Source organism: Sinorhizobium saheli, from assembly GCF_001651875.1.
GTDB classification, from domain to species: domain Bacteria; phylum Pseudomonadota; class Alphaproteobacteria; order Rhizobiales; family Rhizobiaceae; genus Sinorhizobium; species Sinorhizobium saheli.
In genome coordinates, this window is sequence record NZ_LNQB01000081.1 from 56736 (window position 1) to 113972 (window position 57237).

The 57237-nt window shown below is 60.3% G+C and carries 57 protein-coding genes (2 of these 57 running past the window's edge); 43 read left to right on the plus strand and 14 right to left on the minus strand.

All coding sequences use genetic code 11. From position 1 onward, the window contains the following. From ATB98_RS18915 to ATB98_RS18985, 14 genes are all read left to right on the plus strand, one after another. Positions 1–830, plus strand: partial view of a DUF932 domain-containing protein gene (locus tag ATB98_RS18915; protein ID WP_066876227.1) — the 3' portion only. It extends 352 nt beyond the left edge of the window; 830 of the gene's 1182 nt are visible here — the last part of the coding sequence; its start codon lies beyond the left edge, outside the window; it ends in the stop codon at positions 828–830. 269 nt (positions 831–1099) lie between these two features. After that, positions 1100–1312 carry a helix-turn-helix transcriptional regulator gene (locus tag ATB98_RS18920; protein ID WP_066876229.1) on the plus strand — a complete coding sequence of 71 codons (213 nt, stop codon included), beginning with the start codon at positions 1100–1102 and terminating at the stop codon, positions 1310–1312. 154 nt (positions 1313–1466) lie between these two features. Next, positions 1467–1730 carry a DNA -binding domain-containing protein gene (locus ATB98_RS18925; RefSeq protein ID WP_066876231.1) on the plus strand — a complete coding sequence of 88 codons (264 nt, stop codon included), beginning with the start codon at positions 1467–1469 and terminating at the stop codon, positions 1728–1730. A gap of 152 nt (positions 1731–1882) precedes the next feature. Further along, entirely contained in the window at positions 1883–2095 is a 213-nt protein-coding gene (locus ATB98_RS18930) for a transcriptional regulator domain-containing protein (RefSeq protein WP_084435598.1), read from the plus strand. A 67-nt stretch (positions 2096–2162) separates the two neighbouring features. Further along, positions 2163–2672, plus strand: a complete 510-nt coding sequence (locus ATB98_RS30555) for a DUF2285 domain-containing protein (protein ID WP_407695296.1) — start codon at positions 2163–2165, stop codon at positions 2670–2672. Positions 2673–2837: 165 nt separating this feature from the next. Beyond that, positions 2838–3101 carry a helix-turn-helix transcriptional regulator gene (locus ATB98_RS18945; RefSeq protein ID WP_066876238.1) on the plus strand — a complete coding sequence of 88 codons (264 nt, stop codon included), beginning with the start codon at positions 2838–2840 and terminating at the stop codon, positions 3099–3101. Positions 3102–3115: 14 nt separating this feature from the next. Next, positions 3116–3976, plus strand: a complete 861-nt coding sequence (locus tag ATB98_RS18950) for a replication initiator protein A (protein WP_066876376.1) — start codon at positions 3116–3118, stop codon at positions 3974–3976. A 292-nt stretch (positions 3977–4268) separates the two neighbouring features. Further along, positions 4269–4787, plus strand: a complete 519-nt coding sequence (locus ATB98_RS18955) for a DUF2840 domain-containing protein (protein ID WP_066876240.1) — start codon at positions 4269–4271, stop codon at positions 4785–4787. Next, entirely contained in the window at positions 4784–5335 is a 552-nt protein-coding gene (locus tag ATB98_RS18960) for a S26 family signal peptidase (RefSeq protein WP_153435717.1), read from the plus strand. Before ATB98_RS18955 ends, ATB98_RS18960 begins: the two co-directional genes overlap by 4 nt. Next, positions 5332–5658 (plus strand): DUF736 domain-containing protein, encoded by a 327-nt coding sequence (locus ATB98_RS18965; RefSeq protein ID WP_066876242.1) that lies wholly within the window; start codon positions 5332–5334, stop codon positions 5656–5658. Before ATB98_RS18960 ends, ATB98_RS18965 begins: the two co-directional genes overlap by 4 nt. A 3-nt stretch (positions 5659–5661) precedes the next feature. Then, complete coding sequence (locus ATB98_RS18970; RefSeq protein WP_084435585.1) at positions 5662–6666, plus strand: lytic transglycosylase domain-containing protein; 1005 nt, start codon at positions 5662–5664, stop codon at positions 6664–6666. A gap of 240 nt (positions 6667–6906) precedes the next feature. Beyond that, a complete protein-coding gene (locus ATB98_RS18975; RefSeq protein WP_066876383.1) occupies positions 6907–8649 on the plus strand; it encodes a relaxase/mobilization nuclease domain-containing protein in 1743 nt (580 codons plus the stop codon). Positions 8650–8781: 132 nt separating this feature from the next. After that, positions 8782–10794, plus strand: coding sequence for a conjugal transfer protein TraG (locus ATB98_RS18980; RefSeq protein WP_153435718.1), 2013 nt, complete (start codon positions 8782–8784; stop codon positions 10792–10794). Between the two features lies 1 nt (position 10795). Then, entirely contained in the window at positions 10796–11224 is a 429-nt protein-coding gene (locus ATB98_RS18985; RefSeq protein ID WP_066876244.1) for a CopG family transcriptional regulator, read from the plus strand. A gap of 43 nt (positions 11225–11267) precedes the next feature. Here ATB98_RS18985 and ATB98_RS18990 read toward each other — a convergent pair whose 3' ends face one another. The 11 genes from ATB98_RS18990 to ATB98_RS19040 all read right to left on the minus strand — a co-directional run bounded on the left by ATB98_RS18990 (position 11268) and on the right by ATB98_RS19040 (position 23095). Beyond that, positions 11268–11735 (minus strand): aspartate 1-decarboxylase, encoded by a 468-nt coding sequence (locus tag ATB98_RS18990; protein WP_066876386.1) that lies wholly within the window; start codon positions 11733–11735, stop codon positions 11268–11270. Between the two features lie 32 nt (positions 11736–11767). Continuing rightward, a complete protein-coding gene (locus ATB98_RS18995) occupies positions 11768–12754 on the minus strand; it encodes a beta-ketoacyl-ACP synthase III (protein ID WP_066876246.1) in 987 nt (328 codons plus the stop codon). A 2-nt stretch (positions 12755–12756) separates the two neighbouring features. Further along, positions 12757–14022 (minus strand): adenosylmethionine--8-amino-7-oxononanoate transaminase, encoded by a 1266-nt coding sequence (locus ATB98_RS19000; protein WP_066876248.1) that lies wholly within the window; start codon positions 14020–14022, stop codon positions 12757–12759. Continuing rightward, the gene (gene bioD, locus ATB98_RS19005) at positions 14019–14654 is read right to left on the minus strand and encodes a dethiobiotin synthase (protein WP_066876250.1); all 636 of its coding nucleotides are present in this window, start codon (positions 14652–14654) and stop codon (positions 14019–14021) included. The genes ATB98_RS19000 and bioD overlap by 4 nt, the downstream gene beginning before the upstream one ends. Continuing rightward, on the minus strand, positions 14651–15796 hold the full coding sequence (locus tag ATB98_RS19010; RefSeq protein WP_153435720.1) for an 8-amino-7-oxononanoate synthase: 1146 nt from the start codon (positions 15794–15796) through the stop codon (positions 14651–14653). Before ATB98_RS19010 ends, bioD begins: the two co-directional genes overlap by 4 nt. Next, entirely contained in the window at positions 15793–16779 is a 987-nt protein-coding gene (bioB, locus tag ATB98_RS19015) for a biotin synthase BioB (RefSeq protein ID WP_066876254.1), read from the minus strand. The genes ATB98_RS19010 and bioB overlap by 4 nt, the downstream gene beginning before the upstream one ends. A 231-nt stretch (positions 16780–17010) precedes the next feature. After that, positions 17011–17871, minus strand: a complete 861-nt coding sequence (locus ATB98_RS19020; protein WP_066876256.1) for an urea carboxylase-associated family protein — start codon at positions 17869–17871, stop codon at positions 17011–17013. Positions 17872–17922: 51 nt separating this feature from the next. Further along, the gene (locus tag ATB98_RS19025) at positions 17923–19632 is read right to left on the minus strand and encodes an acetyl/propionyl/methylcrotonyl-CoA carboxylase subunit alpha (protein ID WP_066876258.1); all 1710 of its coding nucleotides are present in this window, start codon (positions 19630–19632) and stop codon (positions 17923–17925) included. Then, the gene (locus tag ATB98_RS19030; RefSeq protein ID WP_066876261.1) at positions 19629–21236 is read right to left on the minus strand and encodes a 5-oxoprolinase subunit B/C family protein; all 1608 of its coding nucleotides are present in this window, start codon (positions 21234–21236) and stop codon (positions 19629–19631) included. Before ATB98_RS19030 ends, ATB98_RS19025 begins: the two co-directional genes overlap by 4 nt. Next, complete coding sequence (locus ATB98_RS19035; protein ID WP_066876263.1) at positions 21229–21993, minus strand: LamB/YcsF family protein; 765 nt, start codon at positions 21991–21993, stop codon at positions 21229–21231. The genes ATB98_RS19030 and ATB98_RS19035 overlap by 8 nt, the downstream gene beginning before the upstream one ends. A gap of 256 nt (positions 21994–22249) precedes the next feature. Continuing rightward, on the minus strand, positions 22250–23095 hold the full coding sequence (locus ATB98_RS19040) for a LysR family transcriptional regulator (RefSeq protein WP_066876265.1): 846 nt from the start codon (positions 23093–23095) through the stop codon (positions 22250–22252). 392 nt (positions 23096–23487) lie between these two features. Here ATB98_RS19040 and ATB98_RS19045 point away from each other — a divergent pair, with 392 nt between their 5' ends. Next, on the plus strand, positions 23488–24291 hold the full coding sequence (locus ATB98_RS19045) for a maleate cis-trans isomerase family protein (protein ID WP_234781948.1): 804 nt from the start codon (positions 23488–23490) through the stop codon (positions 24289–24291). Between the two features lie 538 nt (positions 24292–24829). Continuing rightward, a complete protein-coding gene (locus ATB98_RS19050; RefSeq protein ID WP_066876267.1) occupies positions 24830–25495 on the plus strand; it encodes a GntR family transcriptional regulator in 666 nt (221 codons plus the stop codon). Here ATB98_RS19050 and ATB98_RS19055 read toward each other — a convergent pair. The 3 genes from ATB98_RS19055 to ATB98_RS19065 form a co-directional block, all read right to left on the minus strand. Beyond that, positions 25477–26376, minus strand: coding sequence for a DMT family transporter (locus tag ATB98_RS19055; protein WP_066876269.1), 900 nt, complete (start codon positions 26374–26376; stop codon positions 25477–25479). The genes ATB98_RS19050 and ATB98_RS19055 overlap by 19 nt on opposite strands. 157 nt (positions 26377–26533) lie before the next feature. Continuing rightward, entirely contained in the window at positions 26534–28099 is a 1566-nt protein-coding gene (locus ATB98_RS19060) for an aldehyde dehydrogenase (NADP(+)) (protein ID WP_066876271.1), read from the minus strand. Positions 28100–28185: 86 nt separating this feature from the next. Next, the gene (locus ATB98_RS19065) at positions 28186–29094 is read right to left on the minus strand and encodes a dihydrodipicolinate synthase family protein (protein ID WP_066876273.1); all 909 of its coding nucleotides are present in this window, start codon (positions 29092–29094) and stop codon (positions 28186–28188) included. Between the two features lie 174 nt (positions 29095–29268). Here ATB98_RS19065 and ATB98_RS19070 point away from each other — a divergent pair, with 174 nt between their 5' ends. The 27 genes from ATB98_RS19070 to ATB98_RS19200 all read left to right on the plus strand — a co-directional run. Next, the gene (locus ATB98_RS19070) at positions 29269–29967 is read left to right on the plus strand and encodes a GntR family transcriptional regulator (RefSeq protein WP_066876390.1); all 699 of its coding nucleotides are present in this window, start codon (positions 29269–29271) and stop codon (positions 29965–29967) included. A 447-nt stretch (positions 29968–30414) separates the two neighbouring features. Further along, the gene (locus ATB98_RS19075; RefSeq protein ID WP_084435590.1) at positions 30415–31170 is read left to right on the plus strand and encodes an ABC transporter substrate-binding protein; all 756 of its coding nucleotides are present in this window, start codon (positions 30415–30417) and stop codon (positions 31168–31170) included. Positions 31171–31445: 275 nt separating this feature from the next. Then, on the plus strand, positions 31446–32462 hold the full coding sequence (locus ATB98_RS19080; protein ID WP_066876276.1) for a dipeptidase: 1017 nt from the start codon (positions 31446–31448) through the stop codon (positions 32460–32462). Between the two features lie 55 nt (positions 32463–32517). Then, on the plus strand, positions 32518–34383 hold the full coding sequence (locus tag ATB98_RS19085; RefSeq protein ID WP_153435721.1) for an ABC transporter ATP-binding protein: 1866 nt from the start codon (positions 32518–32520) through the stop codon (positions 34381–34383). A 40-nt stretch (positions 34384–34423) separates the two neighbouring features. Continuing rightward, positions 34424–36025: an ABC transporter substrate-binding protein gene (locus tag ATB98_RS19090; RefSeq protein WP_066876279.1), complete on the plus strand. Its 1602-nt coding sequence runs from the start codon at positions 34424–34426 to the stop codon at positions 36023–36025. Positions 36026–36055: 30 nt separating this feature from the next. Next, on the plus strand, positions 36056–37000 hold the full coding sequence (locus ATB98_RS19095; protein WP_066876281.1) for an ABC transporter permease: 945 nt from the start codon (positions 36056–36058) through the stop codon (positions 36998–37000). Positions 37001–37013: 13 nt separating this feature from the next. Then, a complete protein-coding gene (locus tag ATB98_RS19100) occupies positions 37014–37871 on the plus strand; it encodes an ABC transporter permease (protein WP_066876283.1) in 858 nt (285 codons plus the stop codon). 300 nt (positions 37872–38171) lie between these two features. Beyond that, positions 38172–39431: an NAD(P)/FAD-dependent oxidoreductase gene (locus ATB98_RS19105; protein WP_066876285.1), complete on the plus strand. Its 1260-nt coding sequence runs from the start codon at positions 38172–38174 to the stop codon at positions 39429–39431. Position 39432: 1 nt separating this feature from the next. After that, positions 39433–40434, plus strand: a complete 1002-nt coding sequence (locus ATB98_RS19110; protein WP_066876287.1) for a 4-hydroxyproline epimerase — start codon at positions 39433–39435, stop codon at positions 40432–40434. An 87-nt stretch (positions 40435–40521) separates the two neighbouring features. Then, positions 40522–41310, plus strand: a complete 789-nt coding sequence (locus ATB98_RS19115; RefSeq protein ID WP_066876289.1) for a putative hydro-lyase — start codon at positions 40522–40524, stop codon at positions 41308–41310. A 260-nt stretch (positions 41311–41570) separates the two neighbouring features. Continuing rightward, positions 41571–42332, plus strand: coding sequence for a gamma-glutamyl-gamma-aminobutyrate hydrolase family protein (locus ATB98_RS19120; RefSeq protein WP_234781949.1), 762 nt, complete (start codon positions 41571–41573; stop codon positions 42330–42332). After that, positions 42329–42808: a RidA family protein gene (locus tag ATB98_RS19125; protein ID WP_066876293.1), complete on the plus strand. Its 480-nt coding sequence runs from the start codon at positions 42329–42331 to the stop codon at positions 42806–42808. The genes ATB98_RS19120 and ATB98_RS19125 overlap by 4 nt, the downstream gene beginning before the upstream one ends. 3 nt (positions 42809–42811) lie before the next feature. Then, positions 42812–44014, plus strand: coding sequence for a D-amino acid dehydrogenase (locus ATB98_RS19130; protein ID WP_084435592.1), 1203 nt, complete (start codon positions 42812–42814; stop codon positions 44012–44014). Positions 44015–44047: 33 nt separating this feature from the next. Continuing rightward, the gene (locus ATB98_RS19135; RefSeq protein WP_084435594.1) at positions 44048–45055 is read left to right on the plus strand and encodes a dipeptidase; all 1008 of its coding nucleotides are present in this window, start codon (positions 44048–44050) and stop codon (positions 45053–45055) included. Between the two features lie 125 nt (positions 45056–45180). Then, positions 45181–45837 (plus strand): C39 family peptidase, encoded by a 657-nt coding sequence (locus tag ATB98_RS19140; protein ID WP_066876295.1) that lies wholly within the window; start codon positions 45181–45183, stop codon positions 45835–45837. Between the two features lie 301 nt (positions 45838–46138). Next, positions 46139–47377 carry a DUF3422 domain-containing protein gene (locus ATB98_RS19145; protein ID WP_066876399.1) on the plus strand — a complete coding sequence of 413 codons (1239 nt, stop codon included), beginning with the start codon at positions 46139–46141 and terminating at the stop codon, positions 47375–47377. Positions 47378–47634: 257 nt separating this feature from the next. Continuing rightward, complete coding sequence (locus ATB98_RS19150) at positions 47635–48516, plus strand: LysR family transcriptional regulator (RefSeq protein WP_066876297.1); 882 nt, start codon at positions 47635–47637, stop codon at positions 48514–48516. 189 nt (positions 48517–48705) lie between these two features. Continuing rightward, positions 48706–49713, plus strand: a complete 1008-nt coding sequence (gene trbB / locus ATB98_RS19155; protein ID WP_066876299.1) for a P-type conjugative transfer ATPase TrbB — start codon at positions 48706–48708, stop codon at positions 49711–49713. Further along, on the plus strand, positions 49710–50054 hold the full coding sequence (locus ATB98_RS19160; RefSeq protein ID WP_066876301.1) for a TrbC/VirB2 family protein: 345 nt from the start codon (positions 49710–49712) through the stop codon (positions 50052–50054). Before trbB ends, ATB98_RS19160 begins: the two co-directional genes overlap by 4 nt. After that, the gene (locus ATB98_RS19165) at positions 50054–50335 is read left to right on the plus strand and encodes a VirB3 family type IV secretion system protein (protein ID WP_066876303.1); all 282 of its coding nucleotides are present in this window, start codon (positions 50054–50056) and stop codon (positions 50333–50335) included. The genes ATB98_RS19160 and ATB98_RS19165 overlap by 1 nt, the downstream gene beginning before the upstream one ends. Before the next feature lie 9 nt (positions 50336–50344). Further along, positions 50345–52888, plus strand: a complete 2544-nt coding sequence (gene trbE / locus ATB98_RS19170; RefSeq protein ID WP_066876305.1) for a conjugal transfer protein TrbE — start codon at positions 50345–50347, stop codon at positions 52886–52888. After that, the gene (gene trbJ, locus ATB98_RS19175; RefSeq protein WP_066876306.1) at positions 52885–53655 is read left to right on the plus strand and encodes a P-type conjugative transfer protein TrbJ; all 771 of its coding nucleotides are present in this window, start codon (positions 52885–52887) and stop codon (positions 53653–53655) included. Before trbE ends, trbJ begins: the two co-directional genes overlap by 4 nt. A gap of 14 nt (positions 53656–53669) precedes the next feature. Then, positions 53670–53984 (plus strand): putative entry exclusion protein TrbK-alt, encoded by a 315-nt coding sequence (trbK-alt, locus tag ATB98_RS19180; RefSeq protein WP_066876308.1) that lies wholly within the window; start codon positions 53670–53672, stop codon positions 53982–53984. Then, the gene (gene trbL, locus ATB98_RS19185) at positions 53981–55333 is read left to right on the plus strand and encodes a P-type conjugative transfer protein TrbL (RefSeq protein WP_066876310.1); all 1353 of its coding nucleotides are present in this window, start codon (positions 53981–53983) and stop codon (positions 55331–55333) included. The genes trbK-alt and trbL overlap by 4 nt, the downstream gene beginning before the upstream one ends. Beyond that, a complete protein-coding gene (gene trbF / locus ATB98_RS19190; protein WP_066876311.1) occupies positions 55330–56019 on the plus strand; it encodes a conjugal transfer protein TrbF in 690 nt (229 codons plus the stop codon). The genes trbL and trbF overlap by 4 nt, the downstream gene beginning before the upstream one ends. Before the next feature lie 20 nt (positions 56020–56039). Then, complete coding sequence (gene trbG, locus ATB98_RS19195) at positions 56040–57071, plus strand: P-type conjugative transfer protein TrbG (RefSeq protein WP_174551910.1); 1032 nt, start codon at positions 56040–56042, stop codon at positions 57069–57071. Next, positions 57068–57237, plus strand: partial view of a TrbI/VirB10 family protein gene (locus ATB98_RS19200; RefSeq protein ID WP_066876316.1) — the start only. It continues 1030 nt past the right edge of the window; the window shows 170 of its 1200 coding nt (coding positions 1–170); it begins with the start codon at positions 57068–57070; its stop codon lies beyond the right edge, outside the window. Before trbG ends, ATB98_RS19200 begins: the two co-directional genes overlap by 4 nt.

The following is a 57237-nucleotide window of genomic DNA, read 5'->3' on the forward strand; positions in this document are numbered from 1 at the left end:
CGGGCATCAACCTGCAGCATGGCTTACTGTCGCATCGGTCTGAGCTCATCAAGACCCTTGAAGCGGAAGACGGTCGCGTCGAGTTGCGCGCCGTGACCGGCCCCGACTATGGCCGCATCTGGGATCATGAGCTTGTCAGCGCCGTGATGAAGATCGCAGGCGATGGTGTGGGCGATACGATGTGGAAGGTGCCGGGCGTGCTCGATTGGGCGACCATGACACACAATCCCTTTGTGGACGCGACGAAGGACACGACCACGCTCTACGCCAGCGACCGCGACGTGTTCCTGTTCCTCGTCGACGATACGCATCCGATTGAGGCCGGACGCCTGCCGAACGGAGAGCCGGATCTGTATTTCCGGGGCTTTTATGCATGGAACAGCGAAGTCGGCAGCAAGACGCTCGGCATTGCGAGCTTCTATCTGCGCGCCGTGTGCATGAACCGCAACCTGTGGGGCTGCGAAAATTTCGAGGAGATCACCATCCGCCATTCGAAGTTCGCGGCACAGCGGTTCGCGCATGAGGCAGCCCCCGCGTTGCGCTCGTTCGCCAATTCGTCGCCCGCGCCGTTCGTCGCCGGCATCAAGGCAGCGCGGGAGCGGATCGTTGCCCACACCGACGAGGACCGCCAGGCGTTCCTGCGCAAGCGCGGTTTCAGCAAGGCGGAAACCGGAAAGATCATCGATGCCGTCTTGGCTGAGGAAGGACGCCCGCCCGAAAGTATCTTCGATTTCGTACAGGGGATGACGGCGCATGCCCGCACCAAGCCGCATCAGGATGCGCGGCTTGATCTGGAAGCAAAGGCCAAGACCCTGCTTGAGCGGGTTTGATGGAAAACGGACCGGAAGCGAGGGAGGATTTCGCTTCCGGTCCGTAGGCCCGCCGCGCGTCAAGTCGACGCGCTGGAACCTGCCGTATTCGTTGCGAGCCGTGAACCCATTTTTCCGCTATGGCGATATTCCCGCTTCGGTAGCGCGCTCGCCGGGCTCCGCCCGGCTCGCGTTATCACGTCGCCAATATTTCGACAGGGGACTGGCTAAGGCCACGAATACCCAATATATTGGGTGGCGCTTGTCAGGTATCCAGCGACTTCTCCCGTATGAACTTGAGGGAGAGAGTCGCCAGAAACCTGCGCCGTTTACGACATGAGAAATCTATGTCGCAGGAAGAGCTTGCCCATCTTGCTAAAGTTAATCGGAACTCTGTCGGCATGTTGGAACGCGAAGAGTTCGCCGCGTCAATCGACCTGCTTGAACGGCTTGCACTTGCTCTCGGGGTCGATGCTACCGAGTTTCTTCGCGACGACGCTTGAATTGCGAACAGCTCCATCCACTAATCGACGAACGCGGGTATTCCGCCTACCTCTATCGTGGGCTTGCTGCGATGTCGCGCTTATGGAATTCTTAAACCCGGTCGATGGGGCAGAGCCAGAATGAAGCAGCCGCCCAAATGGTGAGGGTCGATCGATGAAGAAGCCTCTGCGCGACGATGGCCCGCCGCTGACCGACCGCGTCAACGACTACGACGAGGCTCACTTCGCGACTTATCTTCGGCTGCTCGACGCCGATGCGGAAGGCGCTGACTGGCGCGAGGCGGTCAGCATCATCTTCGGCATCGATCCCGCTGCCGAGCCTGCTCGCGCCAAACGCATATATGACACCCATCTTGCTCGCGCCCGCTGGATGACGAAAGAGGGTTACCGGCACCTACTGGAAGGCCGGATGCAATGATCTCCTGAAACGTCTCGTTGTTGCCATGATCTGCATGCCCGTGTTGCGGGCATTTCGGCGCGGCGTCATTCCAAATATGGGGGTTGTTCCGTTCGAGTCCGGATGAATACATGTGCGCCTCTCTCATGTTTCTGGACCGGAAGGGACTGCCGATGGAACCATTAGAGGATTGGCGCTCGCCGAAGTTCGAAGAGGAACTCGGCCGGCTGGATCGAGGCGGGATCAGCTTCGAGTTCCTGCGCCGCAATGGCGAATACCGAGCTCGCTACAAGGCGGCGACGGACGAACGCGGCAAGGACGCTGCCGCGTTGATTGCTGCCAGGGAGGGCCTGACCCGGCAGTGGGGTCTTACGTTTCCCAGCTGATCCGTACCGGCCTGCCACCCATTCCAAACCCGTCTGGCTGCCGCAACTCTTTCCAGCGACACTGATCATTGCGCCGGCGCCGCCCGGCTTCGAGGGCTGCCTTTCCCTTGAGCCAGGAGCTCTGCCGGCGGAGAACGCCATCCATGCCGACGGCTTCCACGTCAGCATCCGCGATGTCGATGGACTTCATCGTCTGTGGTTTGCAGGCGGTGACGCGCCGCTCAAGGCCGCCGTTCTCATTCCGCTCGACGCACATCTTCCTGAGCGCCTGCAGAGCCTGCAGCGATGGCACCGCTGGCTTTCACGCCAGGCATCCGGTCCGGTGCCACGCTGGCAGCGCTTCTCTCCCTATCGCATCCACCGCTTCAGCCTGATGCTGCGCGCCTGGGATGGCGTCAGCAAGGGCGTGTCCCGGCAGGAGGTGGCGAGCGTGCTGTTCAATCCGGCGCTCAAGAAACTGCGCTCGCTCGACTGGAAGAATTGCCCGGAACGCCGCCGCCTTCACCGTCTGCTCAAGGCCGCGCAGCACCTGATCGAGGACGGCTATCGCCGCTTGCTCAAGCCAGACTCCGAATAAGCAAAGATCTCTGATCTCGCGCCATCTGGCCGTCCCTTCATCGTGCCGTCAATGGGGGGACACTCGCAGGAGCGCGCGAATTTTGTCACTCCGCCTTGCCCGCTGATCTTCGCCATCCTCGCAACCGATCCGCCCGATCCGCGGCGGTTGTGACGGAGGTCGAAGATGCAGCAGAAAACCGATCCCGACTGGCCGCGTTTCGTGCGCACCCCCGAGGCTGCCCGGCTCCTCGATCTTTCTCCCCGCACACTGGAAAAGCACCGCTGCGAGGGAACCGGCCCCATCTATCGCAAGCTTGGCGGCCGCGTCGTCTATTCGGTAGCCGATTTAGAGGCATGGGTGGAAGCCGCCGCGCGGCATTCGACGTCCGAGGCGGTGAAAGCGCGGTCGAAACCGGCTCTCATTCCCGCTGCCGGTACAGCGCGATAACTGGCGTGTCCTTCATGACGACACATCGCACCTATCAGGGCCAGCAGCTCGAACTCTTCCAGGCGCGCGGAGGGGACATCGCGGCGAGAGACGCGCAGGACCTGATGTCCTGGCCGTTCTTCTCGCTCGCCAAATCTCGCCGTGTCCGGCCGATCGACTTCAAGATGGGAGACGTTGCCATTCGGGTCGAGGCGACGGCCGAACACGGCATGGCGACCATCTGGGACGCCGACATCCTGATCTGGGCGGCCTCGCAGATCGTCGAGGCGCGCGACAAGGGCCTACGCACGTCCCGCTTCATGTCAGCCACGCCATACGAAATCCTCACCTTCATCAATCGCGACGACTCCGCCCGCAGCTACGAGCGGCTGAAGGCGGCGCTCGATCGGCTGCAGTCGACGACCGTCGTCACCTCGATCCGTCAGCCGTCAGAGCGGCGGCGCCATCGCTTTTCCTGGATTGCCGAATGGAAAGAGCGGTTGGACGACAAGGGCCGGCCGCTGGGCATTGAGATGATCCTGCCGGACTGGTTCTATGCCGGCGTTCTCGACAATGCGCTGATCTTGACGATCGATGACGCCTATTTCGATCTGACGGGGGGGCTGGAGCGCTGGCTCTATCGCCTGGTGCGTAAGCATGGCGGCCGCCAGACCTGGGGCTGGAGCTTCGATCTCCAGCATCTGCATCTCAAATCCGGCAGCTTGTCGCCGTTCCGCCGCTTCCGCTTCGAGGTGCGGGCGATCGTCGCCCGTCAGCCGCTGGTCGGTTACCGGCTGGCAATGTCGATCGATCCCGACGGCCGAGAGCGGCTGACATTCCGTCCGGTATCACCAGAAAAAGCTGCTTCCAAACGCATGCAACGGGTAGCGCCATGACGGTCCGCTCTTTCGATCTCGCGTGCTGTGGACAAGCTGTGGATGGGCCCGTGCTATCGGGAACGCCAAAGCCCGTGCTATCAGGGACGCGATCCCCGTGCTATCGGGAACGCCAACGGGTCGTAACCCATTGGTCGTTCAGGTCCAATTCGGCTCCCTCTAACTTACCTAACACAGAATCCTTCGGATTCTGCCTAACGCACCCCGGCAAAATCGTCGCTGTGGACCGCCCGATCGCGGGCCGATCCGACCCGCGCCACCACCCGACCGTGCCGACGGTCGGAGGCGTGCCATGACCACGCTTGAGAGGCCCGACAGCTTTCCCGCCGATGCAGCCGTGGTGGAACTCACCTGGCGCAAGGGCAAGATCGAGCACTGGATCCGGTTTGGCGAAATTGTCGCCGAACAGAGGATCGGCCGCGAAAAACGCATCGTCGGTTTCGCGCCCGGCAGCCTCTTCGCCTTCGTCCGCTGGGCCGCCAACGACTATGGCACGGTGATTTCGCGCATCGACATCGTCCGCGCTGTCCGCGCCGGTGAGAGCTATCAAACGCTGCCCTTCGTCCGCCCCGGCGGCGAGATCCTGCTCAGGCTCTACGGCTGGCCGAAGGTCGAAACCGTGCTCTTCGCCATCGACGCGATCGAGGCGCTCGGTATCCAGCCGACACAAGTTTCGCCGGACCATTGGCGGCATCTTCATCACCGCCTCAGCGTCAACGAACCCTTCCACGCCTATTCGCGCGAGCAGCATCGCGCCTGGTTGAAACGGGCGGCTCTTGGCGATCCCAGTGACGAAGGAGAGCCCCGATGACGCACTTCGCCTGGATCATCGCGACCTATGTTTCGGCCCTCTTTACCACGGGCCTTGTCTTCTTCCATCCGCAGAAGAAGTTCATCTGGAATGCCTCGGCCAGCGCGCCGATCGGGCTCTATCGTATCGAGCCGGTCGACCAGCTTGACGTCACCGATCTTGCCGTGGTGATGCCGCCCGACACGCTCGCGGGCTTCCTCGATAGCCGCGGCTATCTGCCGAAAGGTGTGCCGCTCATCAAGCGCGTGCTGGCGCTCTCCGGCACGAAAGTCTGCCGCCACGACAAGGCGATCAGCGCCTATGACATGGTCTATGGCGAGGCACTCGAGCGCGACAGCCACGGCCGTCCACTGCCCGTCTGGCAGGGCTGCATCACGATCGAAAAAGGCCACGCCTTCTTCATGAATTGGGACGTGTCCGACAGCCTCGACGGCCGATATTTCGGGGCACTTCCGCTGTCGACGGTCATCGGTCGCGCCGTCCCCCTATGGACCTATGACGACCCGCCAACATCCCCTCCCTCAACCAGCGAAAGGCAAAGAGGATGACGCAGATTGGTACATTCACGCGCAAGGAAGATGGCTTCTTCGGACGCATCCGCACGCTCACCCTCGACATCGAAGTCACCATCCTGCCGGCCGATGAAACGGACGCCGAGAACGCGCCGAACCACCGCGTGTTCGCCTCGGGACAGGAGGTTGGCGCCGCCTGGGATCGCACCGGCGAGCGGGCCGGCAGCTATCTCTCCGTCGCGATCGACGATCCGTCTTTCGTCGAACCGATCCGCGCCCGCATGTTCGAATCCGACACCAGGAAAGATGTCTGGAACCTGCACTGGACGCGCAAGACCCGGCGCGACGAACAGGCGTAAGTCATGCGAGACTATCGTTCCCGCGGCTTTTCAGGCTCAATCCCCTTGATCGATCGGGCGCTGATCAATCCCCTCAACCCGATCGCTTTCCCGACAGCCGTCGCGCGCAGCGAAGGTCAAGGGCGGCGGCCAATTTTCCGAGAGGCGAACATGCCTTCCGGAGATGCCCGTCCGGAAAATTCCGGGCGCCGGCGAAGCCTTGCCCTTGAGCGCAGCGAGCACGATGGCAGGCTTGCGGCGGTTCGAGAGAGGGGCTGCCTCTGCATTACAAGCGCGATCATCGCGTTGCCCGTCGCGCTCGCAATCGTCGCCTCGTTGCCCCGTGTGGCATCGGCCGACCCGCCTTCCGGTGAACGCGTCGCCCACGGTTTGACCGTTCCAGATCCGCGCGATCCATATGCCAGCTTTGTCGCCCAGGCCGCCAAACGCTTCGCCATTCCAGAACGCTGGATACGCGCCGTCATGCGGGTCGAAAGCAGCAATGATCCGTCCGCTGTTTCACCGAAAGGTGCAATGGGCCTGATGCAGGTCATGCCGGCAACATGGGCGGAATTGCGCGCGCGCCATCGCCTTGGCGATGACGCTTTCGATCCGCGCGACAACATTCTTGCCGGCGCTGCCTACCTTGCCGAACTGCACGATCTCTACGGCTCGCCGGGGTTTCTCGCCGCTTACAATGCCGGACCCGGTCGTTACGAAAAGCACCTTGTCACCGGCAATCCGCTGCCCCGGGAAACCGTCGACTATCTCGCAAAACTCGTGCCGATGATTGACGCGGAAGCTGCGCCAATCATGCGGATCGCCGCGCGTTCACAGCGCTATGAATGGGCTGATGCACCACTGTTCTCCTTACAGCAGGCCGACGTCGGTGGAGCCGATGTTTCGTTGAGCGGGCGGCGCCCGAAAAGGTCTGTCGGCGAGACTCCTGTCGTCGATCTTTCGGCACTCGCACCGGCTTCCGAAGGCCTCTTCGTCCGGCAAGTAGCTGACAGGGTGCGGCAGCCATGAGAAGTGTAGCTTGGCGTGCTGCAGTGATGCAGATCGTATCCGTTGCGGAAGAGTGTGGGGGTGCCGCGAAAGCAACCGGGTATGGCAAGATAAAAGGCCGCACATCGCGGCTTGGACGGTCGGTTGTTATGATTGGGTTTTTTGGCTATCTGCGCACCTCGTCCACGAGACACGCGATGTGCGCACCGGCCAATTGCCTAGGAATATCAATGGGAATTGCACATCGCGCAGGATTTGCTGATGAACAGGGATGATGATTTCCGCGTGCGGCCTGGCCGCATCCGCTCCTCCAGAAACCAGCGTGCGAAGCCCTTCATTGCCCAGGCGCTCGCGGCCGTCGAGAAGGCTGGCGGGCGCGTCTCCCCCTCCGGCAGGATCATCAAGGGAAAGGGCCGAAGCCCGAGCTTCGCGCGCGGCCGTGTCGCCAGCGTCCGCGCCAATCGGCTAATTACCAGCCGCACACGGCTCTGCACCGTCAAGGCGCGCGTAGTCCGCAACAAGGGAAAGGCGGCTCCGCTTGCCCGTCACCTCGATTATCTCCGCCGCGACGGCGTCACCCGTGACGGCGAAAAGGCTAGGCTGTTCGGACCCGAAAGCGACAGCGTCGACGCCAGGGCGCTCGCGGAGCGCTCAGAGGAAGATCACCACCATTTCCGCTTCATCGTCTCGCCGGAAGATGCCGTCGACCTGGAGGACCTGAAACGCTTCACCCGCGAACTGATGCGCCAGGCCGAGAAGGATCTCGGCACCAAGCTCGATTGGGTCGGTGTCGATCACTGGAACACCGACAATCCGCACGTCCATGTCATCCTGCGCGGTCGGACCGACGACGGGCAGGATCTCGTCATCGACCGCGACTATATCCGCTCCGGCTTGCGCGACCGCGCCCAGGACCTCATCACGCAGGAACTCGGACCACGAACAGAGCGCGATATCGCCCGCGCCGTCGAGCGCCAGGTCGAGGCGGACCACTGGACTGCGCTCGATCGCCAACTCGCAGCCGACGCCGGTCCGAACGGCGTCATCGATGTCGCGCCGTCGCTGGACCGGCAGCCGGATGCATACCAGGTCCAGAAGATCGGGCGGCTTCGATATCTTGAGCGCCTTGGGCTTGCCCAATCCGTCGGCGGGGGCCAGTGGATCCTCAGCGATGAGGCGGAAGCGACGTTGAGAGAGCTTGGGGCTCGGGGTGACATCATCAAGCGGATGCACAGGGCGCTGACCGACCATGGTATCGAGCGCGTTACCGCGAACTATGTGCTCGCCGGCGAGCGTGATGGATCGCCGATCATCGGTCGCCTGGTCGAACGGGGGCATGATGATGAGCTCAAGGGCACGGCCTTTGCCGTGGTCGACGGCATAGACGGCCGCGTCCATCACATTCGCTTTCCCGATCTGGAAGCGACCAGCGATAGTGCGCCCGGATCGATTGTCGAGCTGCGTGTCTTCGACGACGCCAAGGGCGAGAGCAGGGCGGCGCTTGCCGTCCGCTCCGATCTCGCACTCGAGGCACAGATCAAGGCGGGCGGGACAACTTGGCTCGACCGGCAACTGATCGGCGGAGTGGCTCGCGAGCTCGGTGGTGGCTTCGGGCTCGAAGTGCGACAGGCGATGGAAGCGCGCACCGAGCATCTGATCGACGAGGGACTGGCGCGGCGCGAGGCAGGCAGGGTCATCTTTGCCCGCAATCTTCTCGCCACCCTGCGAGAGCGGGAGGTCGATGCGCTTGGCGACAAGATTTCCCGGGAGACGAGCCTGCCGTTCCAGAAGGCGGGGCAGGGTGACTATGTCGCAGGAACCTATCGCCAGCGCTTCGTGCTCGCGTCAGGCCGCTTCGCCATGGTCGATGACGGGCTCGGCTTCAAGCTGGTCCCCTGGACACCGTCCATCGAGAAGCATCTAGGCAAACATATCTCTGGCGTCGCCCGCGCCGACGCGGGCGTCGACTGGAGCTTTGGCCGCAAGCGCGGCCTTGGACTTTGAAGCGCAAGCGACAAGTATTTTTGCGATGCATTTCGCCCCGTTGCGAGACCTGTCTTCGCGCGCGTTGCAATGCCCTGCGCATTGGTTTTCCACTGCCGAACCTGCTTCATCCTCGGAAGGGAAACCATCCAATTGCCAGCCACACGCGTCCTCTGGAGTCAGATCCTCGTCGTCCTCCTGATCGTGTTCACCATGGTCTGGGCGGCGACGCAATGGACGGCGTGGCGGCTCGGTTTCCAGCCGCAGTTGGGTTCGCCCTGGTTCGAGCTTGGAGGTGTGCCGCTCTACCCGCCGCCGGCGCTCTTGTGGTGGTGGTACTTCTATGACGCCTACGCGCCGCATATCTTTCTGGAAGGCGGAGCCATTGCCGCATCCGGGGGCCTGCTCTCTATTGCAGCTGCGATCGCCATGTCGATCTGGCGGGCGCGTGAAGCCAAGGACGTTCATACCTACGGCTCCGCCAGATGGGCCGAGCGCGAGGAGATCGAGAAGGCAGGGCTGCTCGGCGATGATGGCGTCGTGCTCGGCCGCTACGACGGCGCCTATCTTCGCCATGACGGCGCGGAGCATGTTCTCTGCTTTGCCCCGACCCGATCGGGGAAGGGCGTCGGGCTTGTGGTGCCGACACTGCTGACCTGGCCGGGCTCGGCCATCGTCCACGACATCAAGGGCGAGAACTGGGAGCTCACAGCCGGCTTCCGCGCCAGGCGCGGTCGGGTGCTGCTCTTCGATCCGACGAACCTGAATTCGGCTGCCTACAATCCGCTGCTGGAGGTCCGAAAAGGCGAATGGGAGGTGAGGGACGTCCAGAACGTCGCCGATGTTCTGGTCGATCCCGAAGGTTCGCTCGAAAAGCGGAACCATTGGGAGAAGACCTCCCACTCGCTCCTTGTCGGTGCGATCTTGCATGTCCTCTATGCCGAAAAGGATAAAACGCTTGCCGGCGTCGCGGCCTTCCTCTCCGACCCGCGCCGGCCGATCGAAGCCACACTGTCGGCGATGATGACGACGCAGCACCTTGGAGAGAAGGGGCCGCATCCGGTGATCGCCAGTGCCGCCCGGGAACTCCTCAACAAGTCCGACAATGAGCGCTCCGGCGTATTGTCTACCGCTATGTCGTTCCTTGGGCTCTATCGGGATCCGGTCGTCGCAATGGTCACGCGCCAATGCGATTGGCGCATCTCGGATATCGTGGGAGGGGAGCAGCCAGCGACGCTGTATCTGGTCGTGCCGCCGTCCGATATATCGAGGACCAAACCGCTCGTCCGCCTCGTTCTCAACCAGATCGGCCGACGGCTGACGGAAGATCTGCACGCACGTGAGCGGCGACACCGCATGCTGATGATGCTCGACGAATTCCCGGCGCTCGGCCGCCTCGACTTCTTCGAAAGCGCACTCGCCTTCATGGCCGGCTACGGCATCAAGGCGTTTCTGATTGCCCAGAGCCTTAATCAGATCGAAAAGGCCTATGGCCCAAACAACTCGATCCTCGACAACTGCCATGTGCGGGTGAGCTTCGCTACCAATGACGAGCGCACCGCCAAGCGTGTGTCGGATTCGCTCGGCACCGCGACGGAAATGCGGGCGATGCAGAATTATGCCGGCCACCGGCTGGCGCCTTGGCTCTCACATCTGATGGTCTCACGCTCCGAGACCGCGCGGCCGCTGCTGACGCCAGGCGAAGTGATGCAGCTTCCGCCCGATGATGAGATCGTCATGGTCGCCGGCATACCGCCGATCCGAACGAAGAAGGCGCGCTACTACGAGGATGTGCGGTTGAAGCAGCGGGTGTTGCCTGTACCCGCAAGCGACGAGCCCGGCGACCGTCCTCCGCCTGCGGATGATTGGTCGAGTGCGGCCCCTTCGGCAGAGAACGAGCGCACCGATGAACGCGCGCTCGGTGCTGCAGGCGTTCCGTCGGATAGCGCAACTAACGACGAGGCGAACGCCGGCCTTCGTCGGGAGCCTGGTTTGGAGGCGCATAAGGACATCGTACCCGAAGCGGATACGACCTCTTTCAATGAGTTCGACCTCGATGCCGACGAACCCGAACGGGACGCTCTCTCGGGACAGTCCTTGACGCGTCGTATGCGTCAAGTGGCACGCCAAGCGTCCATGGACCCGAAGGACGGCGTGGAGCTTTGAGATGGCGGTAAGCCCGGAAAAGAAGCAGCGCCTGTCGGTATACTTGGATCCCGACCTGAAGCGGCGGCTTGCCGACTTCGCCGATCGGCGGGAGCAATCGGCTTCGTTGATTGCGGAAGCTGCCATTGCGTCCTTCCTCTCACCAGACGCCGATGAGCGGAAGGAAGCGGTGATCGTCAAACGCCTGGACCGCCTGGACCGGAACCTTCAGCGGATGGAGCGAGACCTGGAGATCACAAACGAAACGCTCGCACTGTTTATCCGCTCCTGGCTGAACTCGATTGTTCCTCTGCCCGAGAATGCACAGGCTGTAGCGCGCGCGAAGGGAGCGGAACGCTACGAGAAGTTCATTGAGGCCTTAGGACATCGATTGGCGAAAGGGACCCGGATCCGGCAAGAGCTCGCCCACGAATTCACCTCCAATGATTGAACGAGGCCAAGCTGTTGCCTCCCGTTTCACTCATGATGTACCATCATAGTCCTGCCCTGCCATTTGCTAGCGATCGTGGGTAGCCGTAATCACTGCTGGCCAATTCTGTCGTCACCGCCATATCCAGAGATCCGTCGGGTCGACGGGTGACCACATAGGTAATCCGGTCGATGATTTCGTTCTCGGGGCCGAACACCAGGACCCGCGGCTGACGTTCAATGATGTCGTCGATCTCACCAAAGAAGCTGGAGGCCACGATGACTTCATCGCCCGGCTGACAGGTGCGGGCCGCAGCACCATTCAGGATGCAGCATCGGGAACCCGCATCGCCATAGAGCACGTAAGTGCTGATCCGCGCGCCCGACATCTTGTTCCAGATCTCGACATACTCCAGCGGCTTGATCCCGACCTCGCGGCAAAAGTCCGCGTCGATAGTGATCGAGCCATGATAGTCGAGCTTAGCGTCAGTCACCCGCAAACCATGAAGTTTTGCGCCTACATATTTCTCCACCGATTGTCCTCCGAACTGGTGAGGTTCTTCATTCATGCGCAGAGCAAGACGGCCCCTCCGGTCAGCCCAGCCCCCGCAGCTGTGAGCAACAGCTTTTCGCCCGACGAAATGCGCTTCTGTTCATTCGCGATGGAAAGAGACAGCGGGATGGTCGCAGCGGACGAGTTGCCGAACGTCGATATGGTGCTGACTGTCTTCTCGCGGTCGATATCGAGATTGCCGCAGACGGCGTCAAACATGCGTGCATTAGCCTGGTGCGGAACAAAACGATCGACATCTCTTGCGCGAATCCCTGCTTGCTCAAGCACCTGCTTTGACGTCCGGGTCATCAGCGCGACGGCGCGGGAGAAGACCTCGCGGCCATCTGTCATGGTCATCAGATAGTCTTCGCCAGGTGTATCCGGGGAGAATGGGCGGTTGCTGCCGCCAGCCGGGATGTGGATCAGGTCATAGCCGCTTCCATCCGATGCCAGGTTGGCGGAAATGAGACCGCGTTGCGGGTCAGAGCAGGGCGTTAGCACGATGGCGCCGGCGGCATCGGCAAACAGCACTGCGCTCGCCCGCTCGGCGGGATTGATGCGGCGACTGAGAATATTGGCAGCGATCACCAGCACAGGGCGCCCATGCGCGCGGACGAAGCCGTCCGCGAGTGTGAGCGCATAGAGAAAACCCGAACAAGCGCCGGCGAGATCGATCCCACCCGATCGTTGAAGGCCCAACCGGTGTGCGAGAAGCGGCGCCGACGGCGGCAGAAGATGATCCGGCGTCGAGGTTGCCAGCAGGGTCAGCGCAATCTTTTCACTGTCGATCCTGGCATCTTCAAGCGCCATCCGTCCAGCCTCGGCAGCAAGGCCACTCAAAGTCTCGCCGTCTCCGGCCCAGTGACGGCTTCGTATGCCGGTGCGGCGCTCGATCCAACCGGCCCCTAACCCGAGGCGTGCCTCGATCTCGGCATTGTCGACGCGGCGCGGCGGCGCGGCATGCCCGAAACCGGCGAGACGAGAAGACCGTATCTGCATTGTCAGGCCTTTCCGAGAACGATCGACGCCACTTCGTCGATGGCGTCATAGGCATGAGCGAGTTCGTCCGGTGTGACGCAATAGGGCGGCATCAGATAGATGACGTTGCCGAGCGGACGGATGAGCAGCCCGCGCTCGCGGAACAGCCATCGCATGCGAGGCCCGACATCAGCCAGATAGCCGCCAGCCGGCACGACAAGATCGAGCGCCGCGATCGTCCCAGCCTGCCGGACATTGGCGAAACGTTCGTCGCCTTCGAGTCGCTTGAGATTCTGCCGATGCAGCAGCTCGAGACTTCGGATGCGTTCGGCGACGGGTTCGTTCCGCCAGACCTCGAGATTGGCGACGGCAGCCGCGCAAGCGATCGGGTTGGCGGTGTAAGAGCTCGAATGGAAGAACGTCTTGCGCCGGTCGGTCGACAGATGGGCGTTGAAGATTTCGGCGGTGCAGAGCGTAGCGGCAAGCGGCAGGGAACCGCCGGTGAGCCCCTTGGAAGTGCAGAGAATATCTGGCGAAATATCTGCCTGCTCGCAGGCAAACATCGTCCCCGTCCGGCCCCAGCCGCTCATCACTTCATCGGCGATGAAGAGGCAACCGTGGTGGGTTGCGATCTCCCTAAGGCCTGCAAGCACGCCTGCATTGTAGATCTTCATGCCGCCAGCGCCGAGGACCAGAGGCTCGACGATTAGGGCCGCGACACGACCTGAACGGCAGAACGCCTCAAGGGCGTCGAGCGTCTGTTCTTCGCGGCCGGCTTCCGGAAACGGCAGCCGGTCGACAGCGAACAGCAGCGGTTCATAGGCCGCATTGAAGACGCCACGCTCTCCGGTCGACATGGTACCGATCGTGTCGCCGTGATAGCTGTGCTCCATCACGACGATGCGGTCGCGCGGCTCTTCCCTGTTGTGGAAGTAGCCGAGCGCCATTTTCAGCGCTACCTCGACCGAAGTCGAGCCGCTGTCGGAGTAGAAGACGTGGGTGAGGCCGGGTGGGGCGATCTCAATCAATCCCTGGGCGAGTGTCTCGGCCGGCTCATGTGAGAATTCGGCGAAGATGATCTGGTCGTAGGATTCGGTCGCGGTACGGATCGCGTGCATGATGGCGGGATGACGGTGGCCATGCGTGATCACCCACCAGGAGGAGATCGCATCGAGGAAACGGTTGCCATCCTCATCGCTCAGATATGCGCCTTCGGTTGCGGCGATGCGCTTCATCGGCGGCTCCAGCGCATGCTGGGTGAACGGATGCCAGACGGCCGAACGGGTCATGCGGACACCTCCACGAAGGATGCGACCTCGAAATTGTCGCGGAATGCCCGGCCGAGCGCTTTAGCGGAAAGGCTGGGCAACAGCGGCAGCCGTCCAAGGATGGGCACCCCGCCCAGCTCGGCGATGATACGTTGGGTCTCGCTGTTCTCGTCGCCGATGAAGGCGATACCCAAGATCGGTATGGCGCGGTGTCTCAGCCCCTCCAGGGAGAGCAGCGTGTGATTGATCGTGCCGAGCGAGGTCCTGGCGCACAGGATCACCGGAATGCGCCAACGGGCAAAGACATCGGCGAAGACGAGATCATCGGAAAGCGGAACCAGCAGCCCGCCGGCTCCTTCGATGATCAAGGGGCGATCGGTCACCGGCGGCACGATAGTTGCCGGGTCAATCACGATACCGTCGAGACGGGCTGAGAGATGTGGCGAAGCAGGTGTGGCAAGCCGATAGGCTTCAGGGAACACCCGATCGCGCCGCACACCGCCGATCCGTAAAACAGCCTCGCTATCGGTTTCCTCATCAAGCCCGGATTGCACCGGCTTCCAGTAGTAGCCGTCCAGCGCGTTCGTCAGTGCGGCGGAAAAAATCGTCTTGCCGACGCCCGTGTCGGTTCCTGACACGACAAAACGGGTCATGGCTTGCCCTCCTCGATGGCAATCGCCAAGGCCTGCACCATCTCCGCAATCTCGTCTTCGCTGACATTGAGCGTAATGGAAATCCTCAGGCGTGCGGTGCCTTCCGGCACGGTTGGTGGCCGAATGGCGCGCACGCCGAAGCCGTCGGCCCGCATGCGCTCGGCAATCCGCAGCGACCGGGCGTTGTCGCCGATCACGACGGGCAGGATCTGTGAAACACTCGGCCTGATGCCGAGCAGCAGTTGAAGATGCCCTGCGGCAAAATTCCTGAGATCTTCCAGGCGAGCGCGCCGTTCAGGTTCGTCAACGAGGATGCGCAAAGCTTCCCGCACGGCCGCTGCCATCAGCGGCGACGGCGCCGTCGAATAGATGAAATTGCGGGCGCGGTTGATCAGATAGTCGGCAAGGGTCGACGGCAGACCCAGGAGCGCACCGGAGACGCCGAGCGCCTTGCCGCAGGTGTGCAGGACGAGCACGTAGCCGCGGCTTTCCAGTGCCGAGGCGAGGCCGCGACCGCCAGTACCGAAGACACCGGTGGCATGCGCTTCATCGACGACGAGGAAACCGTCGTGTCGCTCGGCGACGTCCGCCAGGGCGAGGAGCGGCGCATAATCTCCATCCATCGAATAAAGGCTCTCGACGGCAATCCAGGGGCAGCCCTTGCCACCCGCCTGCCGCCACCTGCAGATTGCCTGATCGAAGGCGTCGACGTCATTGTGCGGAACTGCAACCGCCTGCGCCTTGCCCGCCGCTATGCCGTCATGGACGCTGGCGTGAATCAAGGCATCGTGGACGATCAGGTCGGCGCGCTGCGGCAAGGATGAAAACAGCGCGACATTGGCGGTAAATCCGCTGCTGAAATAAAGCGCCTTTTCGACACGAAAGAAGGCTGTCGCCTCCGCTTCGAGCGCCTCGTGTTCGGTGTGGTTGCCACGCAGCAGGCGTGAGCCGCCGGCGCCGGCCGGTACGCCTCGCTCGATCGCCGCCGATATCGCCGCCTTCAGGCGCGGTGAATTGGCAAGTCCGAGATAGTCGTTGGACGTGAAATCTATGCCTTGCCTCGGCGCAAGAGTCCGAAGCCGCGACTTTCGCTCGAGTCCGGCCAGCATTACTTCATAGGGATGAAGTGCCGACAGCTTCAAGGCGTCGGCCCCAACTGCATCGGCTTCAGCCCCAACCGGCGGAACAGTGCGGCGTCATGATCCTCGCCGGGATTGTCGGCTGTCAGCAGCGTGTCGCCGACGAAGATGGAGTTGGCCCCGGCAAAAAAACAGAGGGCCTGCATCTCGTCGCTCATGTCGGTGCGACCGGCCGACAGGCGGACATGCGACTTCGGCATCAGGATGCGTGCAAGCGCGATGGTGCGGACGAAGTCGATCGGATCGACCGGCGCCGCATCGGCAAGCTTTGAGCCGGGGATCGGGATCAGCATGTTGATCGGCACGCTTTCCGGCGGCGACGGCAGACTGGCGAGTGTCACCAGCATCGAAATGCGGTCCTCGACCGTTTCGCCCATGCCGAGAATGCCGCCGGCACAGACCTTGATGCCGGCATCGCGGACATTGGCGAGCGTCTCCAGCCTGTTCTCGAACGTGCGGGTGGTGATGATCTCCGAATAGTAGCGCTCGGACGTATCGACATTGTGGTTGTAGTAGTCGAGCCCGGCATCGGCGAGCCTTGCCGACTGCTCCGGCGTCAGCATGCCGAGCGTCATGCAGGTTTCCAGCCCAAGCGCCCTCACACCCTTGACCATGGCGACCAGCGCGTCCATGTCGCGGTCCTTCGGATTGCGCCAGGCAGCACCCATGCAATAGCGCGTCGCGCCGCCTTCCTTCGCCTTGCGCGCTTCGGACAGCACGCGCTCGACTTCCATCAGCTTCGACGCCTTGAGACCCGTCGGATAATGGGCGGACTGACTGCAATAGCCGCAATCCTCGGCGCAGCCGCCGGTCTTGATCGACAGGAGACGGCTCATCTGGATGGCATTGGGGTCGAAATTCTCGCGATGGATCTTCTGGGCACGGAAGAGGAGGTCGTTGAACGGAAGATTATAGATGGTGGTTGCATCTTCAACGTCGACCGCACGGCTGGCGGCGGCGCCTCCAATTTGCCGGCCATTCTGCACTTGAGAACTCGATGTCACCTCCGGCCTCCTCACCCTTGGTAGATAATCTCATATTTTATCTATAAATTTTGCAGTGCAGCATTTTGCAACCACCCTGCCGGCGAATTCGAATTCGCCGGCAACCTTAGGAGGCCCGCGACCAGAGCGGACCGGAAGCCACTCTGCGATCGGTGGCCAGGCAAAACGCACAGGCACGGTCTTCGGACCGCACGTCGCAGGTGTTGCGTAGACTTAAAAGCCGTGGCTCCGATCGTAGCCGTTCACTGGCGGTGCCTGCCAACCTTGAGGCAATCTCTTTGGCTTGTAGATCTCGACCGCCAGTGGGAAGCAAGCTGCCGTATCGGAGGAGTGCTCCGAGGAACAATCACCGCCCGGGCAGGCCGACATGCAGCCGAGCAGATCGATCTCGGCGAAGAACTCGAGGTAGTCGCCGCGACGGACCGGGCTCGCCTTCATGAAGTACTGACCGGTATCGCGGGTGAAACCTGTGCACATGAAGAGGTTGAGCACGTCGTGGACGTGCGGTTCTGCCAATTCCGGTGAGAGCCCGGTCTTCTTGGCCAGAGCCCGCGTCAGATTGGAGTGGCAGCAGTGGTGATACTGACCGTCATGGCTCAGGAGATTGTGGGTATAGGGATCGCAGCGGGTACCGATCACGTCATGGACGGAACCGCCGAACTCGTCGAAGCCGTACCAATCGAGTGTGTCGTGGGTGATGGTGGCGATCGGGCGCATGTAGGGGAAATTCGAGAACAGCTGATCGCCAAGGCCCACATGCGTGCCGTTGAGCGCACGCGTCTTGCCGCTATAGAAGCGCTCGTTGAGATTATTGAGGTTGAAGAGGTTGAGGTCACCGACTTGCGGCCCTTCCGGGCAAACAAGACGGCAGAAGTGACTGGCCGGAACTTCCCAGGTGGCGGCATCGCGCGGCGGAATGATGACCGTTTCGATCAGTTCCATGTCGTCGCGAAGCGCCCGATAGGCGGACAGATCAGGACGGGGCAGCGTGTCCGTTGGGTAGCAGATAACTGGTTTAATCGACTTGCGTGCGGCAGCATCCATCGGCGCCGCGGTGATCGGGTTGGGCTTCATTCAGTTCTCCGTTCTGTCTGTCTCGCCGCGAGCGGCGGATATCTTTCTGTGTCAGCCGATGGTCGCCAGTTCTGCGCCCAGCGCCACCGTTGTTCCGGGTTTAGCGGTGAACTTGATGCGTCCGGCCTTAGGAGCGTGCACACGCGTCTCCATCTTCATGGCTTCGACGAGCGCAACTGCTTCGCCGTCATTGACCTCGGCGCCATCCTCCACCAGCCATTTCTGCAGCGTGCCCGGTATCGGCGCGGTAACCGCATTGGCGTTGCCAGGACCGGCGGATCCCGCAGTTGCCTGCGGAGCGGCCATTCCAGAGAACAGGGCTCCCGGCAGCCCGATCGCATGGCGCTTTCCATCGATCTCGATGAAGCTGCGAATGAAGCCGCCCTCCACGGGATCGACGCGCGGCGCCGGCTCGATACCGCGGAAAGCGGTCTCAATCCAGTTGGTGTACACCTTGAAGCCGTCCTCGCCGGTGAAGTCGCGTTCTTCGAGCACTGCCCGATGGAAGGGCAGGACCGAGGCGACACCTTCGATCTCGAACTCGGCCAGCGCGCGGCGAGCGCGGATCAGTGCCTCTTCCCGGCTTGCGCCGGTGACAATGAGCTTGGCCATCATCGAATCGTAGAGCCCCGAGATCTCCGACCCCGTCTCAACGCCGGCATCCAGCCGAACTCCGGGACCGGCCGGCGCCCGAAAGCGCTTGACCAGCCCCGGCGTCGGGAGGAACCCGCGGCCCGGATCTTCGGCATTGATCCGGAACTCGAATGTATGTCCTCGTGGATGAGGGGTTTCGGTGACCGACAGCGGCAGACCGTCTGCGATGCGCAGCTGCTCGATGACGATATCGACCCCGGTCGTCTCCTCGGTCACAGGGTGCTCGACCTGGAGCCGCGTATTGACCTCGAGAAAGGAGATGACGCCGTTGCCGGAAAGCAAGAACTCGACCGTACCCGCACCCGTATAGCCGGCTTCGTCGCAGATCGCGCGCGCTGCATCGTGAATACGGGCACGCTGATCCTCGGTGATGAAGGGAGCGGGGGCTTCCTCGACAAGTTTCTGGTTGCGCCGCTGCAGCGAGCAATCGCGTGTGCCGAGAACGACAGTGTTGCCATGGCTGTCGGCGATCACCTGCGCTTCAATGTGGCGCGGCTTGTCGAGGAACTGCTCGGCATAACACTCGCCGCGGCCGAAGGCTTCGGTCGCCTCGCGCACGGCGGAGTCAAACAGTTCCCCGACCTCCTCAAGCTTCCACGCGACCTTCATGCCGCGGCCGCCGCCGCCAAAGGCTGCCTTGATCGCCAGCGGCATGCCGACCTGCCTTGCAAAGGCAATGGCTTCGGCAGCCGAGTTGAGCGGACCATCTGAGCCTGTGACGAGCGGCGCGCCGACCTTGGCGGCGATCCGGCGGGCCTCGACCTTATCGCCAAGGGCGGTAATGACATCAGGGGCCGGGCCGACCCAGGTGAGGCCGGCGTCGATCACAGCCTTTGCGAACTCCGAGCGCTCGGACAGAAAGCCATAGCCGGGGTGAACGGCATCAGCGCCGGACGTGCGAGCGATGCCGAGAATCTTTTCGATGTTTAGATAGGTATCGGCGGGGCGACCTGGGCCGAGTCCATAGGCTTCATCGGCGAGCTCGACATAGAGCGAGTTGGCATCTGCATCGGAGTAGATGGCAACCGAGGCAATGCCATAGTCACGGGCGGCGCGAGCGATGCGGATGGCGATTTCGCCGCGATTGGCAATCAGGAGTTTCTTCATCGGGCTGTGTCCCTGAGGAGCGGGTCGAAGGGTGCAATGGCGTTGAAGCGTATCTTCGCGCCGATCGGAATTTGGCCGGCGAGATCGAGATGATGAGAAGCGACCACGGCGATCACCGGATAGCCACCGGTCAGCGGATGGTCTGCGAGGAAGAGCACGGGCTGGCCGCTATGAGGAACCTGGATGGCGCCCAGCGGCGTGCCCTCAGATGGCAGCTCCGATGCATCGGCTCTTTCCAGCGGCTCTGCGCCGGCAAGGCGCACGCCGACCCGGCTCGATTCTGCCGTCACCTGCCATTCCTGTGTCAGCAGTGTGGTTAGCCCCCGGTCTGTGAACCAGTCCGTGCGAGGGCCTAGTACGACATCGAGCGTGGCCGTGTCGCCTGCCTTCGGCAGTTGCGTTGACTTGGGACTATTGGGATCAACGGCCGTGACCGCTTCGGCCCCGGGCGCAAGCACATCGCCAGCTGCGATCGGAGAGGGGCCGACCTTAGCCAAAGTATCAGTTGCGGCGGAGCCCAGACCCTTTTCGACGGCAAAGCCGCCGCGGAGCGCCATATAGCTGCGCGTGCCTTCCGGCGGGAATTCCAGTGTCAGCTCGTCGCCGGCATCCAGCGCAAAAGGCTGGCCAATAGGTGCGCCAATGCTTCGCCCGTCGGCGGTATGAATAGTCATAGGAGCCGGTGCTCCCGTGATCGCCAGCGTCACCGGCCGATCTGCCTTGATGGCGAAGCCGCCATAGGCAATCTCGATGACTGCCGCGCCGCGCGGATTGCCGACGCAGAGATTGGCTTCGATCAGGCTTTGGCGATCAAGTGCTCCGGACTCGGAGACACCCTGGCCGGCCTGGCCCCGGCGGCCGAGATCCTGAAAGAGGGCAGGGCGGTCGGCCCGGGTGACGAGGATTCCGTTCGCCTCGATTGATGTCGGAGTGCTTGTCTCCGAAGCAGCCGGCAGTGCCGACACCGACACGCTAGCACCTTTCGCTATGTCGCGGAAGCGAACGCGGTCGCCAGGCGCAAGAAGGGCCGCCCGCACACGGCTAGTGTCCCACATCTTCAGTGGCGTTTGACCGAGAAGCTGCCAGCCGCCGGGGCTGTCGGTCGGATAGATGCCGCCGAACTTGCCGCCGAGCGCCACCGAGCCGGCGGGAATGCGCACGCGCGGGCTCTTGCGCCGCGGCACGTCGAAGGCCGGATCATCCGAGGTCATATAGGCAAAGCCAGGCGCGAACCCGGTGAAGGCCACAGTATAGGTCGCTTCGGTATGGCGGCGGGTCAGTTCCTCGACGGTCCAGCCAAGCAATTCGGCGACGTCGTTCAGATCCTCCCCGTCATAGGTGACGGGGATCTCGAAGGTCTCTCCATGGCGGCTGGATCTTTTGGACAGATCGATGCGTGCGATGATGTCGGCCAGAGCAAGCCGATTGGTGAGGCGCACATCGAAACGCACCAGCAGGGTGCGCGCTGCCGGAATGAGCTCGGTGACGCCGTCCGGCCGATCAGCCTGCAGGGCGTCTAGCAAAGTCAGTGCCGTCTCGAGATCGTCGAGCTCGACCAGCAGCGCATCACTGCCTGCGGGAAGAAACCGAAGTCGCTCAGCCATGGATGAAGCTCTTCAGCTCGAGACCATTTTGGACCAGCGCGTCGCGGACCGCCCTCGCAATGGAGACTGCCGCCGGTGTATCGCCGTGGACGCAGATTGAGTGTGCTTCTAGCTCGATCGCCGTGCCGTCGATCGCGGTGATACGTCCTTCTCTAACGAGACGCAGCATTCGGCTTGCAACAAGTTCGGGATCGTGAATGACAGAATTTGGCAGGCGACGGCTGACCAGACTGCCATTGGCATTGTACGCCCGGTCGGCGAAGGCTTCGCAGACCACCGTCAGTCCCGCGGACCGTGCCTGTTCGACGATTGGCGCGCCGGAAAGGGCCATCAGCACAAGCGAGGGATCGACAGCCTTGATGGCGGCAATGACATCAGCCGCTTGGCGTTTGTCATGGGCGATCGTGTTGTAGAGCGCGCCATGCGGCTTCACATAGCTGACCCTCGTGCCGGCGACCTTGGCAAGCCCCTGCAAGGCGCCGATCTGATAGATCGTGTCGCCGACCAGTTCCTCGCTGGACGGATCCATATTGCGCCGGCCGAAGCCGACGAGATCGCGATAGCCGACATGTGCCCCGACCGAGACGCCGAGCCGTGCAGCTCCCTTCAGGACGGCCAGGATGCCGGCCGGGTCACCTGCATGAAAGCCGCAGGCGATGTTGGCGCTGGTGACGATCGATAGCATCGCTACATCGTCGCCCATTGGCCAGGGACCGAAACTTTCGCCAAGGTCGCTATTGAGATCGACGCGTGTCATCGCAATTCATCCTAGAACATCATCTAGTTTTGTCTGATAACATGATAACGATTGTTGAACAATACCAATTCGACGTGCCCGAGGGTGCGCGCTTCGCAAGCCAATGCCCCGCCGATCGATGTGGCTTGTCTCGTCACGGAGGCGGGCGCCGACGATGACGTGACCTCGGCTACCAGGCGATCTCCCGTTAGTCGCCACTTTCCCCACCTGGATAGCTTGATGCCGCCCAAGGAGCGGCTCAAACTCGCGTCCACACCTAGATCTTTGTAAGAGCGTCGGCCATTATCCGCGCCAACGCTTTGGTGGCGAGGCTCGGCTCCTTCTCCGCATACTTGATGCTCAAGGAAGTCATCGGCAGGGGTGGAAGGATCGTTTGGTCATCGATGATCCGCACATCTTTCGCCGCATCTCCGACGCTTACCACTGATATTGCCAGTCCCGTGCGCACAACGGAAAGGACTCCTTCGAGGCTCGTGCAGGTAAAATTGCACTTCCAAGGTATTCCACTCTCTTCAAGCGCGGCTGTCGCGGCTTTGCGGTAGGTGCAAGGCCCATCGACTCCAGCTAGAATGACCGCACCGTTCGGCGGCGGTGTCCAGTTGTTCCCGGCGATCCATACAATTCGCTCATGCCGCAGAATGTCGCCGCCATTTCCGCCCACTTCTCGAATCAAAGCCACATCTAGGTTTCGATCACGCAGGTCCCTGATGTGGTTCGCTCCCAAGCCCGCTTTCATTTCCACTGACACCCCGGGCTTGTCGATCATAAATTCTCGCAAGGCGCCTGCGATGATATCAAACAAGTAGTAGTCATCTGGAACTCCAATCACGACGGAGCCACTGAGGAGCCCAGGTTTGAATTTTTCCTCCATCTCCTCAACGGACTGAAGAACGCGCATCGCGTATGGGATGAGATCGCGGCCCTCATTTGTAATTCGGCAGTTCCGGGTCGTTCGCTCGAATAACTGCTTACCGAGGTGTTCCTCCAAGCGTGCAATCTGATGACTCACAGTTGATTGGGTCACGTTGAGGCGTGTGGCGGCTGCGGAGAAGCTTTGCGTGTCGGACACGGTAAGAAAAGACCGGAGAAGGGAAGTATCCATCGTAGTCTCATTTATTGAGATCGTCGATCAGTTGTGAACAGGGTACCTATTGTTCGCGCTAAATCAAACAGTCGGGCGGAACTTGGTAATTCTACGGTCTTGCGCCGCAAGCTCGGAGAAATCAATCTTCCGGGTTGCACAGTTTGGCAGTGACCTGACGAAAGCCAACGACCCGCGTGCTCTCGTGTCGCTCATGCTGATTTATTGGATTTCTGCATAAATCAATAACTTAAATTCACTTCAGCCTTCAAGCCTTGTGTGGTTCCCTCCACTAACAAACGATCTGTGGCCGCATAACAGCCCAACGGTCAAGCAAGAAGCTTAGCGGCTAGCAGGAATGTCGATGTAAACTTTGGCGACATTGCCTGGGGTTGGAGTCGAGGAGAAAATTCGTGGAACAAGAGAGCACGATGTTGGCCGACGTAGCCATCCCAGAAATCAGGCAGGTTCCGGTACCCGGTGGACGGTTGGAAGATAATTACGGCGAAAAAATCAGGATCGGACTGATCGCGCTGTGCGACGACGTCGCGGTAGATCGGGACTTTGCTCGAATGATCCCTGATGATCGCGTCGCTCTCATCACTTCCCGCATTCTTTTAGAGCAACCGAATTCCGAAAGGACATTCTTAGCGATGGCCGATCGCATTCCTGACACGGTGCGTTTGTTGTGTCCATCGCTACGGCTTGATTCTGTAGTTTTCGGCTGCACTTCGGCAACCTCTTTTATCGGAGAGGCCCGCGTGACCGAACTCGTTCTCAGTGCCCGACAAGGAGTGAACGTTACCAATCCTGGCACGGGTGCGATCACCGCGTTGACAGAACTTAATGCAAAGAGAGTTTCGGTCATAACACCCTACACTGCTGCCAACACGGAAAATGTCGTCCGGATGCTGGCCAAGGGTGGGATCCAGTCGGTGCAAGTGAGTTGCTTTGGGTTCGATACCGATATGGGTATTGGAAGCGTACCGCGCGACGCCTATGTCGAGGTCGCACGCAACACAAACCATCAGGACGCCGAGGCAATCTTCGTCTCCTGTACTGCGACCAAGGCTTTGGATGCAATTGACGAGATTGAAGCCGCGACCGGTCTTCCCTGCGTCACCTCAAATCAAGCGGCTTTTTGGCACGCATTGCGGATGGCCGGTTGGAACGAGCCTATTGCAGGATTCGGGCGCCTGATGAGAAATTGTTGGTAGTCCGAGTGGCACAAAGCGATGAAATACTACATCGCGTTACGGGCATAATGTAGTTCCGTGGGGATCCGCTTCGATCTCCTGAGCGTGCCTCCCGTTTCAAAGTAAACAGCAATCAGTCGATTGCCTCCGTTGGTAACGGAGCTAGCGTCACGCACATAGCGGCGGGATCGCCCACGCGGTTTATTCAAGCGGCCCTGTGATTCGCGCCTCGTATGCTCTGCAGCGCGCCGTTCCGTTGATTCCTCGGCATTTTGCGTTCGCAGCTCCAATATGCTGGGCACCCGCACCTCGCGAAGACGCCGATGGACGTGCTGTGTTGCCGCATCAGGTAAAAACTCATGGCAACGGGCGGTTAGACTGCGAATGGGGTCGGTCCGAAGACATCCAGACCAGAACGCTTACCTGACCAATTACTCTGTCGTTACCAGGCTCGTTTGCACAACAGTGTTTTTGTTCGTACGATGACGCGGTTTGTCGGATAATGCACACGCGATCGTTCTACGATAGCTGAGATGCGACTGGTGAGTTGTGAGCAGAGATGTTGAGTGAAGGAAGTGCGACTGACGATAGATCCCTCGCGGAGTCAGTCGCCGAAAGAATCCGAGAATTGCTGATAGCTGGCGAGTTCGAACCAGGACAGAAGCTCTCAGAGCACCAAATGGCAGCTCATTTTGACATCTCGCGTAACACTTTGCGGGAGGTGTTCCGGCTTTTGACCAGTCAGAGGTTACTCACTTATACGCCAAACCGCGGGGTGTTCGTTGTCGCGCCCGACGAGGTCGCGGTGCTCGACATATACCGGGTCCGTGCGGTCATCCAAACCGGAGCTATTCGCGCAGCCACGAAAGGTCACCCTGCTCTCGTCCGAATGCGACTGCTTGCGGAGCAGGGGCGCAGAGCAAGCTTAAAGAAAGACTGGAAGCAGGTTGGAACCACGAATATGGAGTTCCACCGGGCGATGGTCGAATTTTGCGACAGTCCCCGGCTGAATTCGGTATTTGATCTGCTGCTTGCCGAACTTCGACTTGTGTTCGCCCAGCTCGAAGACGGTGCCCACCTTCATGAGCCGTACGTCGAACTCAACGAAGCTCTGGTGCTTTCCCTCGAGGCCGGCAACGTTGCACATGCCGTCTCACAATTGGAGGGATATCTTCTAAAATCCGAACGAGCCGTTCTTGCGGCTATTCAGCGGCGACGCGGATAAGAGTTATCAGGACAATCGAGTTTGGCAGAGCGATGCCCTCGCCACATGATAAACACGCCAGCTGCTACCACGATTGCAGCGCCCGCAACCATGTTCCAGGAGACGTGTTCATCGAAGAAGCATATCGCAATGCCAGTGCCGGCCACGAGTTGCAAGTAGGTGAGCGGCTGTACTTCGGAGGCCTCGAGAACGCGATAGGCGCGGATGAGGCAGTAGTGACTGAGCGCGCCGCAGATGCACAGCGCACCCAGCAGCGGCAAGTCGGACGACAATACGGGCGTCCAGAAGAGCGGACCGACCAGTGAGATGGCGATGGCGCCGACTATAGCCGTATAGAAGAGGCTCGTTGAAGAGGAATCATTGTAGCTGACAGCTCTAGTGGCGACGCTATAAATCGCAAACAACAGCGCGCTGGTAAGCGGGAGAAGCAGGGAGGCGCTGAGCCCGCCTCCGCTTGGGCTTAGAATTATCAGAACGCCAATCAATGCCGCCGTGACAGCGACCCAGCGGCGCCATTCAACTCTCTCGCCGAGCAGTGGAACCGAAAGAACGGTTACAAGAATTGGTGCCGCCTGGAAGATGGCCTGGGTCATCGCAAGCCCGACCTGTGTGAGTGAGAAGACGAAGAGCAGTATTTCGCCGATGAGTAACAAACCTCGCAGTGTCTGAAGGACAGGATGTCTGGTGACAGTCGCTTTTCGGACGCCTGACTCAGATCTGGCGAGAGCCACGAGCACAAATGCGGCGAACGCCCAATAGCGGATCATCGCGATGAAGATTGGCGGATAGTGTGTTGCGAGATGTTTCGACAAACCGTCCTGTGTCGCAAACAGCATGATTGCGGACAACGCAAAAACATATCCCGGCAGCTTCGATTTCATAGAGATCGTTCTACTTGGTGTGCGCACATCGCGTGCTTTGCCATAATCGAAGGTCCATCCCTCGCGCCGCAGTCGCCAGCTCACCCTTGAGGGCTGGGGGCTACGCGCAACTCGGAAAAATCGGCGATGGCTCGGAAGCCTCGCCATTCATGCCGGCCTAGGTCCCCGGGTCGGTTCGTTGTGGAACTCCCCACGCGTTTGCATCCGATACAGCACACGGCAGAAGTTCCGGAGGGAATGCTTGATAGCACACCGGTCGCAAGAACCGTTCAATCGCGAGACTTCCGACAGAGGTGGTGCGAACGTCCGAGGTCGCGGGGAAGGGGCCGCCGTGGACCATTGCATGGCTCACCTCGACGCCCGTCCCGAAGCCATTGACAATCAACCTTCCTGCTTTGCGCTCGAGCAGCGGCGTAAGCTCGCGGGCAAACATGTAGTCGCCTTGGTCGATATGCAGCGCAATCGTCAACTGCCCCTCGAGGTGTTCGACAACCTCGCGGAGTTCTTTTGCGTCGTCGCAACGGACGATCAGTGTTGCGGCACCGAACACTTCGTCTTGAAGCTCCCTGTGCGAAAGGAAGGCGCCGGCAGTGGTTTCGAAAATTCCCGCCTGGGCCTGATTTTCCCCGCCGGCGCGCCCACGCGCGACAGTCGTGACCGATTGATGGGAGACGAGTTGATCGACGCCAGAGCGATATGCTTTGTGGATGGCGGGTGTCAGCATCGTAGCCGCAGTCGTGGCCGAAATCGCTTCCCGCGCGGCGGTTACGAACGAGTCGTATCCTTCGCTATTGACTGCAAGGATCAGGCCTGGATTCGTGCAAAACTGGCCAGCTCCCAAAGTAAGAGCCGCCACGAGTTGGCTGCCTATTTCGGCTCCGCGCGCGGCGAGAGCGCTTGGGAAGAGGATGACTGGATTTATCGAACTCATTTCGGCGTACACCGGGATCGGCTCGGGGCGCCGAGCGGCGATCTGCATGAATGCCACTCCTGCGCCACGGGAGCCGGTGAAGCCAATAGCTTTGATGCGCGGGTTGGCGACGAGCGCTTGGGAGACTGCCCGCTTCGAATCAAAGATGAGCGAGAAGGTGCCTTCGGGCAACTCGCAGGCTCTGACAGCCGACTGCACCGCGCGACCGACGAGTTCTGACGTACCGGGGTGTGCTGAATGCGCTTTGACGATTACCGGGCAGCCCGCTGCAAGGGCGGACGCTGTGTCTCCACCTGCGACTGAGAAGGCAAGCGGAAAGTTCGATGCGCCGAATACGCCGACCGGTCCCACGCCGATGTTGGTGAGACGAAGATCTGCACGAGGCTGCGGTTTTCGGGAAGGCATGGCTTTGTCGATGCGAACATCGAGAAAAGCGCCCTCACGTACCACCGATGCGAACAGCTGGAGCTGACCGACGGTGCGGCTACGTTCACCTTCTATGCGAATTCGGGGGAGCCCTGTCTCGGCAACACAGCGATCAATGAGTTCATCGCCAAGGTCCAGTATGTTCGACCCGATTTTCTCAAGGAGCATCGCCCTCTCTTCAGGCGAGGTCCTACGAAATGTGTCAAACGCTTGATCCGCAATCAAGCACGCCTGCTCCAGGTCCTCGAGTGCGGCGCCGCCAAAGCTTGGTTCGAGCCGTCTTCCCGAAGCCGCCTCAATCCCCCAGATTTCGCCATCCGAGCCGCGGCGCGTTGATCCGCCGATTAGAAGTTCGCCGGTAATCATCTGTCCTCCGGATAGCCCCCGCGGTCAGCGGTCGGCTTTATTGGCCCGGCCGCGAGACGCGCGGCCGGGGCATTGAGATCCAAGGGTTAGGCAGCCTGCTTGTTGCGCTCGGCGAGCGCATCGATAGCTTTCTTGATCGTGGAAATCACGAACTCGCGCTCATTTCCCACCAGCGGCAGCCGGGGCGCTCGCGTCCATTCCGGAGCACCGTAGGCGAGATGTTCGCCGAGCTTGATGTACTGGACCAGCTTGACATGCGTGTCGAGGTGGAATGACGGCGTCAGAACTTGATACAATTCACGCGCCTCCGCATATTTGTTTTGGGCGCAAAGATTGAAGAGTTCCACGCACTCCGTCGGCCAAACATTGGTCATTCCCGATACCCAGCCGGTCACTCCCAGAGCCGAGCTTTCGACGATCAGGTCGTCGACGCCGCAGAAGACGCTAAAGCGATCGCCAAATTCAACATACAAGTCGGTCACCCGCCGAATGTCGCCGCTCTCCTCTTTGATGCAGACGATCTCCGGCGTGTCGACGAAGTTCTTGAGAACCTCGACCGTGCAGTCGACACCATAGGCAATGGGATTGTTGTAAATCATGATCGGGAGGGAAGAGGCGCCGGCGATGGCCTTGTACCATTCTGCCGTTTCGCGGACGTCCGTCTTGTAGCCAAGGCTCGGAAACACCATCAAGCCTTGGGCGCCGAACGATTCGTAGAGCTTCGCATTGGCCTTGGCATTTTCCAGTGTGACTTCGGCGAGGCCGGAGAGCACCGGAACCCGGCCGCCCACCACCTCGACTGCACCGCGAATGATTTGTTCGCGCTCGCCCATCGACATCGAGGCGTTTTCTCCAAGCATCGGGAGCACGATCACACCGGAGACGCCCGCCTTCACCAGGCGATCGATGCTGCTTTGTGTGGCTTGAAGGTCAACCTGGCCATCCTTTGCCAACTTGGTTGTTACGGCTGGAAACACGCCCGACCATTTTACCATGATATCGATCCTTTCATGAGATATACACTGGATCCAATCTACATAAGCCAAGCGACATGTCCAGCTTTAATGTTGGATAATTTTAGGCTAGTGTGCATATTATCGGCTGCCGGTCCGCATCTAGGACACGGAAATGCCAATCTTTTTGGGATTTGGATCCAACACGTGAACGAGATGCTCGAACAGAAAAGCCCGCGCTCAAAGTACCGCCTGAAACGACAGAGCCTGCCGGAGGCCCTGGCTGACTCGTTGCGCGAACGAATTCTCAATGGCGAGTTCAAGGAAGGAGAGCCGCTTGTTCAGGAAGCGATCGCCGCCGAATATGAATGCAGCCGGATGCCCGTGCGCGAAGCCTTCCGCCAACTTGAGGCGGCTGGGCTCATTGTCTCCAAGATCCACAAGGGCGCGGTTGTAACGACGCTGCCATCAGAACAGATCATGGAACTATTCGAGCTGCGCGCAATGTTGGAATGTGACATCCTCACCTACGCGCTCAGCCGAATGACAGACCATCATCTCGATATGTCAGAGCAGGTTCTTGAGCAACTTGAGGACGCCTATCACAAGCGCGACATAGCAAAGGTCGGCGCCCTAAACTGGGAGTTTCACCGCAGTCTCTACGTGCCCGCGCACCGCATTCAAACTTTGGCACTGATCCAGGGCATCAACGTCCAGACCGATCGCTATATCAGGCTCCAACTCCTGTTGACGTCTGCATTCGAAGAAGCAGAGCAGGATCACCGCCAAATACTGAAATTGTGCCGAAGCCATGATCCGAGCGTGGTCGAGTTCATGCGAGGGCACATCATCCGGGCCGGCCATAATCTTCTTGACGCTCTCAGCACTCGCAAGACCAGTGGCACAGCTGCCTGACTAAAGGCTTCTCCATCGCTTTTTAGCCTCCACGCCGTCTCGCTGGTCCTCGGATGGTGCCATCATGGGTTACCTGCCTGACCCAAATCGGACACCAAGCCATCCCACAATGGCCTCAAGGCAGCAGTATAGTGCTCGGTCTTGTTGCCACGAGCGATGCGGTGGAAGGCGTCTATACGCCCCGAGATGGCAGTTTGTTGCGCCTCGCGAGTATCTCACTCTGGGTTGTCGGTACGCGCGTCTGAACTCGTATCGGCTGATACGAGCCACGTTGCGTGGCAAACACAAATCACAAAAGCGTCCCTGCCGATAGAGAGGTCGAGCCTTCATTACGGCCGTAGACACTGAGGCCTAAGCGTTGTAGATTGGATCCAATTCCGGTGCCATTGAGGAGTGAGCCCTGGAGTTGAACGCCTAGTCATCACGATTTCAAACGGGGGGAATGATATGAAATATGAGGCAAGCGTACGTCTAAGAGCATCTTTGACCCGGGCGGCCGTGTTGTCCTGCCTGGCTGTTGGGCTTCACTTCGCCAGTCCGGCGGCCGCGGACACCCTTCGGGTTATCGCCGACGGAGACATGAAGACACCTGATCCCATCGTCACGACATCCTGGGATACCCAGGTCCATGCATACCTGATTTACGACAAGCTTTTCGAAATGGATGAAACCGGGTCTCCTCGGCCCTCACTCGCCGATACGGTCGAAGCCAGCCAAGACCGACGGACCTTCACGATCACGCTTCGGAGCGGTGTGAAGTTTTCCGACGGCAGCCCAATTGCGCCCGACGACGTCATTCAATCGCTGAAGCGCTGGTCTTCGCGCGACGTCACCGGCCAGTTGTTGGCCGCAAGGCTTAAGAGCATGACGACGATTGACGCGCGTACAATTCGCATTGAGTTGAACGAGCCGTTTGACGTGCCGGAGGCCTTGGCTGGTATTACCGGAAACCCCGCTTTCATCATGCCAAAGCGCGTGGCCACGAACGCGTCGACCGATCCGCGTGCTGCCTATATCGCAGCCGACGATGATGGCGAACGGAGGGACGTGGCGTATCAGTTACAAAAGCGCGCGTCCGAATATCTGCCGTTTATCCTGACGGGGGAATCCTATTACCCGCGAGTTTACCGGTCGGATATAGAGGGCTTCAACCCTGCGGCTCCTAGACTGTACTTCTGGAACATCACGCGAAAGAGCAAATAGCACCGCTCTCTTGTCGATGAGCCACTTGTCTCCGCGGTTGTCGTGACCAGTGGCTTTCTCGCCGAATGAACTTGAGCCAAGGCGCAGCTTTGGCTTAAGGGCAACTGAACTGAAGCCGTCAGCAAGACCGTCACTATCGCTGGGCAAATAGGCGGCCCGCCATGCGGTTTGTAATTGGATCCAATCTACAAGGGATTGACAATGCTGGATCCAAGTGGTTGGATGAGAGAAAGTGAATTGAGGGGCAACCTCGATAATCAACTGGGAGAAGCGCAGTGGACGCTGAAAGAATTCATCGGGAATCAATTCTCATCGACGCGGTTGCGCCGCTTCTGGATCGAAAGGAATACGTGGATTCTTATCGCGCGGGCGGAGCAACTTGTGTGGCCCCGACAATTTCCGCGGGAACTGACTCACCTGACCACGCGCTTCATGGAATTGGCAGTTGGTTGCGGTTCATCCGGGCTCGGGAAGATCTGAAGCTGGTTCGAACGGCATCGGACATCGAGGCCGCCAAGCGCGACGGCTTGATGGGGGTTCTGTTTCATTTCCAAGGAACTGGGCCTTTTCAGACCGACCTCGATCTTGTCGAGGCTTTTCAAGCGCTCGGTTTGCGGATGGTGCAGCTGACCTACAATAGACGGGATTATGTCGGTAGCGGATGCGAGGAAGATTTTGACGAGGGACTTTCAGCCTTCGGCAAGAAGCTTATCCGAAGGCTGAATGAGAATCGCGTTGTCGTTGATTGCAGCCATACCGGCTACAAAACCACAATGGATGCCTTGTCGTTGACAACGCGACCGACGGTTTTCTCGCATTCGAATTCGGCCACACTGTTTCCCAGCAGAAGAAACATCCACGACGATCAAGTCAAAGCTGCGGCGGCTACAGGCGGCCTTGTCGGCGTCACCGCTGTTCCTCAGTTCGTGGTCCCCGCAAATGGCGGTGCAGCACGTCCCTCGCTTGATGATCTGATTGGCCATATCGACCATTTCGTGTCGCTCGTTGGAATCGACCACGTCGGGTTGGGTCTCGATTATTGGTGGGGGACGCCTCCGTTTTCAAAGACGGAATCTGTCATCAGCGAATGGGAGCACTATGTCCGCATAGGCGACTGGAGCCCCGAAGCTTATCCCCGCCCGCCTCATTACAACCCCCCTGAGATTGAGACGCCTGACATGCTTATCGGCATGACGCAGGGGCTGCTTCGCAGGGGGTACAAAGAGGAGGATGTTCGCAAGATCTTGGGACTGAACTGGTTGCGTGTCTTCCGCGAAGTTTGGGGGGAGTGACCCGGTGGTCCTCGAATTGAATGCGCCTGGCAAACCCAGATCGGAGCTTCGCACCATGCTTGAGCAGCCGATGACAAACGCCGTACTTTCTGTTTCGAATCTGGTCACCTCCTTCCGAACGGGCGGGGGCTGGAAGTCGGTGGTCGATGGCGTGTCTTTCGACATCGGTCCGAAAGAGACCGTTGCCGTGGTGGGCGAATCTGGCTCAGGTAAGAGCGTTACTGCACTCTCGATCATGCAGCTAAACGCGCCTGGCTTGAGTCGGGTCGACGGGTCGGTCAAGCTCGAGGGAAGGGAACTCCTGACCCTTTCGAACGCCGACATGCGTCGCATCCGCGGCAATGAAATCGCGATGATTTTCCAGGAGCCGATGACGTCACTGAACCCGGTGCTGTCCATCGGGTTTCAGATCGCCGAAGCACTGGTGTTGCATCGACGCTTGTCGCACGCCGCAGCTGAGGCGGAGACCATCCGACTGCTGGAGAAGGTGCGGATCCCAGCTGCGAAATCGCGCTTTCATGAATATCCACACCGCTTCTCGGGTGGTATGCGCCAGCGCGTGATGATTGCAATGGCTCTGGCATGCAAACCGAAGCTGCTCATCGCGGACGAGCCTACGACCGCGCTTGACGTCACGATTCAGGCCCAGATTCTGCAACTCATCAAGGAGCTGCAGGAGGAAGGGGAGATGTCCGTTCTCTTCATCACCCACGACATGGGCGTGGTTGCCGAAATCGCTGACCGAACGGTGGTGATGTATAAAGGCAAGGCGATCGAAACCGGCGCGACAGAGGATATTTTCAAGAATCCCGCCCAGCCCTATACGCGATCCCTATTGTCGGCAGTGCCAAAGCTCGGTTCGATGAGAGGCGAAACCCGGCCGATGCGATTTCCCATCTTCGACCGAACAACGGGCGAGCCCGACGAAACGGTCGAGACGCCAGACACGGTCAAAGGGGCCGAACGTCCTGTGCTGGAAGTTGCCGGATTGACCAAGCGGTTCGAAATTTCTTCGGGACTGTTTTCGTCCGTCAAGAGTCGGATCCACGCGGTCGAGAACGTCTCCTTCGATGTCAGGAGCGGCGAGACCTTGGCGTTGGTCGGTGAGTCGGGTTGCGGAAAATCCACGACCGGCCGCGCAATTATGCGGCTGATCGAGCCTTCATCGGGCTCCGTGCAGCTCGACGGCGTGGATTTGCTCAAGCTGAGCGCCAATGACCTGTTGGAACGGCGCAAGCGCATGCAGATGATCTTTCAAGATCCATTTGCCTCGCTAAACCCACGCATGAAGATCGGCACGGCTATAGCCGAGCCCTTGATAATCAATGGTGTCGCCAACCGCTCGGAAGCACGCGACAAGGTCGCCGATCTCTTGTTGCGGGTCGGACTTTCAGCCGACATGGCGAACCGCTTTCCACACGAGTTCTCGGGAGGTCAGCGTCAGCGCATCTGCATCGCCCGTGCCCTGGCGCTGGAGCCACGGCTGATTGTGGCGGACGAAGCTGTCTCGGCGCTCGACGTTTCGGTGAAGGCTCAGGTCGTCAACCTGATGCTCGAACTTCAGGCCCGCATGGGACTCGCCTATCTTTTCATTTCGCATGATATGGCCGTGATAGAGCGTGTCAGCCACCGCGTTGCAGTGATGTATCTCGGAGAGATTGTCGAGATCGGTCCGCGCGCAGCGATTTTCCAGAATCCGCAACATCCCTACACCAAGAGGTTGCTAGCGGCAGTGCCGATCGCCGATCCGGCGCGGCGCCTGCAGAAACGCTCCGTTCCGAACGAGGAAGTTCGGAGTCCGGTTCGGTCTGCAGACTATATCCCACCTGTGCGCCAATACCGGGAGGTCTCACCAGGCCACGCCGTTATGGTCTGGGACGCCGAGTGGGAGAAGATGGGTACGTCTGGCCAATCGGTCTGACGTGTCGCGAAACCAAAACTGTCAAAAAAGGGGAATAAAAATGACTACCAGATCCAATCATAAGACGTTGTCGTGCCTTTTTAGAACCGCAGCACTAGCTCCCCTAGTAGCCAGTGCTCTTTTTGCTAGCGCTGCGATGGCGGACACATTGCGCGTTATTTCAGATGCCGATCTGAAAACTGTAGATCCTATCCTGACGACGGCAACTTTGACGCAGGTGCATGCTTCGCTGATCTATGACAAGCTGTTCGAGTTCGATGAACATGGTGCACCCAGGCCGGAACTGGCCGACAAGGTTACCGTCAGCGATGACCAAAGGACCTACACGATTTCGCTACGTCCTGACCTGAAGTTTTCCGATGGTAGCGCCATTACCACTGACGACGTGATCGCATCATTGAAGCGCTGGGCCTCGAAGGATCAGATCGGAAAAATGTTGGCCGACAGGCTCAAAAATATGAGCAGAATTGACGATGTGACGCTGCAGATCGAATTGTCGGATCCTTTTGATGTTCCCTCCGCGCTGGCGGGTGCGACGGGAAACCCGGCCTTCATCATGCCTCAGCGCGTCGCCGCATTGCCCGCAACTGAGTCTCTCAAGGATGCTACCGGATCGGGTCCGTATTCATTTGATCTGTCGGCGTGGAAGCCAGGTCAGACGCGCGTCTATACCAAGAACCCCCATTATGTCCCCAGGGGCGACGCGCCCAGCTATATGTCCGGCAAGAAGGAGGCCGCATTCGATACTATCGAGATGGCCTACATTCCGGATCCCAACACCGCTATGGCGGCGATGCTGACAGATCAGCACGACATTTGGCTCGGCCCGCCGATGGATAGTGCAGTCGCCATGCGGAGCGACAACAAGTTCGTGGTCGAAAATGGCGTCTGGCAGCAGTTCAACATTCGGCCGAACTTCAAGAACCCTCCGTTCGACAACGTTAAGGCACGTGAAGCCCTCACGTATCTCATCGATCAGAAGGAGCTTGGACCTCTTGTGGCCGGCGATCCGGAATTGTGGCGCGAGTGTTATGCTATTTTAATGTGCGGCAGCCCATATGGTGATGAAGCGGCTTATTCCGGCCACCGCGGCGCACCCGATTACGAGAAAGCAAAACAGCTGCTGGCGGAAGCTGGCTATGACGGCAAGCCGATCGTCATTCTCGAGCCAACCGATTACGCTCCGTACCACGCCGCAGCATTGTATCTGGCGCAGCAACTTCGAAAGATCGGTGCAAACGTCGATCTGCAATCGATGGATTGGTCAACGCTGACGTCGCGACGGACGTCGAAAGCGCCGGTCTCGGAGGGCGGCTGGAATCTGATGATGTCAAGCATGGACTCCTCGGGCGCTTCATCTCCGATCACGCATCTTATGCTTGCATCCAGTTGTGACGACGCCTGGTTCGGCTGGCCATGTGACAAGCAAATGGAAGATCTGAGGGCCGCATTCCTCGGCGCAACAAGTGACGCCGAAAAGAAGAAGATCACCTTCGACATACAGAAGCGTTCATCGGAATATCTGCCCTTCATCCCGGTAGGAGAGTCTTCCAGCCCTGTTGTGCGCCGGGCGGAAATCGAGAATTTCGACGCGGATGTCGCGGTTTGGTATTTCTGGAACGTGCGCCGCAAGACGAACTAACGACGTCAAGTCCGGGCTTGTGAGGCCAGTATGATTAAATACCTGATAACCCGAATTCTCTCGGTCATACCCGTTGTAGGGGTGGTAACAGCAGTCGTATTTGGACTGACCTATCTAAGCCCAGGCGATCCGGCAGCGGTCCTGGCGGGCGACTATGCGTCGCCCGCCCAAATCGAGGCCATTCGTGATCGGCTTCAGCTCGATGCTCCGGTTTTTTCTCGCTACCTCGTGTGGCTGGGGAACACGTTGCAGGGCGACTTAGGGATGTCACTGTTTTCGGGGCAGCCCGTGCTGAGTCTCATCCTCGCTCGGGCCGAGCCTACAATTACTCTCGCGATCGCGGCAACTTTAGTCGCACTGATCGTAGCGGTGCCGCTGGGGCTGTTGGCAGCGCAGCGGCCTGGCACAATTGCGGATCGCGCCGTCCTTCTCTTTTGTGTTGGGGGAATGTCGATACCGGCATTCTTAATCGGATATCTGCTGATCTTCACGTTCGGCGTGCGCCTGGGATGGCTGCCGGTTCAGGGTTTTGCCGGCATTGACAAGGGAATACCAGAGGTGGCGCGCCATGTGCTTCTGCCCGCGATCATGCTCGGATTCGCCCAAACGGCGTTAATTGGTCGGGTAACGAGGGCGAGCGCCATCGAAGTCCTCAATCAGGATTTCGTGCGTGTCGCGCGAGCGAAAGGATTGGGTGAGACCGCCATCGTCGTCCGGCACTGCCTCAGGCTGGTCGCCGTTCCTCTTGTCACCGTTGTGGGAACCTCGTTCGCCTCAATGCTTGGCGGTGTGGTGATAACCGAGACTGTGTTCGCAATCCCTGGGATCGGGCGTCTCCTCGTCGAGGCCATACAGCGCATCGACATTCCCGTCATCCAGGGAGTGCTCTTGGTCAGCGCGGTTGTCTACGTAGTCATCAACTTGCTTGTCGACCTGACGTACCTGGTCATCGACCCGCGGATCAAATATACCTGAGGAGCTTAGAATTATGACGTTCTCCGATGTGACGGGCTCCTTGCAACTGCGACAGTTTTCGCGTCTGCCAGCGGCCCTGCAAACAGCCACCATTTTCTTGGTCTTGGTCGTGCTGACAACATATTTGTCGCCTTTGATAACCAGCACCGACCCGCTTGCGATGAACCCACAATTCAGGCTCAAGACGTCCAGCTACGATCATGTGCTCGGGACAGACATGTTCGGGCGCGATATCTTTACGCGACTGCTATACGGGGGTCAGGTGTCGCTCGCGATCGGCGTGGGCACAGCAATTCTGGCGACAACAGTTGGAACGGTTTTGGGTCTGATTGCCGGAGCTGGGCGATCGTCGGACAAGATCCTGATGAGAATCATGGATGGCATGATGGCCATCCCCGGGATTCTGCTCGCGATTGCATTGGCTACAATTTTTGGAAGCGGAATCTTGACGGTGATCGTAGCGTTGGCGGTCCCCGAAGTGCCGGTCGTCGCACGGCTGGTAAGAAGTTTGACGCTTACACTGCGGGAACAAGCATTCGTGGAGGCGGCCCAGTCCTACGGCGCCAGACCTTTGCGAATCCTCTTCCGATATATCCTGCCGAACGCGTTGGCGCCGATCGCCGTGCAGGCCACGTATATCTGCGGCCTCGCTATTCTCTTTGAGGCATATCTCGGTTTCGTGGGGGTTGGGGTGCCTCCTGAACACCCTAGCTGGGGGAACATCGTAGCCGAGGGGCGGACTTTCGTGCTGATCGCGCCGCACCTCATCGTCTATCCCAGCATCATAATTGCGTTGGTGGTTCTTGCCATAAATCTGATAGGCGACGGGTTGCGAGACATGCTCGATCCTCGCTTCAATCTCCCAGACTAGGTCGCATCCCGACAAATCCCGACGCCGCCACGGCTCCGGCGTCGGCCCCACGGCGTTCCCAGACAAGTTGATCTGGAAGATTCAAGTCAGGAGGCGTTGAACACTGTTGGCCACTTGCGAGATCCGCTCCATACGACGCCCCGGGTAACGCGCGGGCTCATACGATACGAAAAAAATGTCGACGCACAGTTTGGGCGCGGTCATGCGGCAACGGCATCAACGGACTGTGTTCGGTTCTCCAACCTTCGGGCTCGATCTGCGACTTGTCCCAAAGCGTTCGGGAGCAGAGGAAAAGGAAAAATGGCAGTTACGAGCGTCATTGTGATAGGTGCCGGCATTGTCGGACTGAGTGTCGCCTTCGAGGCGCTGCAGTCAGGAGCAAGCGTCACTATCGTCGATCGAGATCCGGCCGGTGACAAAGCGTCCTACGGCAACGCCGGCGGCATCGCTGTAACAGAGGTTATACCAGCGTCTGTTCCGGGATTGTGGAAGAAAGTGCCGTTCTGGCTGTTGGATCCCCTCGGCCCGCTGGCGCTTCGAGTCGGGCACACACCGCAGATGGTACCGTGGCTGTGGCGTTTTGCGCGAGTTGGTTCGGCATCCGAGGTCGGTCGCATATCCAAGGCGTTGGCCTCAATCAACAGTCGAGTTTACGACGATCTGGTGCCGCTCTTCAACAAGGTCGGACTTGCGGGCGACTTGTTCCGCAGGGGCGCACTGACCGTCTACGAGACGGAGAACGGATTTCTCAGGGACGAACATGAATGGGAGATCAAGCGTGCGCTGGGAGTGGAGATGCAGGCACTGTCGGCACGTGAGGTAACAGACATGGAGCCAGCCCTGGGCCCAATTGTGCAGCGCGGAGTGTTTACGCCTCAATGGTCGCACATCACGGATCCAAAGAAGGTCGTGGATGTCTTGCGCATGTGGCTCGTCGCGAACGGTGCAAAAATCGTCCAGGGCCAGGTAGATCGGGTTTACTCAACCGGCGACGGGGCGGAGATTGCGCTGAATGGGGGCACGACGCTTGCCGCCACGAAGCTTGTGATCGCAGCAGGAGCATGGTCGGCACGATTTGCCCGTCAGCTGGGGGATCGCGTGCTTCTTGAGAGTGAGCGAGGATATAATACGACTATCGCCGCGCCCGGAGTCACGCTTGAACGTGAGGTGATATTCGCGGATCGGAAGTTTGTGGCGACGCCGCTTTCTGTCGGATTGCGGATCGGCGGGGCTGCCGAGTTCGGCGGATTGCAGTCTCCACCTAACTTTAAGCGCTCGAAGGCACTGGTCAAGCTCGCAAAGCTCTATCTCCCGGGACTGCGAGAACAGGGGGGTGTCGAATGGGCTGGCCACCGGCCGGCTACGCCCGACAGTCTGCCGGTTATCGGCAGATCGTCTGCTAGCCAGCATATCATTTATGCATTCGGGCATGGGCATCTGGGGCTGACCCAGGGGCCAACCACCGGCAAGATCGTCGGTGACCTTCTTTTCGACCGCTCCCCAAGCCTCGATCTCTCGCCATTTTCCGCCGCACGGTTCTCCTTCAGGAAAGAAAAATAAAATGGCTCGACACACTTTTTTCTGCATCGACGCCCACACATGCGGAAATCCGGTGCGCCTGGTCGTTGGAGGTGGGCCTCTTTTGCCGAACGTCTCAATGGCGGAGAAGCGTGAAATCTTTCTACGCGATCACGACTGGGTTCGCAGGGCGCTTATGTTCGAACCGCGTGGCCACGATGGAATGTCCGGAGCAATCCTTTATCCCTCGTCCCGCAACGACTGCGACCTCGGGATTCTCTTCATCGAAGTCAGCGGTTGTTTGCCGATGTGTGGCCACGGAGCGATTGGCGCTGTAACGGCTGCGATCGAGGGGGGGTTAGTCGTCCCAAAAAGCAAAGGGAAACTCTCACTTGAAGCACCGGCCGGCAAAATTGAAGTCGAGTATGCCCGAAGTGGTGAACTGGTTGAGCAGGTAAGGCTGTTCAACGTGCCAAGTTATCTGCACGCTCAGGACATCGAACTCGACATTCCGGGCCTGGGATTGATCAAAGTCGACGTCGCCTATGGTGGGAACTATTACGCGGTCATCGAGCCACAGGTGAATTGGCCCGGTCTCGACGGAATGAGCGCGAACGACGTTCTTCGGCTGAGTCCGCTTGTCCGACAGGCTGCAGAAGCGAAACTCGCGCCCGTTCATCCCGAAGATAATCGTATCCGCGGCGTTAGCCATGTTATGTGGACGGACAAGCCGCACCTGGAGCGCGCGCATGGTCGCAATGCGGTCTTCTACGGTGACAAGGCCATCGACCGCTCCCCATGCGGGACGGGTTCCTCGGCCCGTATGGCGCAGTTGGTGGCGCGTGGCCGGATGAACGTTGGAGACACGTTCGTGCACGAGAGCATTATCGGAACCACATTTGAATGTAGGGTCGAGGGAGAAACTCAGGTCGGTGACAAGAAGGCGATCAAGCCCAGCGTGGCCGGTTGGGCACGCGTAATCGGCCACAACACGATTTTTGTTTCGAATATTAACCCGCTTGCGCACGGATTCCAGATCGCATGACCACCGCATGCAGTACAAGCTGGTGCTGTAGGCCGAGGAATCTGCCTCATTTAAACGGACACACAAGTCGCCTTCACAGGAAGTATTATGAGTTCAATCGCTCCTTCGTCAGCGCGGCAAGTTCGGCTAATGGCGCGTACAGGCGTTTTGTCAGGCCCGACGGCCAACCTTGCGTCCGGCTTCGTACAAGCGAATCTTGCAGTTTTACCGCGCGACCTTGCGTATGATTTCCTGTTGTTCTGTCAACGCAATCCAAAGCCGTGTCCTCTCCTAGGAGTGTCAGAGCCGGGCGCAACCTCGATCCCCGACCTCGGAGACGATCTAGACATTCGCACAGACGTACCGCGCTACCGCGTCTGGAAAAAAGGGGTGCTCGTTCAAGAGTTGCAGGACGTGACGGAGATATGGCGCGAAGACTTGGTGACATTTGCGCTCGGCTGTTCCTTCTCTTTTGAAGAAGCTTTGCTGGCGGCCGGCGTGCCGGTTCGACATATTGAAGAGGGACGCAACGTGCCGATGTTCCGCTCGTCAATCGAGACAACACCTTCCGGCGTGTTCTCCGGTCCGCTCGTCGTATCAATGCGACCCATGCTTCCGGAACAGGCAATCAAAGCGGTGCAAATCACTGGACGATTCCCTTCCGTGCACGGCGCTCCAATCCACCTGGGCGATCCGGAGACGATCGGCGTTAACGACCTCGCCACTCCAGATTATGGAGATGCCGTGACGATCCGACCTGGCGAAATTCCTGTTTTCTGGGCTTGTGGAGTAACTCCCCAGGCGGCCATCGTGCGCGCCAGGCCAGACTTCAGCATAACCCATGCACCAGGCCATATGCTCCTGACAGATATATTGAATAATAGACTATCAATATAGGGGTCTGCGCCTCGGAGATCCGGGCACGATCTTGGAAAGAAGCGCGAGCCTGGCATTTTGCGGAGAAAGGCCGGGGTCGTTCAGGGAAGGGTGAGTGCCCTTCTCGTGCGAAATTAATTGGATCCAATCTACAATGTATTGACAGTCATCGGTCCGAGTGCTCAATTCTCATCGCGCACAAAGTCTTGGATTCGAAACCCGCTCAACCGACGATCTCGACAGGATGTCGTGCCGCGGCTCCAGAGCAAAAAAGGAAGAAGTTGGACGCGAGCCGTCTACTTGCTGTTATGGTCAAAACGCCACGCCCAGTCATCGGGATCACGCCCGATATCAACGATACTGCCGAACCTGAAACCGAGTATGTCCTGCGCCGCAACTATGCGGATGCGGTGTACCGCGCCGGCGGAATCCCTCTCATCCTGCCCTACGCTGCAGATGTCGACGGATATCTGGAGAGCGTGGACGGCGTCCTGATCAGCGGCGGCATGTTCGACATCGATCCAGGGCTGTATCACCAGAAAGCGCGAAAGGCGTATGCAACAAAGCCGCCTCGCACTGCTTTTGAAAAAGCGCTGATCGAGAGCGCTCTGGAGCGTCAGATGCCAGTTCTTGGCATCTGCAACGGGATGCAGCTTTTGGCGGTTTGTCTAGGAGGCCAACTGATCCAGGATATCGCTAGCGAACTTGAGGACGCTCTCGAGCATAAGCCGAATCAGGCCGCGACAACCGCGCATCATGAGATCAGTATCGTCGGCCAATCTCGCAACCTCGTTGATCTCGGGGCAAGGCCGTATCGCGTCAACAGCGTGCATCATCAAGCGGTTTTGCCTTCGGAAGCATATCGAACGATAGCTGTCGCTGAGGACAGCGTTATCGAGGCGATCGAATCGAGCGCTGGCGGCTTTGCCATGGGCGTGCAGTGGCATCCCGAATACGGAGTCAGCCCCATCGACGACATGGTCTTGAACGGCTTCATAGCTGCCGCAAAGGGATATTCTTCAAGGAGGAATAAGGGCTCATGACGTCTCAGACACCTGAAGAACGCCTTAAGGCGCTTGGCCTGCGATTGCCGCGAGTTTTCAAGCCAGCAGGCAATCTTCTCGGATACAAGGTTGACCATCGTCAGGTCTATGTGTCGGGGCAGCTGCCCCTCGATGATGGCGAAATCAAGTATCTCGGGAAAGTTGGGCAAGTAGTGTCGCGTGAGGATGCCTACGAAGCTGCGAAGCTTGCTGCGCTTAATGTTTTAGGGCAGTTGTCAATCGCGACCGGCGGGGACCTCTCAAGGGTCGCTGAAATAGTCAAAGTGTCTGGGTTTGTAAATTGCGTGCCGGACTTCATTGACATTCCCTTCGTCGTAAACGGCGCCTCTGATCTCCTTGTTGCGGTGTTTGGGGACGCCGGAACCCACGCACGTTCCGCTATTGGCGCTGTATCACTTCCACGCGGTGTGCCGGTCGAGATAGACATAATTGCCCGCCTCAGGGACGGTGCATGATCGATGAGCGACGTGTTCGTTTTGGGAGCGGGCGTCGTCGGTATGACGACCGCCTATGTCTTGGCTAGTAGAGGTCACAAAGTGACCGTCATCGATGCCGGATCGGCGCCAGCTGAGCGCGGTGCTAGCTTTGGAAATGGCGCGCAACTGAGTTATGCCTTCTCTGACCCATTGGCCTCGCCCTCACTCGTTGCCAACCTGCCGAAGTATCTATTTGGGAGAGATCCGGCTTTCAGGTTGACTCCGACCATGTCGCCGAAATTTTGGGGGTGGAGCCTCAGATTCCTGGCCAACTCGTCCCGGTCCAGTTTTGAGCGAAACACAATCGAAGTGCTCAAACTCGCAATGGAGAGCCGTCGCGCGTTTTCGAATCTATCCGGCAGATTCAATTTCGATCACCGCAGCGCTGGCAAGCTTAACCTCTATTCAAATCACATGGCGCTGCGGAATGCCGAGGCTCTAAGCCAACTAAAAAACAGATACGGAGCCGATCAAAAAATTCTGACGCCCAATGAGGCTATCGAACGGGAACCAGCATTGGCCGGCTATGGCCACGCTTTCGTCGGAGCGTTGTGGTCGCCGATTGATGAAGCCGGTGACTCGTGGCTCTTCTGCCAAAACCTCCACCGCCTGCTGCAATCAGATTACGGGGTAAAGTTCAGGTTCGATACCGAGATCAAGTCCCTGAAGACTCGAGACGGGAAGATCAATGCGATCGTCACCAGCGCAGGCGAGCTAGAATGTGGGCGCGCGGTCATTGCCTTGGGTGTTTGGAGCGCGGCCATAGCCAGGTCGGTTGGCATCAAGCTGCCCATCTGGCCAATGCAGGGCTATTCATTGACAGTTCCTGCAACGAGCATGGCCCCTTCGTCAAGCATCACCGATACGACCCGCAAAGTCGTGTTTTGCAAAATCGGCGACAGGCTGCGGATTGCCGGCCTAGCCGACATCGGTAACAGTCGCACCAACTTCAGAGAGGCTCGTTTCCAAACACTTCTAGAAACAGCCAGAGGAATTTTCCCGGACGCGGGCGACTACAATGCAGACCTCAACGCATGGACGGGCCTTAGGCCCATGACGCCAAACAATCAGCCGATTGTGGGGGCTTGCAAGGTTGCCGGCTTGTTCCTCAACTGCGGACATGGATCGCTAGGGTGGACGCTCTGCATGGCTACCGCTCAGCGACTGGCTGCTGTCATCGACTAAGAATCACTAGAACGAACAGCAAAGGAAGCATCGATGAGTATTTCTGCAAACGAGCTCCACAGCGACGCCGTCATCATCGACGCGGTATGCCCGCTCCTGCATGACCCCGAACGGATCGCCGATTATCAAGCCGGCGGAGTGACTGTAATCGGGCCCACTGTCGGTTCCTTGCAGAACGCTCCAGTCACAGTGCGGATGATCGGGACGTGGCACAAGCTTATTCGAGAGCGTAACGACCTTATGCTCATTCGCACCGCTGCGGATATTCGCAAGGCAAAGGCAACGGGCAAGACCGGGATCATCATGCACTTTCAGGGTCCCGAACCCATTGAAGACAGCCTTGATCTGATCGACTCATACAAAGCGCTCGGCGTCGGAATTATGCAGCTTGCGTATAACGTCAAAAATCGAATCGGAGACGGTTGCGAAGAGCGAACAGATGCCGGTCTTAGCCGCTTCGGATTGCAGGTGATCGAACGTATGAACCAGGTCGGCATGATCGTCGACTGCGCTCATACCGGCGTCAGAACCACAATGGACGCAATCGAGCATTCTTCGGCGCCAGTGATAATCTCTCACGCGAATGCCAAATCCGTTCACCCGTCGCGACGCAACATCTCCGATGATTTGATCAGGGCCATTGCGGGAAACGGCGGTACTATCGGCGCTGTCGGTTTTCCAGGTTTCGTTTCCAGCGACAGCCGGCCGACACTTGATCAATTCATCGATCACATCGCTTACATGAGTGATCTCGTGGGCACGCAGCACATCTCCATTGGTATTGACTACTACACCGGCCAGTTCCCCTATCGCGACGATGCCAGCTCGATGGAGGATTACTGGCGAGCGATAGCCGATGGGATCTGGACTCGCGAAGCCTATCCAGAGCCGCCGCACTACTATCCGGCCGGCATCGAAACACCCAAAGGCATGCCTTCCCTAACCGAACGCCTCCTTCAAAGAGGTTTCACCGAAGAGGATGTCCGCAACATCTATGGGGAGAATTTGATACGCCTCTACAAAACGGTATGGGGCGAATAGCAGTTGGACAGCTTCAATAACGTGCGGCGATTGCCCAGCAATGAATGTTTACTGGGCGAGCTGCGGACATTGTTTGAAATAACACCTGCCCACCGTGGAAAGACGCGCTTAATCGAAGGCTGAAAATGACGCCGGACGCTTCTGAGGTACCCTATTTCTCTCAATGGGAAACGCCGGAAATGACGTTGCCCGTCTACGCCGAAGGGAGCTCGGCGCTAATGCTGGATCCCCTTTGGCGCAATTCCGGCGCCGAGACCGTCGAGGAGTATGCACGCTGGGCCGTCAACGTTTGTGGGATGGCGTGCTTGAAAATGATCCTAGCAGCGCGAGGCGAAATTCACGCAACTCTTTCCCTTGCTCGCGGCTGCACCGAATATGGTGGGTATGTGGCCGATGATACGAAGGACAGTATCAAAGGCCTGATCTATGCACCGTTCGTTGCGTTTGTAAGAGAGCGATTTGGCTTGACCGCGCAGACTTTCGTCAAGGTCGACAGCAAATCCATCCCTGACCTGCTCTCACAATGGCAGTTCTTCATCGCTTCGGTTCACAGCGAAATTCGCTGGCCAAGCCGTATCCCCCCGACCAAAGGAGGGCACTTGGTGCTGGTTACTGCGGCGACGTCAGAAGCGATACGCTTTCACAATCCCTCAGGTCACGACGCCGAGTCCCGAGCGAACGTAGTTTTGCCACTTAGCGAATTCGATCGGTTTTTCGCGAATCGTGGCGTTGGTGTGTGCTGTTTGAATCAAGAGTCTCGCAATGACACGTCTCAAGAATAGCCGGGAGAATGATCTTGTGTAATCCGTTGATCCGCAAGCGAATTCGTGAGCGCGAAGACGGTTCGGCTTGTGCACGGCTCACTCCGGCCGGCGAGGAATTCGCGATCGGCACTCGGCTCATCATCGATGCCTTTCGGCAGTCCAAATCCGCCAAGGCGAGTGGCGCCAGCAAGACTGGGTCTCTCGTACCGGCGGCTGCAAGTCGAGGCATCGGTTGCTTCCGCGTCGATCTCAAAACTCCGTTGTTGCCGGCGTCGAGGTGGTGCTGCTCGAAGTTTTCGATCGGGATTTAGGCGGGGGCGTGCGCGTGCTGACAGGTGAGACCGAGCAACTGACAACAGCGGACTTTACCGCCGAGCTCCATGCACGGCCGTCGATCTATTTCTCGGGACCAGCACTGGTCGAGCATGTTGCTCTGATGCCGTCTCAGCCGCCCGCGAGACAAACAGGTGGCTCGATATCCTTCGGCAAACATGAGACCGAGCGTATCAAGACGCGCGTCGAATATCACACGGAGTTCGTAACGGTCACACGCGTGACGATGCTCGACCACGAGCCGGAAGAATGGCCGAAGTCGACGCTAACCATTTCCGGCATTTTCGAAATGCTGGAACTACCGTCGGCATCCGTTATCGGTCAGGTTAGTATTCTGGTGACGGGGCCTGCCCCGGAACAACTGGGGGATGTCCTGTCCAAATTCGGCTTTGGTGACACCGCCGCTTCAATTATCGGGGCAGGGGCCGGCCAAGTATGTTCGGACTTTCGTGTCCGTTCAAATGGCTGGAGCCATATTCTGCTCTTCAACAGGGACTTGAACGCCTATCGCCTCGGCCGAATGGTCCGCAGGATCTACGAGATAGAGACCTACCGTTCAATGGCCCTGCTCGGCCTGCCACTCGCGCGGCGTCTCGCGCCGCGCCTTGCCGAGTTCGAGGCCCGCCTCGGGGACCTGGCAGACCGCAATCAATCGACGCCGGCGGACCAGCATAAAAGCCTTCTCAACGAAATCTCGGAATTCTCTTCCGCCATTATCACGGCTTCGGCGGAAACCCGCAGCCGCTTTGGCGCGACCGCAGCCTATGCGAAAATCGTCGAGGAACGCATCAGCGAGCTGCGCGAGACGCATGTGCCAGGCTTCCAACGGTTTGGCATCTTCATCACACGGCGCTTCAAACCGGCGGTTCGTACTTGCGAGGCTGCGTCCCATCGACTCAAGCAATTGTCAGCTGCCACCACGCATCTCCTGAATCTGCTCCAAACCCGCATTCAGGTCGAGATCGAGTTCCAGAACGCTTTCCAGATCAAGTCGGTGGCGGAACGGGCGGCGACCCAGGTGAAGATCCAGCGCGCGGTCGAGGGGTTCTCGATCATTGCCATCAGCTATTACCTCATCGGCCTCATCAAAACGCTTTCCGAGGCATGCCAGCACGCCGGATGGGAAGTCAGTCCGCTGCTGATGCTCGGGTCGATCCCGCTCGTATTCGTCGCGGTGACGGCCACGGTGCTTCGCGTGAAGCACGCACTCGCCACCCACGAATAGGCCGACATTCCAATGATGAGAAAAGGAACGCCCATGCCACCGAATGCCCCATACTCCAAAGAGCGTGACAAAATCCTGCAAAACTACGGGTCCATCGGCATCAAAGCGGTGGCGGCCGCATGCAAGAGTTCGGCAGCGGCCCCCTGGCTAAGCCGAGGCCAGATGGTGTTTGACAATGATCGTCCGTGCGAATGGCAAGAGCGCAACCAACCCTACGAAAGTGACTAGCACCCAAACCAACGGGTCAGGAGTACGACATGGACCTCCGCCATCTCCGATATGTCGTGGCCGCGGCTCGGAACGGCAGCTTCAGCGCCGCCGGCAACGAATTGAACGTTGGCCAGCCGATCATCAGCAAGCGCATCCGTGAGCTTGAGGACGAGCTTGGTGTCTTCCTCTTCGACCGCGCGACCTCGGGCGCGCGGCTGACGCCCACCGGTGAAGAGTTCGTCGTCGGGGCCCGGCGCATCCTCGACGCGGCCCAGCGTCTCTCCGAGCGCGCCAAGGCGAGCGGGGCCGGCAAGACCGGACGCCTCGTCATCGGCTTCTACAAGTCCATGTCATCGGGTTGCTTCCGCGCTGCTCTTAAGACCTTCCGGACCAACTTTCCGGGCGTCGAGGTGGAACTGCTGGAGGCCTCCTACGCCGAGCTCAAAGCGGGCGTCATGTCCGGCACGATCGATCTGGCGATCGTGGTCGCGGATACCGGAAGAACCGAGCTTCTCGACTCGCTGCCTCTATGGTCCTCGCAATTGATGGTCGCTCTGCCGGAGGACCATGCCCTCGCCGAGAAGACACCTGTTTACTGGCCGGAACTAAAGGGCGAACGGTTCCTGGTGAGCCATGATGATCCGGGCCCCGACATCCGCAATGTCATTGTTCGCCATCTTGCAGCACCTTCCGATCACCCTGAAATCATCATGCGCCAGCTGAGCCGCGAAAGCATTCTGGCCGAGGTCGCGAGCGGGCAGGGGATCAGCCTGCAGTGCGAAGGTCCCCACATTGTCCCTGAGAGGGGCGTCACCCTACGGCCGGTGCACGATGGCAGTGGCGGCATCCGGCTCGGCTACATCGCCTGCTGGCGCCCAGACAATGCCAACCCCGTCCTCAAGAACTTCTTCGACACTTTTCCGCGCTGATTGATTCTCCGCAGCCCCGGCCGCTGCCTTTGATGGGGGGCCAGGAACGAGACGAGCAAGTATTTTTTCGCGCGTCTACGCCTGGCTACGAAACCCATGATTATCTTGTTGCTGCCCGCATATTTCTGCCTTTCTTGATTGTCCCCGTCGCGATCCGCTCCTCAGCCGATCGCCGGAAGCGGGGACCACATGCCGGGACATCACCATCAGAACCAGGAAGCGATCTCGCGTGGCGCGCGCATGCTGCGCACGGCCTTGGGACCGGCCATTGCACGCCATCTTGAAGACCCAGCGGTGGTCGAGGTCATGCTCAACCCGGACGGCCGACTCTGGATCGACCGGCTGAGGGACGGGCTCGCCGACACCGGTGAAACGCTGCTGGCGGCCGACGGCGAGCGCATCGTTCGCCTCGTCGCCCACCATGTCGGCGCCGAGGTTCATCCCGGGAGCCCGCGTGTCTCCGCGGAGCTGCCGGAGACCGGTGAGCGGTTCGAAGGCCTGCTGCCGCCCGTCGTCGCTGCCGCCACCTTCGCGATCCGCAAACCGGCGGTCGCCGTCTTCACGCTCGCCGACTATGTCGACGCCGGCATCATGACCGAGACCCAGGCCGATGTGCTGCGGCTCGCGGTCGAGCGGCGCAAGAACATCCTCGTTGCCGGCGGCACCTCGACAGGCAAGACGACGCTCACCAATGCGCTTCTCGCGGAAGTCGCGAAGTCTTCCGATCGCGTCGTGCTGATCGAGGATACGCGTGAGCTGCAATGCGCCTCGCCGAACCTCGTGGCACTGCGCACCAAGGACGGCGTCGCCTCGCTTTCCGACCTCGTCAAGTCGTCATTGCGCCTCAGGCCGGACCGGATTCCGATCGGTGAGGTGCGTGGCGCCGAAGCACTCGATCTCCTCAAGGCCTGGGGCACAGGCCACCCGGGCGGCATCGGCACCATCCACGCCAACACCGCGATCGGCGCGCTCCGGCGGCTGGAGCAGCTCGTGCAGGAGGCCGTGATCACCGTGCCGCGGGCACTGATCGCCGACACCATTGACATCATCGCCGTGCTCTCCGGCCGCGGTACGGCCCGCCGGCTCGCCGAAATCGCACTCGTCGACGGGCTCGATCCCGCCACCGGCGATTACCGCACCCTCAATGCTCACCTCCCGACTTACCGACAACCGCTCCCGAAAGGAGAAGAGGAATGACCTTGTCCATTACATCCCTATTTCACCGCTCCCGTCGCCAGCTCACGCGGACGACGGCGTTCGTTTCCGTGTTCGTCCTGACGGCATTGCCGGCACATGCTTCGGGCTCCTCCATGCCGTGGGAAGAGCCGCTCGAAAAGATCCTCGAAAGCATCGAGGGGCCGGTGGCGAAGATCGTCGCCGTGATCATCATCATCGCCACAGGCCTGGCACTTGCCTTCGGCGACACGTCCGGTGGCTTCCGCCGGCTGATCCAGATCGTCTTCGGCCTGTCGATCGCCTTTGCCGCCTCGAGCTTCTTCCTGTCCTTCTTCTCCTTTGGCGGCGGGGCGCTGGTCTGATGACGGCATTTGACTCCGAACAGATCGAGATCCGCGGCTTCTATGCGCCTGTCCGCCGGGCACTGACCGAACAGATCCTGCTTGGCGGTGCGCCGCGCAGCGTTGCGATCGTCAACGGCACGCTAGCCGGTGCCGTTGGCCTGGGCCTTCGCCTTTGGCTCGCAGGTCTTGCCATCTGGGCGATCGGCCATTTCGCAGCCGTCTGGGCAGCTCGCCGTGACGCGCAATTCGTCGATGTCGGCCGCCGGCACCTGCGCTATCCCGCGCATATCGGCGTGTGAGGTCTGGCCATGTTGAACCTCGCCGAATACCGGAAGAAGAATGCCTCTCTTGCCGATTTCCTGCCCTGGGCGGCGCTGATCGCCCGCGGTGTCATCCTCAACAAGGACGGCTCGTTCCAGCGCACCGCGCGGTTCCGCGGGCCGGATCTCGACAGCGCCACCCCGGCCGAGCTGGTTGCCGTCACCGCGCGGCTCAACAATGCGCTGCGACGCCTCGGTTCGGGCTGGGCCGCCTTCGTGGAAGCCCAGCGCAATCCTGCCAACGATTATCCCGACAGCCTGTTTGGAGATGCGGCATCGGCACTGGTCGATGTCGAACGGCGTGAACAGTTCGAAGGTGAGGCCGAGCAGGGATCGCTTCAGGGGAGCGATCGCCGGCCGAACGGCCTCCTGTTCGAGAGCAGCTATTTCCTGACTTTCGTCTGGCTGCCGCCGGCGGAAGAGGCCTCCCGCATGGAGCGCTGGCTCTATGAGGGCCGCGAGCAGTCTGGCGTCAACCCTCACGAGCTTCTCAAGGGTTTCGTCGATCGCACCGACCGGGTGCTGCACCTCTTCGAAGGCTTCGTTCCAGAAGCCGAATGGCTCAATGATGCGGAGACGCTCACTTATCTGCATTCGACCACCTCGGTGACGCGCCAGCGCGTCCGCGTCCCGGAAACCCCGATGCATCTCGATGCGCTTCTCGCCGTTGAGCCGCTGGCCGGTGGGCTGGAGCCGCGGCTCGGCGACGTGCATCTGCGCACGCTGACGGTGATCGGCTTTCCGACCGTCACCTTTCCCGGCATCCTCGACGATCTCAACCGGCTTGCCTTCTCCTATCGCTGGTCGACCCGGGCGATCATGCTCGACAAGACCGACGCGACGCGCCTCGTCACCAAGATCCGGCGGCATTGGTTCGCCAAGCGCAAGTCGATCGCCGCCATCCTGAAAGAGGTGCTGACCAACGAGCAATCGGTGCTGGTCGATTCCGATGCCGCCAACAAGGCGAACGAGGCCGATGCCGCTTTGCAGGACCTGGGCTCCGACCAGATCGGCGAAGCCTATGTCACCGCCACCGTCACCGTCTGGGATGCCGATCCGCGGATCGCCGAAGAGAAGCTGCGGCTGGTCGAGAAGATCATCCAATCCCATGACTTCACCTGCATCGCGGAGAGCGTCAATGCGATCGAGGCCTGGCTCGGCAGCCTTCCCGGCCATGTCTATGCCAATGTCCGCCAGCCGCCGATCTCGACGCTGAACCTCGCCCACATGATCCCGATCTCGGCGGTCTGGGCCGGACCGGATCGCGACGAGCATCTCGATGCACCGCCGCTCTTCTATGCCCGGACCGAAGGTTCGACACCTTTCCGCTTTTCGCTGCATGTCGGCGACGTCGGCCACACCATGGTGGTCGGCCCGACTGGCGCCGGCAAGTCGGTGCTTTTGGCGCTGATGGCGCTGCAGTTCCGGCGCTACGATCGCTCCCAGGTCTTCGCCTTCGATTTCGGCGGGTCGATCCGTGCGGCTACGCTTGCCATGGGCGGCGACTGGCAGGATCTCGGCGGTGCCATCTCGGATGCAACCTCATTCCTCAATATGGTGGCGCTGCAGCCGCTGGCCGGGATCCATGACACGCCGGAGCGCGCCTGGGCCGCCGACTGGCTGGTGGACATCCTCACCCGCGAAGGCGTCGAAATCACGCCCGAGGTCAAGGAGCATCTCTGGACGGCTCTGACATCGCTTGCCTCGGCGCCGGTGGCGGAGCGCACCATCACCGGCCTGACAGTGCTTCTGCAGTCAACGGCGCTCAAGCAGGCGCTGCGGCCCTACTGCATCGGCGGCGCTCACGGCCGTCTGCTCGATGCGGAGATGGAATGGCTGGGAGACGCCTCCGTCCAGGCCTTCGAGACCGAGGGCTTGATCGGCACCGGGGCGGCGCCCGCCGTGCTTGCCTATCTCTTCCACCGGATCGAGGCTCGCTTTGACGGCCGACCATCGCTGCTCATCATCGACGAGGGCTGGCGAGCGCTGGACGACGGCGGCTTTGCCCAGAAGATCAAGGAATGGCTGAAGACGCTGCGCAAGAAGAATGTCAGCGTCGTCTTCTCCTCGCAATCGCTTGCCGACATCGAGGCCTCGCCGATCGCGCCGGTACTGATTGAAAGCTGCCCGACCCGGATCTTCCTCGCCAACGAGCGTGCTGTCGAGCCGCAGATCACCGACGTTTACCGGCAGTTCGGTCTCAACGATCGGCAGATCGAGATCGTCGCGCGCGCCACGCCGAAGCGCGATTATTACTGCCAGTCCCGGCGCGGCAATCGACTGTTCGAACTGAGCTTAGGCGAGGTGGCGCTCGCGCTCTGCGCTTCCTCGGACAAGGCCGCTCATGCGGCGATGAACGCTCTCGTCGAAGAGGGCGAGCGCCCCCGCTTTCTCGAAGCCTGGCTTTCGGCCCGCGGCCTTCGCTGGGCCGCCGATCTCACTCCCGTTCTCACCAACATTGCCGAGCCGCCCACCGGGGCCGGCAGCCATGCCCTTCATCCCACATCACCCAAAGAGGAGGTCCTCCCATGAGCCATTCCGTTTCCCGCTCCCGCCCTGCCGGCAGCGCGTTCGCTCTCGCACTTGGCGCCACCGCGCTGTTGCCGATTGCCGCCGTCACACTCGCGCCGCAGCCGGCCCATGCGCTGATCGTCTTCGATCCGAAGAACTATACGGAAAACCTGCTCTCCGCCGCCCGGGCGCTCGAGCAGATCAACAACCAGATCACCTCGCTTCAGAACGAAGCGCAGATGCTGATCAACCAGGCCCGCAATCTCACCAGCCTGCCGACATCGCTGCTCTCTCAGATCGAGAGCAACTTCTCCGAGATGCAGAGCTTGCTCGATCAGGCCGAGCAGCTTGCCTACGATGTCCAGAACATCGACCAGCAGTTCAGCGCGACCTACGAGACCTTCGCCGCCGGCAAGAGCAACGGTGAGCTGGTGACTGCGGCGCGCGAGCGCTGGCAGCAGTCGGTCTCGGCCTTCGAGGATTCGCTGAAGACCGGCGCCGTTGCCGTGAGCGGCATCGCCAGCACCCAGGCGCAGACCTCGACGCTTGTGACCGCCAGCCAGTCGGCTGTCGGCGTGCTGCAGGCCGCCCAGGCCGGCAACCAACTGCTCGCGGTACAGGCAAAGCAGATGTCGGATCTGACCGCCATGCTCGCCGCCCAGGGGCGGGCCGAAGCGCTCGAGAAAGCGCGCGAGGCCGCAGCTGAGGCACAGGCGCGCGAGCAGTTCAGCCGCTTCATGACCGGTACGGCCTATAGCCCGTCCAGCGTCCGCATGTTCCACGATTGAGGAGCAAGGGACCGATGGACCTCAAGATCGCCGCCCGGATGACCGCTGTCATTGCCATTGGAGCAGGACTGACCGCGACGCTCATGGCAATGAGCCAGCGACAGGGACCGGAAGAGACCCCCGTCTTCCGGTCCCTCGATCCGGGCGGCGTGCCCGAGAATGAGGCGCGCAGGGAGCTGATCCGCTGCCGGGACCTTAGTGCCGAGGCGCTGAAGGACAAGGCCTGCCTGAAGGTCTGGCTGGAAAGCCGCCGACGCTTCCTGAAACCCTCGCAGTCCGGCCAGCCGGCAGCACCAGGCGCCGGCGCCGATCAGTCGGTGAAGCCATGAACTCCGGCATCATCGATCGCTTCCTGGAGACCTTCACCTCCTACATCGATTCCGGCTTCGGCCTGCTCGGCAGCGAGGTCGCGTTCCTGTCCTCGACGCTGATAACGATCGATATCGTGCTGGCCGGTCTCTTCTGGGCCTGGGGCGCGGATGAGGATGTCATCCAGCGCCTCGTCAAGAAGACGCTCTATATCGGCTTCTTCGCCTACATCGTCGGCAACTTCAACAGCCTTGCCCGGATCATCTTCGAAAGCTTCTCCGGCCTCGGTCTGAAGGCTGCCGGATCCTCGCTCTCCAGCACCGAACTGCTGCAGCCCGGCCGCGTTGCCCAGGTCGGCATCGACGCCGGCAATCCGATCCTTGAGGCCGCCGGCGACCTGATGGGCTATGTCAGCTTCTTCGAGAACTTCGTGCAGATCTTCGTGCTGATGACCGCCTGGGCGATCGTGCTCGTCGCCTTCTTCATCCTGGCGATCCAGATCTTCATCACCCTGATCGAGTTCAAGCTGACGACGCTCGCCGGCTTTGTGCTGATCCCCTTCGCCTTCTTCAACAAGACCGCCTTTCTCGCCGAAAAGGTGCTCGGCAACATCGTCGCCTCCGGCGTGAAGATCCTGGTGCTCGCCGTCATCGTCGGCATTGGCTCGGGACTGTTCAGCGAGTTCACCGCCGGCTTTTCCGAGCAGCCGACCATCTCGGAAGCGCTGTCGCTCGTGCTCGGCGCGCTTGCGCTGATGGGCCTCTCGATCTTCGGTCCCGGTATTGCGACGGGCCTCGTCTCCGGAGCGCCGCAGCTTGGAGCAGGTGCCGCCGTCGGAACGGGTCTTGCGGCCGCTGGTCTCGGCGCTGCCGGCTATGTCGGAGCGCGAGCCGGTGTGGGTGCTGCGGCCAGCACGATCGGTGGCGCGATGCGGGGAGGGGCGGCGGCCGCCGGCGGCGCCAGCACCGCCTATGGGCTTGCAAGTGCGTCGACCGATGCGGGCAGCGCCGGGCGCGCCGCGGCGGGTATCGCCGGCATGGCCAAGGCCGGCGCCGGCTTTGTCATGAGCAAGGCAAAGGAAGCCGCCGGTCGGTCCAACGAGACGCTGCGCGCCAGCTACGGTGCAGGGCAGGCGGCTGGCTGGAAGGCGACGGGCGGCGGCAATGATGTCGGTGTTGCTCCGTCAGGAACTGCCGGTGAGTCCGCGGGTGGAGATGCCCAATCCTCTTCGCCGCCGCCCTGGGCAGAGCGCATGCAGCGCAAGCAGGCTTTCCAGCACGGCGTCAGCACCGCCGCCCATTCCGTCCGCTCCGGCGATCACGGCGGTGGCTCGATGTCTGTTTCCCTCAATCAGGATGACCGCAGATGAATCCCTTCAAACGCGCCTCCGTGCGCTATGCCCGAACGCCAGAACCGGAAACCCCTTACCAGAAGGCCGCCCAGGCTTGGGATGAACGGATCGGCTCCGCCCGCGTGCAGGCTCGGAACTGGCGGCTGATGGCCTTCGGCTCGCTCATTCTTGCTGGTGGCTTTGCCGCCGCGCTGATCTGGCAATCGACGCAAGGCACCGTGGTGCCCTGGGTGGTGCAGATCGACAAACTCGGCGAGGCCCAGGCGATTGCGCCGGCCGCCGCCGACTACCGGCCGACCGATCCGCAGATCGCCTGGCATCTCGGCCGCTTCATCGAAAACGTCCGCGCGATCCCGGCCGACGCGGTGATCGTCCGTCAGAACTGGCTTCGCGCCTATGAGTTCACCACCGATCGTGGCGCCGTGGCGCTCAACGACTATGCCCGTGCCAACGATCCGTTCACCAAGGTCGGCAAGATACAGGTCGCCGTCGACGTGTCATCCGTCATCCGCGCCTCGCCCGAGAGTTTTCGCGTCGCCTGGAGCGAGCGCCGCTACGAAAACGGGCAACTTTCATCCACCGAGCGCTGGACCGCCATCCTCACCGTCGTGATCGAACAGCCGCGCACGCCCGACAAGCTGCGCGCCAATCCGCTCGGGGTCTTTGTCAACGCCATCAACTGGTCGAAGGAGCTTTCGCAATGAAGGGGGCAACAGGAACATCGATGAACAGGATCAGCGGCGCCGTGCTGGTAACGGCGCTGCTGGCAGCGACGGCGCTCGCCGGCTGCGCAAAGAAGTACATTCCGCCGGAGATTGACTATGACGATGCGGCACCCGCCGTGAAGCTCGCCGATCCGGTCGGGCCGGTGAAGGTCGTCGAACTGCCGAAACCGCTGCCGCTGCCCGGCCAATTGAAGCCGCTCGAGGAAGGCAAGAAGAAGCAGGACAATCCTGATCCGAAGGCGCGGATTGCCGCCGCCAATGAGGCGGCGCGCATGCAGCCAGTCCGTGACGGCTTCATCAATGCCGTACAGGTCTATCCCTTCGCCATCGGCGCGCTCTATCAGGTCTATGCCGCGCCGGGGCAGGTGACCGACATCGCGCTGCAGCCGGGCGAGCAGCTGGTCGGCGCCGGTCCCGTCGCCGCCGGCGACACGGTGCGCTGGATCATCGGCGACACCGAGAGCGGAACGGGCACTGGAAAGCAGGTGCACATCCTGGTGAAGCCAACGCGATCCGATCTCCAGACCAATCTCGTGATCAACACCAATCTGCGCACCTATCATCTCGAACTGCGCTCGACCGAAAAGACCTATATGGCCTCGGTCTCCTGGCAGTACCCGGCCGACCAGCTGATCGCGCTTCGGCGCCAGAACACCCGCGCGGCCGAAACCCAGGCTGTGGCGAGCGGCGTCGATCTCCAGAGCCTCAATTTCCGCTACCGGATCGAGGGCGACAGTGCCCCCTGGCGGCCGCTGCGCGCCTTCGACGATGGTGCCAAGGTCTATATCGAATTCCCCTCCGGCATCGCCCAGGGCGAAATGCCGCCGCTCTTCGTCATCGGGCCATCCGGCAATTCCGAACTCGTGAACTATCGCGCCCGGCAGAACTACTATGTCGTCGACCGGTTGTTCGCGGCGGCAGAACTCCGGTTGGGAGACAAGGACAGCCAGCGCCGCGTGCGCATCGTCCGAACCGACGGCCGCCGCCTCGGAAACCGCACGGCACTGTTCTCGTCGGAGAGAAACCGATGACGGGTCCCTCCGATCTCAAGGCGGAGTTCCGGCTGAGGCCGGAGCCGCCACGCGTCACCCGGCTGTCACGCAAGGTGCTGATCGGTCTCGGTGGCGTCTCGGGGCTCGCCATCGCCGCGGCTCTGTTCTTCGCGCTCGACACCAACAGGCGACAGGGCGAGGCACC

Excerpts from the sequence above, each read along its gene's own strand:
- trbG (WP_174551910.1), top strand. The coding sequence starts at position 56,040 with ATGAACAGGATCAGCGGCGCCGTGCTGGTAACGGCGCTGCTGGCAGCG.
- ATB98_RS19090 (WP_066876279.1), top strand. The coding sequence starts at position 34,424 with ATGACTACCAGATCCAATCATAAGACGTTGTCGTGCCTTTTTAGAACC.
- ATB98_RS19100 (WP_066876283.1), top strand. The coding sequence starts at position 37,014 with ATGACGTTCTCCGATGTGACGGGCTCCTTGCAACTGCGACAGTTTTCG.
- ATB98_RS18960 (WP_153435717.1), top strand. The coding sequence starts at position 4,784 with ATGACGCACTTCGCCTGGATCATCGCGACCTATGTTTCGGCCCTCTTT.
- ATB98_RS19070 (WP_066876390.1), top strand. The coding sequence starts at position 29,269 with ATGCTCGAACAGAAAAGCCCGCGCTCAAAGTACCGCCTGAAACGACAG.
- ATB98_RS19150 (WP_066876297.1), top strand. The coding sequence starts at position 47,635 with ATGGACCTCCGCCATCTCCGATATGTCGTGGCCGCGGCTCGGAACGGC.
- ATB98_RS19000 (WP_066876248.1), bottom strand. The coding sequence starts at position 14,022 with ATGACCCGTTCGGCCGTCTGGCATCCGTTCACCCAGCATGCGCTGGAG.
- ATB98_RS19040 (WP_066876265.1), bottom strand. The coding sequence starts at position 23,095 with ATGGATACTTCCCTTCTCCGGTCTTTTCTTACCGTGTCCGACACGCAA.
- ATB98_RS19160 (WP_066876301.1), top strand. The coding sequence starts at position 49,710 with ATGACCTTGTCCATTACATCCCTATTTCACCGCTCCCGTCGCCAGCTC.
- ATB98_RS19140 (WP_066876295.1), top strand. The coding sequence starts at position 45,181 with ATGACGCCGGACGCTTCTGAGGTACCCTATTTCTCTCAATGGGAAACG.
- trbL (WP_066876310.1), top strand. The coding sequence starts at position 53,981 with ATGAACTCCGGCATCATCGATCGCTTCCTGGAGACCTTCACCTCCTAC.
- ATB98_RS18995 (WP_066876246.1), bottom strand. The coding sequence starts at position 12,754 with ATGCAGATACGGTCTTCTCGTCTCGCCGGTTTCGGGCATGCCGCGCCG.
- trbF (WP_066876311.1), top strand. The coding sequence starts at position 55,330 with ATGAATCCCTTCAAACGCGCCTCCGTGCGCTATGCCCGAACGCCAGAA.
- trbJ (WP_066876306.1), top strand. The coding sequence starts at position 52,885 with ATGAGCCATTCCGTTTCCCGCTCCCGCCCTGCCGGCAGCGCGTTCGCT.
- trbK-alt (WP_066876308.1), top strand. The coding sequence starts at position 53,670 with ATGGACCTCAAGATCGCCGCCCGGATGACCGCTGTCATTGCCATTGGA.
- ATB98_RS19165 (WP_066876303.1), top strand. The coding sequence starts at position 50,054 with ATGACGGCATTTGACTCCGAACAGATCGAGATCCGCGGCTTCTATGCG.
- ATB98_RS19125 (WP_066876293.1), top strand. The coding sequence starts at position 42,329 with ATGACGTCTCAGACACCTGAAGAACGCCTTAAGGCGCTTGGCCTGCGA.
- ATB98_RS19095 (WP_066876281.1), top strand. The coding sequence starts at position 36,056 with ATGATTAAATACCTGATAACCCGAATTCTCTCGGTCATACCCGTTGTA.
- trbE (WP_066876305.1), top strand. The coding sequence starts at position 50,345 with ATGTTGAACCTCGCCGAATACCGGAAGAAGAATGCCTCTCTTGCCGAT.
- ATB98_RS18920 (WP_066876229.1), top strand. The coding sequence starts at position 1,100 with ATGAACTTGAGGGAGAGAGTCGCCAGAAACCTGCGCCGTTTACGACAT.
- ATB98_RS18950 (WP_066876376.1), top strand. The coding sequence starts at position 3,116 with ATGACGACACATCGCACCTATCAGGGCCAGCAGCTCGAACTCTTCCAG.
- ATB98_RS19025 (WP_066876258.1), bottom strand. The coding sequence starts at position 19,632 with ATGAAGAAACTCCTGATTGCCAATCGCGGCGAAATCGCCATCCGCATC.
- ATB98_RS19020 (WP_066876256.1), bottom strand. The coding sequence starts at position 17,871 with ATGAAGCCCAACCCGATCACCGCGGCGCCGATGGATGCTGCCGCACGC.
- ATB98_RS19115 (WP_066876289.1), top strand. The coding sequence starts at position 40,522 with ATGAGTTCAATCGCTCCTTCGTCAGCGCGGCAAGTTCGGCTAATGGCG.
- ATB98_RS19105 (WP_066876285.1), top strand. The coding sequence starts at position 38,172 with ATGGCAGTTACGAGCGTCATTGTGATAGGTGCCGGCATTGTCGGACTG.
- ATB98_RS19075 (WP_084435590.1), top strand. The coding sequence starts at position 30,415 with ATGAAATATGAGGCAAGCGTACGTCTAAGAGCATCTTTGACCCGGGCG.
- ATB98_RS19110 (WP_066876287.1), top strand. The coding sequence starts at position 39,433 with ATGGCTCGACACACTTTTTTCTGCATCGACGCCCACACATGCGGAAAT.
- ATB98_RS18930 (WP_084435598.1), top strand. The coding sequence starts at position 1,883 with ATGGAACCATTAGAGGATTGGCGCTCGCCGAAGTTCGAAGAGGAACTC.
- ATB98_RS19065 (WP_066876273.1), bottom strand. The coding sequence starts at position 29,094 with ATGGTAAAATGGTCGGGCGTGTTTCCAGCCGTAACAACCAAGTTGGCA.
- trbB (WP_066876299.1), top strand. The coding sequence starts at position 48,706 with ATGCCGGGACATCACCATCAGAACCAGGAAGCGATCTCGCGTGGCGCG.
- ATB98_RS19030 (WP_066876261.1), bottom strand. The coding sequence starts at position 21,236 with ATGGCTGAGCGACTTCGGTTTCTTCCCGCAGGCAGTGATGCGCTGCTG.
- ATB98_RS18955 (WP_066876240.1), top strand. The coding sequence starts at position 4,269 with ATGACCACGCTTGAGAGGCCCGACAGCTTTCCCGCCGATGCAGCCGTG.
- ATB98_RS19050 (WP_066876267.1), top strand. The coding sequence starts at position 24,830 with ATGTTGAGTGAAGGAAGTGCGACTGACGATAGATCCCTCGCGGAGTCA.
- ATB98_RS18965 (WP_066876242.1), top strand. The coding sequence starts at position 5,332 with ATGACGCAGATTGGTACATTCACGCGCAAGGAAGATGGCTTCTTCGGA.
- ATB98_RS19135 (WP_084435594.1), top strand. The coding sequence starts at position 44,048 with ATGAGTATTTCTGCAAACGAGCTCCACAGCGACGCCGTCATCATCGAC.
- ATB98_RS19060 (WP_066876271.1), bottom strand. The coding sequence starts at position 28,099 with ATGATTACCGGCGAACTTCTAATCGGCGGATCAACGCGCCGCGGCTCG.
- ATB98_RS19085 (WP_153435721.1), top strand. The coding sequence starts at position 32,518 with ATGCTTGAGCAGCCGATGACAAACGCCGTACTTTCTGTTTCGAATCTG.
- ATB98_RS18925 (WP_066876231.1), top strand. The coding sequence starts at position 1,467 with ATGAAGAAGCCTCTGCGCGACGATGGCCCGCCGCTGACCGACCGCGTC.
- ATB98_RS19035 (WP_066876263.1), bottom strand. The coding sequence starts at position 21,993 with ATGACACGCGTCGATCTCAATAGCGACCTTGGCGAAAGTTTCGGTCCC.
- ATB98_RS18945 (WP_066876238.1), top strand. The coding sequence starts at position 2,838 with ATGCAGCAGAAAACCGATCCCGACTGGCCGCGTTTCGTGCGCACCCCC.
- ATB98_RS18970 (WP_084435585.1), top strand. The coding sequence starts at position 5,662 with ATGCGAGACTATCGTTCCCGCGGCTTTTCAGGCTCAATCCCCTTGATC.
- bioD (WP_066876250.1), bottom strand. The coding sequence starts at position 14,654 with ATGACCCGTTTTGTCGTGTCAGGAACCGACACGGGCGTCGGCAAGACG.
- ATB98_RS19055 (WP_066876269.1), bottom strand. The coding sequence starts at position 26,376 with ATGAAATCGAAGCTGCCGGGATATGTTTTTGCGTTGTCCGCAATCATG.
- ATB98_RS19130 (WP_084435592.1), top strand. The coding sequence starts at position 42,812 with ATGAGCGACGTGTTCGTTTTGGGAGCGGGCGTCGTCGGTATGACGACC.
- ATB98_RS18975 (WP_066876383.1), top strand. The coding sequence starts at position 6,907 with ATGAACAGGGATGATGATTTCCGCGTGCGGCCTGGCCGCATCCGCTCC.
- ATB98_RS18985 (WP_066876244.1), top strand. The coding sequence starts at position 10,796 with ATGGCGGTAAGCCCGGAAAAGAAGCAGCGCCTGTCGGTATACTTGGAT.